This is a genomic window from Cryobacterium sp. MP_M3 (genome assembly GCF_015752155.1).
Taxonomy (GTDB): Bacteria; Actinomycetota; Actinomycetes; order Actinomycetales; family Microbacteriaceae; genus Cryobacterium.
The window spans coordinates 56975-104769 of record NZ_JADOVI010000012.1 but is presented as its reverse complement, the minus strand read 5'-3'; the positions used below and the strand labels follow the sequence as shown (position 1 = coordinate 104769).

Here is a 47795-nt window from a genome sequence, read left to right as displayed (position 1 = left end):
GGGCTGGACATGGTGGTGGTTTCCTGATTCTCGCCCTACATCATGCGGCGGACTTGCTGTTAGCTACTGGCCTCACCCAACCCTGACACGTAGGGAACCGTCAGCGAACACGGGGGCACAACAGAGGTGCATCGCGACCGAGTATCTGTTGAGCGCAGGATATCTGCAGTCAAGAGAGACGCTCGAACGGGGTTTTCCAATCAATTCCAGGACTGGGGGTTCGTTCAATGCCCTGTGTATGTCGTCACGAACGGTGTTCCCTTCGGGGGCCGTGAGCGTCTCGGAGAGTGCGGTGCCGCCGATGGGCAGAACCCGGGCCCAGCAGCCGCTTAGCGCGGCGCTGCCAGCGGGTACGAAGATGCTAGCCGAAGACGACGAAAAGAACGGCCCGTACGATTAATCCGACGACGACCACGATGGTGGTGACCCGACCGAACGCGGAGTTCGCGTCGCGCTGGGACAGCATTCGCTCAACGGATTTGGGTTCGTATGAGCCGGGAGTCTGAGGTGCTGAACCGACGAGTCGAACGCCGAACAGCGACTGTCCGGACATCATGTTCGATGTTGCGCGCGCGTTTTCCTCGGCTGCGCGCAGATCCTGGTAGCAAGAGGTTACCCTGCCCGAGTGCGGTGCGGCGGTTTCACGTGGTCGCTGCAACGATGGGCTCTTGCGGGTATGAGAGTAGTCGTTGCATGGCTTGGGCGGGGGTGATTCCGCCGAGTGTTTTGCGGGCTGAGCCGTACTCCTATGGAGCCGACAGGGGAACCCCTGCCGAACGTCCCCGGGAGTGCGTGCGTCTTCAGGGCTCGAGCAGGCCGCGGCTCGGGATGACGGTGGCGAAGCTGCCGTCGAGGGCGGCCATGAAGGAGGCGTGCACGGTTGCGCCGGGAATGATGATGTCACCGAAGGTCAGGTCGGGTGCCGCGCACGCGTCGGAGACGACCGTCACATCGAACCCGAATTCATGGGCGGCCCGGGCTGTGGAGTCGATGCACATGCTGCTCATCATGCCGACGATGACCAGCTCCGTGACTCCAGCATCCGTGAGGAGTGCACGTAGCCCGGTCCCGATGAAACTGTTGGGTTCATGCTTTTCAAGAACCGCCTCTCCATCGATCGGTGCCATGAGCGGGTGAAAGCCGACACCGGATGTCCCGGGTCGAAAAAAGGTGGCCGTGGGGTCGGTGGCGACGTGGAAGACATGCACGACAGGGTTCCCGGCGGCACGGAATGCGTCAAGAACGCTACGAGCCGAGTCTGCTGCCGCTTGCGGTTCGACGAGGGGGAACGCACCGCCTGGGAAGTAGTCGAGCTGGATGTCAACGAGAATCAGGGCGCGGTTCATTAGACCAGTATGGCGTTGTCGGCCGGTGGCCCCCGATGCGAGGATGTTCTGGTGAAGAAGAGCAGCAGTGCGCGCCGGCCGGACGTCGCGGCGGTAGAGCTGGTGGGCGGCACCGAACCACTCGAGTTCGAGCTCCACGCCTATGACGAGCGGTGGGTCGGCCTCTACCTGGATCACCGGCGCCAGATCCTGAACGCTCTCGTGGCAGCGAACGTCGGCGTCGAGCACATCGGTTCCACGTCCGTCCCCGGGCTGGCAGCGAAACCGATTATCGACATCGTGGTCACCGTCGATGACATCACCGCTGAAGAGGACTACCTCGACGCGCTACTGGTCGCCGGATATGAGTTGCGGACCCGCGAGCCAGGGCACCGTCTTGTGCGAACGTCGACCCGCGATGTGCATGTGCATATCTATGAGCAGGGTGATCCTGCGGTGGTCGAGTACCTGCTGCTCCGAGATTGGCTGCGCTCCAACGCGGACGATCGCGCTCTCTACGAGAGCACCAAGAGGTCGTTGCTCCGTAGCCGATGGGACGACATGAACGCCTACGCGGACTAAGACCGATGTCATTCACGCGATAAAAGCGCGAGCGAGAGCAGCTCGCGTGTAGTGACGGCGCTGGAGACTCCCGACGGACGATCCCTGGGACGGGCAAACAACCACCGCAACGAGACAGCCTGAAAGGGCCGCACTCATGATGATCTTCGGAGCCCGCGTCGGGGCCCCGTGCCATGCTCGGTGATGGCGCCAACCATAGGATCAGAATCATGAACGAACTGCAGTTCGGCAAAGTTAAGAACGCCAAGGGCTTCATCGCCGCTCTGGACCAAAGCGGTGGCAGCACCCCGCAAGCGCTGAGGCTCTACGGCATCGCGGACGGTGCCTACTCCGGAGACGAGGAGATGTTCGACCTCGTCCACGCGATGCGCACGCGCATCATCACAAGCCCCAGTTTCACTGGCGAGCGGATCCTGGGCGCGATCCTGTTTGAGATGACGATGGATCGCCAGATCGAGAGTCGTGGCAGCGCCGACTACTTGTGGAACGTGAAGAACGTCGTGCCGTTTGTGAAGGTCGACCAGGGCCTGGCCGACGAGGTCGACGGTGCCCAGGTGATGAAGCCGATGCCTGGTCTCGACGCGCTGCTGGCCCGGGCTGTCGAGAAGGGCGTTTTCGGGACCAAGATGCGCTCGGTGGTCAGGCTCGGTAACGGCACGGGAGTGCAGGCAGTGGTCGACCAGCAGTTCGAGGTCGGTCGTCAGATACTGGCCGCTGGTCTGGTGCCGATCCTCGAGCCCGAGATCGACATTCACTCCCCGAGCAAAGCCGAGGCCGAACAGCTGCTTAGGTCGGCCATCCTCGAACAACTCGGGGCTCTGGGGGCAGACCAGCACGTCATGCTGAAGCTGACCCTTCCCGAGGCCGATGACTTCTATGCCGACCTGGTAGCCCACCCTAACGTCCTGCGGGTCCTCGCCCTCTCCGGGGGGTACAGCCGCGAGGAGGCTAATGCTCGCCTGGCCCGGCAGCACCATGTTGTCGCCAGCTTCTCCCGGGCCCTCACCGAGGGGCTCACCGTGCAGCAGAGCGACGAAGAGTTCAACGCCGCCCTGGATACATCGATCGGCAGCATCTTCCAGGCATCCGTCACCTGACCCATCTCGATCGTGGCCCGCCGGTTCGCCGAACTCGGTGCGAACGTCTTCATTCAGCATTTTTCGCCCCACGACCTCGAACAGCCCTGGGGCAGCGACGACCTCGACGAGGTCCGAGCCGGCATCACCTCGGCACAGATCGAAGACGCCACCTTCGGCGACCTGAGCCTCGACCTGGCCGCGCCTCAATCGGCCGGCGTGCTCGTGGAGGCAGCCCGCGGACTGGCCGGGAGAGTCGACATCCTTGTCTGCAATCACGCCCGCAGCGGGGGTGATGGCTCCATCTTCGATATGACCCCGGAGCTGCTCGATGGTCACTGGCAGGTGAATACCCGCTCCGCGCTCCTTCTGACCAGAGTTCCGGGTCAGGATTTCGTCGACCTAGGCCCGCTCTGCCAGCCGTTTGATCGTGACGATCGCCTCCGACCACATGCTGCGCATGTCGTCGGCCCACTCGTCGGGCACCTCGAGCTCGACGACGAGAGTCGTCACCCCGTCGGTCTCGCTGAACGAGTAGCTCTCGTGCAGCCCGACTGCGGGCCCTTCGCGGTTCTCGACGTCGTTCTCGATGTCGCCGAGATAGCGGATCGACACGAACTCGTTGGGTCGATTCGCGACGATGGTGCCGACGAGACCGCTCGCCGTCCCGTCGTCGTTCGGGCCAAGGAACCGGATCTCGTCGCCCTCGTTCCAGCCGCCCTCGTAGGTCGATCCCTCGTGGAAGGCGCCCGTCCATTCGCGGTAGGTGTCGAGGTCGAGCATGACATTCCACACGTGCTGCGCGGGAGCGTCGACGTCGACGCTGAATCGAAGATTCTCCATGCTCGATTGTAGAACCGCGGCACCCCGGCGGCGCAAGAGCGTCTACAGGGCCGGTTCGTCGACGAAGGGAACCCGGGTACTACTGTCCTCCTCATCGCGTGGCTGGGTGAAGCGCACACCGAGCGCTCGGCTATCCGACATCACTTTGGTGCCCGATTGCGTCGAGAATCCTCCGCAAGCGGTGCCCGAAGTCCACGGGCACGTTCTCGGGCAGTCCGGTTACGGGCCACCACGCGACATCCTCACTTTCAGGGCTGGTGGACGGGGCCAGGTCCGGGCTCGCGATCGCGCCGAATCCGACGTCCCAATGAACGCTGCACCGAGTGAATCCGCTGCCCAGGGCGTGCCGGTCGACATCGAGGATGCCGCCGACCGGACGGAGGTCGTTGATACCGCCTTCCTCGCGGGCCTCGCGCAAGGCCGCCGACGCAACAGAAACGTCTGCTGCCTCCACGTGACCGCCCAGCTGAACCCAGAACTGACCCTTTCTGTGAAAGCACAGCAGAACCTGGTCCAGATCCGGGGTCAAGACGAAACAGCTCGCGGTCACGTGTTCCGCACCCCCGTCGCGATCCAGCGCAGATCCGGGAGAAGCACGGACGAAGGAGACGTACTCATCGCGCAGTGCGCCCTGGTTGGGCCCAACGGGTTTCCAAACGTTGAGCATGTCAATCAGATCGGCAGGGACGACCGGGAACATAGGTGCGACATTGGCCATGACCCCACCCTACTGAGACACGCGTACGCGGGCTCAGAAGGCGCACGCACGTGCCGAGTAGGCGTCGGCCGCGTCGATGCAAACTGCCAGGTTGTCGGGCCTAGGAGAGGGCCCGGTGCCACGCCTTCTGGTTTCGGCTGACGTACTCGGTCGCCGCACGCCAGAACTCACCATGCCCGTCTTCGTGCATGTCGGCCCATGGCTGGAGGCCGGTCTCGCCGGAGGTTCGCAGCAGTTCGGCCATTGCCGCGGTCCGTTTCGCCATGGTTTTCGGAAGCGCCTCGCGGAGAGCAGCGTCGGATTAGGTCCCCGGTCGGCAAAGCGCGGGCCGCCCACCGGTCAGGAAAGCCGAGCCGCGGCATCCCGTCGGGTGCTCGAGAGGTACGTTACGAGCCCGGCGATCATCAGTGTGAGAGTGAGAGCAACCAGGCCGCTGCCGACCCCGGTCCCGCCCTCGGGGACCGGCTTGCCGAGCCAGTCGGCCACGGATGCGCCGAGCGGCCGAGTGAGCACGTAGGCGAGCCAGAAGGCGAAGACCGCGTTCCAGCGGAACCGGGCGAACCCGACGGCCGGGATGGCGATCGCGACGGCGAAAAGAAGCGCGGAGGCGAAGTACCCCAGGTGCAGGGTGACGGCGCTCAGATCGCCGACCGCAGTGCCGAACGCGAAGGTGGCGACGACGGCCAGCCAGTAAAACATTTCCCGGCGCGAACTGTCGACCGAGTGGATCGACAGGGTGCCTTCCACGCGCCTCCAGATCAGGACGGCGGCGGCCAGGGTCCCCGCGAACAGGGCGGCCGACAGCCAGTAGGGCACGTCGAATCCGACGTGGAGCACGTCGGCCACCATCGTGCCGAAAACCCCGACCATCACCACCGCGAGCCAATAGGTCCACGCGACATACCGGCGCATCCTGAACTGGATCACCATCGCGGTGGTGAATCCGGCGAACCCCACGAGGACAGCCGCAATGGGGGGCATGGCATGCACCATGAAGTCGCTGGTCGACTCGCCCATCGCGGTCGACAGTCCCTTGATGAGCCAGAAGAACACCGTGATTTCGGGGACGCGTTGCACGCCTCGCACGCTGACCAGGGGGAGCGCCACGTCGATTTTCCCTGGTCCGGCTACTCGTCGGGCCCGGTCATCGCGGGCATCCGTCGGCTCGCGGCCTCGGCGGACACCGTGCGCTTCTCGACGGTGAGGTAGATGACGAGCGCGAGGATCGCGGTGAGGAAGACGGCGCTCGTGCCGACGGTTCCGATCCCGAGGCCGCCAGCGTGACGAGGCTGGGAGAGGTAATCGCCCACGGACGCGCCGAGCGGGCGGGTCAGGATGTACGCGATCCAGAATGCGAACACTGCGCCGCGCCGGGCGGCGAAGTGGGAGCCGGCCACGAGCGTGATGGCTCCGGCGAAGATGAGTGCCGACGCCCGGTAGCCCAGGTTCAGGCCTTCCGCGATGAGGTCACCGGCAGCGGTACCCAGGGCGAAGGTGAACAGGATCGTCAGCCAGTAGAAGGCTTCCCGCCTGGTGGTGGTGATGGTGTGGATGGAGAGTGTCTTCTCGCTGGCATACCAGGCGATGAAGGTCGCCAGCAGGGCGGCGGCGAAGACGATGGTGGTGGTTTCGAGGCTGACACCGAAGTTGTCGGTCAGGTTGTCGGTGATCAGGGTGCCGACGACGCTGATCAGCACCACGGCGAGCCAGTAGATGCTCGGCGCGTGCCGGGCGGATCGGAACTGGACGACCAGGGCGATGGCGAGGAGGGCGCCCATCACGTAGGTCGTGTTGGTCAGGCCCAGGTTCAGGTTGGTGGCGAGGAAGTCGGCGAAGGTCTCACCGACCGTGGTCGCCAGGATCTTGATGATCCAGAAGACGAGGGTCGGTTTGGGAACCTTGCTCATGCTTGATGCGCCGCGCGTGGCGACGGTTTCGGCCGTGCTGGTTGTCATGGACGTCCTCAGGTCGTTTGGCGAAAGCGCCACCGGATCAGGGCGTGGAGAACAACCGTATGGGGGCGAAGCTGGAAGCAGCCCCGGCAAGCGCCGTGGAAGACGAGAGCATTCACAGAGTCGGGCTTCGGCTCGCTGGGCCGGACGCTGCACTGGCACCGTGGAGGCACTGCCCGGATCTGCCGGCTGGCGTCAGCCGCGGGGCTTGGGCATGCCGAACTCGTTGACCGGCCCGTCCGGCGGTTCCGGCTTGTGTTCCGCCGGGCAGTGGAGGATCGCGTTCGGGCTGGAGTGGTCGATGGTGTGCTCGGCCATCGGCCGGCCACAGACCGGACACACCGCCTCGCCGACACGTTTCACAACCGCGTCGTAAGGGCCCAGGGGAGCCGGGCCCATCGCCCGCACGAGTTTGTGATCCAACCAATCGATGAAGTGCACGTATCGCTCGCCCAGGCCATGCCCGGGAGTACCGGTGTCATTCATGCCGCCAGCGTAACGCCGCTCTCTCCACACGGATAGGCGCCGGACCGGGCCCCAGGTCAGGGTTCCCGGGGGCGTTATTTCACGGCAAGGATCTCGATCAACCGGATGTCCGGGTCCTTGGCGAGAAGGGTCGGACCGTGCTCAGCCAGGGCTTGGGGAATCGCGCCGGCGAGGTGCGCCTGACGGCCCTCCTCGGTCTCGAACGTGTCGAAGATCCCGAAGGTGGCGTTGTCCACCCGGAACGCGTACCAGGTGCGGGTCTCCGGCTCCCCGAGCACGATCTCCCGGCCTCCGTTGAGGAAGTCCCACACGTCCTGTTCCTTGCCGGGCTTCGCTTCGACGAGAGCCAATACTCCGAATTTGAGTGCCATCGCGGTCTCCTCGCTTATCGCCTTCGAATGGGCTGGGCGCCGGTCAGGCCCGGGTTCGGTTCTGGCCAGTGTCGGTTATGCCCCGAGTCTAGGAAGGTGTCCCGGCCGCGGCAAGGGGTCACCGTGTCGCGTGCTCGGCCGGCTCGTCGAGGTCGTCGTGGTGGATGCGCTCGTCGAGGGTGCCGAGCGGCTGCCCGGTTCCGCCCCACTGCCCGGCGATGATTTCGGCGGCGATCGACACGGCAGTCTCCTCGGGGGTCCGCGAGCCGAGGTCGAGGCCGATCGGGCTGTGCAGCCGGGCCAGGTCGGCGTCGCCGAGCCCGGCATCCCGGAGCCGGGCCAGCCGGTCCAGGTGGGTGCGGCGGGAGCCCATCGCCCCGATGTACGCCACCTGCGGCGCGCGGAGGGCCAGTTCGAGCAGGGGAACGTCGAACTTCGGGTCATGGGTGAGCACGCAGATGACCGAGAGTGAGTCGACGAGGCCGGCCGCGAACTGCTCGGCCAGGTAGCGGTGCGGCCACGCGACGATCACCTCGTCGGCGTCCGGAAAACGGGCGGGCGTCGCGAACACCTCCCGCGCATCGCAGACAGTGACGCGGTAGCCGAGGAACGCAGCCAGGCGGGTCAGGGCGGCCGCGAAGTCGATGGCGCCGAACACGAACATCCGTGGCCGGGGCGCCTGACTGTTGACGAACACCCGCATCCCCTCACCCCGTCGCTCGCCGTCGGGGCCGTAGGTCAGGGTCGTGTTGCGGCCGGCGGCCAACAGGCCCAGGGCGTCGTCGCTTACGGCTCGGTTCGCCCGGTCAGACCCGAGGTCACCCTCGTACCCGTTCGGCCTGACCACGAGGTGCCGGCCGATCCTGTCGGCATCCGGATGCTCGATCACCGTCGCCACCGCCACCGGACGGGAGGCTTCGATGTCGGCGCGGACGTCGTCCAACTGGGCGAACGTCTGCTGCGAGACAGGCTCGACGAACACGTCGAGGATGCCGCCGCAGGTCAGCCCGACCGCGAACGCGTCATCGTCGCTGATCCCGTACCGGACCAGGACAGGCCGGCCGTCCGCGGCGACCTGGGTCGCGACGTCGTACACCGCACCCTCCACGCACCCGCCTGAGACCGAACCGGTGACCGCCCCGTCGGGGGTAACCAGCATCGATGCACCCGCGGGGCGCGGGGCGGACTCAAAGGTGCGCACCACCGTCGCGAGGCCGGCGGTGGCTCCGCTCCGCCAGCCGGGCACCAGGGCGCCGATGATGTCACGCATGGTCGACGGGGGAGCGCGTCATCGGGAGCCCCTGCGGCCGACCGCGCGGCCGATCCGGTAGGCGAGGAACGCGACACCGGCGAGGACGCCGATCAGTTTCCCCGGGTTGCTGAGCTGGTCGGCCAGCATCCCCTTGGCGAGGTCCAGGGCATTCAGGCTCGTGTCGGCCGTGCGCGGCGCCTGGTGCTGCAGCGGACGGGACATAGGAGGCGGCGATGCCTGCGACCCGGTTTGGGCCGGCGCCGGGGCCGCGGCAGGTTCGCCGGCGGCCGGAGGCGCGGTGGGTTCCGTTCCGGAACCGGTGACCATGGCCTGCAGGTTGTCTGCGAAGAGCGCCATCATCTGGTCGGTCACGCTGCCGATGATGCTCTTCCCCATGGCAGCGACTTTACCGGAGAGGTCCACCTCAGCGCTGACCGTGCCGGTGGTCGTGCCATCCGTCTCGACGAGGGACAGGGTGGCGGTGCCCTGGGCGGTGCCCTGCCCGCGAGCCTCCTGGGCTCGGCCCTGGAAAACGGCACGGTGTGCGGTCGCATCGCGCTCGATCACGTTCATCAATCCCTTGTACTGCATGGACACGGGGCCGAGTTTCACCTTCATTCCCACCTGGTAGGCATCGTCGGAGAGTTTGTTGAGCACCTCGGCCCCCGGAACACAGCCGGCGACGCGCTCGAAGTCCATCAGGGACTCCCACACCGTGTCGATCGGGGCCACAACGGTGAATGTGCTGTCGAGTTGCATTATTTCGTCCCTCTGTTCGCGGATGGTGGAATGCGGTCGGCGCGGATCGCCGCCGCCACTTCCGCCAGGGCCGTGTAGCTGTGACCGCTGACGAAGGCGTCGATGTAGGGCAGGGCGGCGGCCATGCCGCCCGTGAGCGGCCGGTAGTCCGGTGCCACCTTCCGAGGGTTCACCCAGACGATCCGGAAGGCCAGCCGCCTGAGCCTGGCCATCTGGGCGTCGACGTCTGCCGGGTCATCCTGAGCCCAGCCGTCCGAGATCAGCACGATCACCGATCCACGGGCGAGTCCGCGTCGGCCGTGGTCGTCGATGAACCGTCGGATGCTCTCGGCCAGGCGGGTGCCTCCGGCCCAGTCCTCTGTGCCCGCGGCGGCCTGCGCGAGGGCCTGGTCCGGATCCCGCAGTGCCAGCTGCCTGGTGAGCCGGGTCAGTCTGGTTGAGAATACGAACGCCTCGGCCTGTGCGCCGGAGACCGCGCCCTGGAGAAGGGACAGGAAGACCCTGGTGTAGGGCTCCATCGAGCCGGAGACGTCGCAGAGCAACACCAGGCGACGGAGTCGGGGGCGGCGCCGGGCGTAGACGAGACGGGCCGGGTCCCCGCCCGTGTGGCCTGCGGCCCGCACGGTGCGTCGGAGGTCAAGCCGGGCGGTCCTCGTCGCGGAGGCCCGGGTGCGGCGGCTCAGGCGCGTCGGCGTTGACAGGGAGATCCGCCGCACTAGGTGGCGAATCCGGGTGATCTCGTCGGCGGTCAACTCGGCGAAAGACATGTCGTGCAGCCGTTCCTCGGCCGAGGCCATCATCAGAACCGACTCCCGCTCCGGGCCGTCCAAGCCGGAGGAGTCGCCGCCGGGCACGAGGGCGGGCGGCTGCGGCGCGCGTTCGGCGCTGTCGGCTCCGACTGGGCGGTCATCCGGCGGGGCCGGCCGGGAACGGGGTTCGGCGCCGATCGACGGCGGGGCAGTGGTGTCGCCCCGGCTGTCGGCGGGGTCGAGAAGCCCGCCGAAGACCGCCGTGAACACGCTGTCGAAGACGGGCAGCTGGTCCTGGGAGGTGACCAGCACCACCCTGCTCGTCCAGTACAAAGGGGCGAGGGAATGTGGCGGCACGAGCCGGAGCGCCTCCGCCAGCCGGGCGGCCCGGTCCAGGGAAACCGGGAGCCCTGCCCGTCGCAGAGCGGTGCTGAACCCGGCCGCAAGGGCTGCGGCCTCCACCCGGGGTTCGCCCCGAACTGCCTGGGTCTCAGCCATGGTCCGCACCGATCAGCCACGCGGTCCCGCGCGAGCGGGCCAGGTCGAGGTCGTCGCGATTCTTGAGGATCGATCCCCAGGTATGGTCGATGCTCGCCGGTTCGAGCCGGTTGACGCCCAGCACGGCCAGCGCCGACACCCAGTCGATCGCCTCCGCGATGCCGGGCGGCTTCGCCAGGTCGAGGGAGCGGAGCGCCGTGATGGCGGTCGCAGCCTGCAGGGCGAGCGGCTCGGCGCTGGAAGGCACGCGACGCCGCACGATTTCGGCGATGCGTTCGGGCGCCGGGTAGTCGATCCAGTGGTAGAGGCAGCGCCGGGTGAGGGCGTCGTGCAGGTCGCGGGTGCGATTCGAGGTGAGGATGACGATCGGCGGGTGGCTGGCCCGCACGGTGCCGAGCTCCGGGATGGTCACGGCGGCTTCGGCGAGCAACTCGAACGTGAACGCCTCGAACTCGGCGTCGGCACGGTCGATCTCGTCGAGGAGCAGCACGGCCGGGCGCGGCCCCGGATGCTCGATGGCCGCCAGCAGAGGGCGCCGCAGCAGGTACTCCGGACCGAACAACTCCGTCTCGGCGAGCGTCACGTTGCGCGCTTCGGCCAGCCGGATCCCGAGCAATTGGCGAGGATAGTTCCACTCGTAGAGGGCTTCGCCGGCGTCGATTCCCTCGTAGCACTGTAGACGGAACAGCGGCGTGTCGAGCACACGGGCGAGCGCCTTGGCGGCCTCGGTCTTGCCGACGCCGGGCTCACCCTCGAGCAGGATCGGCTGCGGCATCCGCACGGCCAGGAACAAGGCGGTGGCCAGCCCGGTATCGGCGAGATAGTCGATCTCGTCGAGCCTCTCCAGCAGGGAATCCACGTCGGGTATGAGCGCCTTCACCTCGTCTTCGGCGCCAGCGCGGGCCGACGGGGTCATCGTGTCCGCCCGAGGGCGTCGAGCAGCCGGTCGTAGTCGGCCTCGGTGTCCACGTCGAGCGGGATCGTTCCGGGCACCGCGACCTCGACGACCTCTCCGGCGCGCTGCTCGAGCAGTCGCCAGACCCCCTTGTCGCCGTGCAGGGCGGCGAACGCCGGAAACGTCGCGTCGGCGAAGGCGAACGGGTGGCCGATCCCGTCGGAGTATCGGCACACGGCGATGGGGGAGTCCCCACGCCCGGCCAGCAGCCGGCTTACGGTGTCGGTACGGATCTCAGGCTGGTCGCCGAGCAGCAGCACGAGAACCTCAGTGCCTTCGGTGAGGGCGGGGAGTGCGGCGGCGATGGAGGACGAGCATCCGTCTTCACACCGGGTGTTCTCCACCACGGTGGCACCGCTGGTGTCGACGGTGTGCCTGACCTCATCGGCCGCGCCGCCGAGCGCGAGCAACAGCTGGTCGAAGCCACAGCTCCTGGCCGTGGCGAGCACGGTGTCGAGGATGACGCCGTCGCGGTAGGGGAGCAGCTGTTTGGGTCGGCCGAGTCGACGGGATGCCCCGGCGGCCAGCACGAGGCCGGCGACCCTGGCCTCAGGCTGGGCTGGCATACCGCTCCGGACCGGCGAGGAAGGCGGCGCGGCAGCCCGTCGAACAAAAGTAGGTCGTGACTCCGTCTCGTTCCACGTGGGGGGTGGCATCGACGGCGGCGACGCTCATGCCGCAGACCGGGTCGATGGCGGTCGTCGGCGCGGCCACGGCGACGGCCGCCGCGGCCTCGGGCGATCGCTGCCCGGCACGCTCGACGACCAGCTGGGCCAGGATCGACAGCGCGACCTCGGCCGGGGTCCTGGCGCCGAGGTCCAGCCCGGCCGGGCTGAACACGCGGGACCGGAGTCGGTCCTCGACATTGAGGGAGGCAACCACGGCGGGGCCTCGTTTCGCGCTGGCGACGAGGGCCACGTAGGGGACACCCGCACGGAGCGCGGCTTCGAGGGACGCTTCCTCGTCGTGGCCGTGCGAGGCCACGATCAGGGCGGCGTCGTCGGGGTGGGTCTCCGTCGCCGCGCCGTCCACCAGCTCCATCTCGAACCCGAGCCCGGCGCCCAGCACCGCCAGGGCCTGCGCGACGGGGGTCGCCCCGACCACGACGACGCGCGGCGCAGGGACGGACGGTTCGAGGAAGATCTCGACGGCGCCTCCGCTCAGGCAGGGGTTCGACACCTCGACGGCGCCGTCCTCCCTGCTGTGCGACGGTTCCCCGGCGACGACCCGGAGCAGGAGCGGTTCGCGGGCGGACAGCGCCTGCAAGCCGTATTCCCGGACGGAGGCCTCCACGCAGGCGCCGCCGACGAAGCCGTCCAGGTGCCCGTCGGCGTGGAGGAGCGCCGTGTCTCCCGCGTGGACGCTCGTGGGCCGCTGGGCGCGCACCACTGTGGCGCGCACGAACGCCTCGCGCCGCCCGGCGAGTTCCTGGGCACGCTGTTCCAGTGCCCCGCCCGAGATCGGCATCCTAGATCGGCGGTGTCGCGCGGCCCTGCATGGCGGCCCAGACCCTGGCCGGGGTGCACGGCATGTCCATGTGCGTGACGCCGAGTGGCGAGATGGCGTCCACCACGGCATTCAGGATGGCGGGTGGTGAGCCGACCGTCGCCGACTCGCCTACTCCTTTCGCCCCGATCGGGTGGTGCGGCGACGGAGTCACGGTGAACCCGGTCTCCCAGTTCGGAACCTCCATCGAGGTGGGGATGAGGTAGTCCATGAACGACCCGCCGAGGTTGTTTCCGGCCTCGTCGAAGCCGATGAACTGCATCAGCGCCATCCCGACGCCGTCGGTCAGGCCGCCGTGCACCTGGCCTTCGATGATCATCGGGTTGATCCGGGTGCCGCAGTCGTCGACGGCGATGAACCGGCGCACCTTGACGTGGCCGGTTCCCGGGTCGACGTCGACGACGCAGATGTAGGCGCCGAACGGGAAGGTGAGGTTGGGCGGGTCGTAGGTGACCTCGGCGTCGAGGTTGCCGTCGATGCCTTCCGGCAGGGCCACGGTGCCGTGCGCGCCCATGGCTATCTCGGCCATGGTCTTGCCGATGCTCGGGTCGCCCTTGACGAACCAGCGTCCCTTCTCCCATTCAAGGTCCTCCGGCCGGGTTTCGAGCATCGCGGCGGCGATGAACTTCGCCTTCTCCCGCACCTTCCGGGCGACGAGGGCGACCGCAGCGCCGCTGACCGGGGTCGACCGGCTCCCGTAGGTGCCGAGGCCGAAGGGGGTCTGGTCAGTGTCGCCGTGCACCACGTCGATGTCCTCCGGGGGGATACCGATCTCCTCGGCCACGATCTGCGCGAACGTGGTTTCGTGGCCCTGGCCCTGACTCTGCACGGAGATCCGCACGACGGCCTTCCCGGTCGGGTGGATGCGCAACTCGGCACCGTCCGCCATGCCCAGGCCCACGATGTCCATGTGCTTGCGCGGGCCGGCTCCGACAGTCTCGGTGAAGAACGAGATGCCGATCCCCATCAGCTCGCCACGAGCACGCTTCTCCTTCTGCTCCCGTCGCAGGTCGTCGTAGCCGGCGATCTCCATCGACAGTCGCAGCGCCCGCTCGTAGTTGCCGGAGTCGTACTCCCAACCCGTCTTGTTCTTGTACGGGAACTGCTCGGGCTTGATCAGGTTCTTCAGGCGCAGCTCCGCCGGGTCCATCTCCAGTTTCTGGGCGAGCATGTCGACCATCCGCTCCACGAGGAGGACGGCTTCGGTGACCCGGAACGAGCAGGCATAGGCGACTCCGCCCGGCGCCTTGTTCGTGTACACGCCGGTGACCTTGCAGTGCGCGGCCTGGAGGTCGTAGCTGCCGGTGAAAATGTGGAAGAAGCCGGCCGGGTACTTCGAGGGCTGCGCCGTAGCGTTGAACGCCCCGTGGTCGGCGAGCACGTTGGTGCGGAGGGCGAGGATCTTGCCGTCCTTCGTGGCCGCGCTCTCTCCCTGCATGATGTAGTCGCGAGCGAACGACGTCGACATGAGGTTTTCCGAGCGGTCCTCGACCCACTTGACCGGGCGGCCGGTGACGATCGACCCGACGACGGCCAGGATGTAGCCGGGGTAGATGCCGACCTTGTTGCCGAACCCGCCGCCGATGTCGGGGGACACGATCCGGATCTTGTGCTCGGGGATGCCGGACACGATCGCGAACAGGGTGCGGTGCGCGTGCGGCGCCTGGCTGGTCTCGTACAGGGTGAGGGCGCCCTCGATCGGTTCGAAGTCGGCGACCGCCCCGCAGGTTTCCATCGGGGCCGGGTGCGACCGCGGATAGACGATCTCCTGTTTGACGATGACGTCGGCGGAGGCGAAGACCGCGTCGGTCTCGGCGGCCTTCCCGGCTTCCCAGTCGAAGATGTGGTTGTCGGTGCGTCCCTCGATCTCGTCGCGGATGACCGGGGCGCCTGGGTCGAGGGCGTGGCGGGCGTCGATGACGGGTGTGAGCACGTCGTAGTCGACATCGATGAGTTCGAGGGCATCGCGGGCCGCGTACCGGTCCTCGGCGATCACGAACGCGACCTCCTGGCCTTGGAACCGCACCTTGTCGGTGACGAGCACAGCCTGCACGTCGGCCGACAGGGTCGGCGCCCAGGCCAGTTTGAGCCCGAGGAGATCCTTCCCCGTGATCACCGCGACGACACCGGGGTGGGCGAGGGCCCGGGTGGTGTCGATGGAGACGAGTCGGGCGTGCGCCACCGGCGACCTCAGGATGGCCCCGTGCAGCATCCCGGGAAGCACGATGTCATCGACGTAGTGTCCCTTGCCGCGCACGAAACGGGGGTCTTCCTTGCGTTGGATGCGGCCGTAGCCGATCGGGCGATCCGCGTCGCCGGCGGCAGGGTTCGGGGCGTGGGCCTCTGTGATGGTCATGCCGGGACCTCTTCTTCAGCGTTTTCGTCGACTACGGGGTGTTCGGCGGCCCATTTCACCGACCGCACGATCGTGGCGTACCCGGTACAGCGGCAGATCTGGCCGGAGATGGCCTCGCGGATCTCCGTGTCATCCGGGTGCGGATTCCGGTCGAGCAGCGCCCGGGCGGTGAGCATCATTCCCGGCGTGCAGAAGCCGCACTGCAGCCCGTGTTCCTCCATGAAGCCCTGCTGGACCGGGTCGAGGTTCGCCCCGGTCGCCAGTCCCTCCACCGTGGTGATGGCATGGCCGTCCGCCATCGCCGCGAGCACGGTGCAGGATTTCACCGGGACGCCGTCCATCAGGACCACGCAGGTGCCGCAGTTCGACGTGTCGCACCCCCAGTGGGTGCCCGTGAGTCTCAGTTCATCGCGGATGAAGTGGACGAGGAGCACTCGAGGTTCGATCTCACGGGCGATCTCATCGCCGTTCATGCTCATGCTGATCTGCATCGACTTCAGCCTTCCTGCGTTGTCGTGGTCTGGGTTTCGAGAGCTCGCGCACACGCGCGACGCAGGACCCTGCGGGTGAGCTCGTCGGCAAGGTGCCGTTTGTAGTCGACCGGCCCGCGCTGGTCGGCGACGGGCATCGAGGCCAGCGCGGCGATCCTTCCGGCCTCCTCGAACAGCTCCTCAGAGGGCCGCAGGCCGCGGAGTACTGCCTCGGCCTCCGCAATGGTGCCGTCAAGGCCCACCGCGGTGAGGCCGATGGCCACATCGTCCACGGACCCGTCCTCGGTGAGGTTGACGGCTGCCCCTGCCGCCACGACGGCCCAGTCGCCGACCCGGCGTTCGACCTTCTCGTATGCGCTGCCCGCACGCGGACGGATCGGGAACCGGATCTCGACCAGCAACTCGTTCTGCGCGACCGCCGTCTCGTAGGGTCCCTTGTGGAACTCGTCCATCGTGAGGATGCGCTCGCCCCCTGGGCCGCGCACGACGGCCTGGGCGCGCAGAACGTCGCACACCGTGGCCAGGTCCTCGGCCGGGTCGGCCTGGCAGAGCGATCCGCCGATGGTGCCGCGGTTGCGCACGATGGGATCCGCGATCACCCGCTCGGCATCGATCACGATCGGGAAGAGCCTGGCCACGTCGGCCGATTCCAGGAGCGTCGAGTGACGGGTCAGGGCGCCGATTCGGAGTTGGGTCGCCTCGGGGAGGATGAAATCCAGTTCGTAGAGGCCGTTGATGTCGATCAGCCATTCCGGCCTGGCAAGCCGCAGTTTCATCATCGGCAGGAGGCTGTGCCCCCCCGGCGACGACGCGGGACTCCGGACCGTGGCGGTCGAGCAGGGCCAGGGCGTCTTCGATCGTGCTCGCGCGTACATAGTCGAATTGAGCCGGTATTTGCACAATGCCTCCAGGTCGCGGCGCGCCCGGTCTGATCGAAGGGGCGGATTTGAGTCACATAGTGCTCCCGGGAGCACCGGATGTCAATGAGGAGCCAGCTGGTCGCAGGTCACGGCCGCCGCCGTGGATTCGTCCCTCTGCCAGGCTTTTAACTGCGCCGTGCGCGGACTGTCGAACGTGCAGGGCGGGTCTTCGGGTTGGGGGACGTGACGATTGTCCGCAAAGCTCTGGACACCGGCATCCGAAGGGCTTAATCTGCCATGGTCGGCGTTCGTGTGTGCGCCGCTCCCTTGGGAGATCATGACCGAGCAGCACCGGTGCGTCGGAGACATGGTTCCACTTCCGACGCCCACACACGATTCCCCGTTTGCTTGGCGATGACCTCTCCTTGACAGCCACTTCGAGCACAAGGAGCTCAACATGAAATCAAGGATTCTCACTTTCGCCGCTTGCACGGCACTCGTCGCGTCGGTCCTCGGCGCGGCGCCGGCCTTCGCCCATGAGCGAGGGGACGACCACGGATCCGGGACAATCGGCACTCCGGTGACGCTGGCGGACGGACTTGTCACGCCTTTGAGCCTCGCGGTGGACCGGTGGAATAACGCCTACGTCAGCGAGAACTTCACCGGCTCGCTCACGAAGGTGAACGCGGACGGCACCAGGGAAACCCTGGTGAGCGCTCCCGGCGAGGAGATCTCGGCGGTCTCCGCGCGCCGGGGCACCGTGTACTTCGCGCAGGTTGCCCAGGACCACAGCGCCGCGGTCCTCAAGTCGCGGGCGAAGGACGGAACCGTCAGCCAGGTGGCCGACCTGTGGGCATTCGAGAACGCCGAGAACCCCGACCAGATCAACACGTACGGCTTCGACGGACTCGACTCGACCTGTGCTGCCCAGTTCGACCCGGCCGGACCGCCCGCCGAATACTCCGGCGTGGTCGACACCCACCCCTACGCCAGCCTGGCGCTCTCTGATGCCGTGTACGTGGCCGATGCAGGCGGCAACGCCATCCTGCGCGTCGACTACGACGGATCCGTGTCCGCCGTGGCAGTGATGCCGGCCGGTGACCCGATCCTGATCACCGCTGAGATCGCCGCCGCCGTCGGCATCCCCGCCTGCGCTGCGGACCACGAGTCCCGGTTCGAGCCGGTGCCGACGGACGTCGAACTCGGCCCCGACGGCTGGCTCTACGTCACGACGTCGCCGGGCGGGCCTGAGGACGCGAGCCTGGGCGCACGCGGCTCCGTGTACCGGGTCGACCCGGACTCCGGGGACGTCGAACTGGTCGCGACCGGGTTCGTCGGTGCGACCGGGCTGGCTGTGGCCCGCGGGTCCGGCACGATCTACGTCGCCGAGCACTTCGGCGGGTCGGATGGCAAGGGGCAGGTGTCCGTGTTGGAGAGCGGATCGGACACGCCGAGCGTGCTGACGGCGATCTCGTCGCCGGCCGCGATCGAACTGCGGAGCGGCGACCTGTACCTGACCACCGATTCGGTGGTGCCGGATTCGACCGGGGCACCGCAGCCGATCGGCAAGGTGACCCGGATCGCGCTGAACGGTGACCGCCACAGCGACGACTCGAGCCATGACTGGAACCGGGATTCGCGCCACCACTCGACCGATTCCTCCGACGAGGAGTGAGAGCCGACGAGGGGTGAGATCCGGGTTCGTCACGACTCAGGGGTCCGGGCTGAACCGATAGCCCATTCCGGCCTCGGTCAACAGGTACCGGGGCCGGGAGGGGTCCGGCTCGAGCTTCTTGCGCAGTTGGGCGAGGTAGAGCCGGAGGTAGCCTGAATCGGTGCTGTGGTGCGGACCCCAGATGTCGGTGAGCAGGGACTGCCGCGGCACCAGCTTTCCGGGGTTCCGCAGCAGGAACTCGAGGATGCGCCACTCCGTGGGAGTCAGACGAACCGGCTCCGGCCGCCCGAGCCTCAGACGGCTGACGCTCCTGGCCGACAGGTCGACGGTGACGTCGCCGAAGACGATGACGGGTTCGTCGTCGGCCGAGGACACGCGCCTGGTGAGGGCACGGATCCGGGCCAGCAGTTCGTCGATCGAGAACGGCTTGGTGACGTAATCGTCGGCCCCCGCGTCCAGGGCGTCGACCTTGTCGGCCGCGCCGCTGCGACCGGAAACGACGAGGATCGGCACCTGCGTCCAGCCGCGGAGCCCCGCGATGACCCCCAGCCCGTCGAGGTGGGGCATCCCGAGGTCGAGCATCACCAGGTCGGGGTGGTGCTCGATGGCCGCGTTGAGTGCCGCGGTGCCGTCCTGGGCGGTGACGATGTCGTAGCCGCGGGCCGTCAGGGTGATCCGGAGGGCGCGGAGGATCTGCGGGTCGTCGTCCGCGATCAGGATTCTCATTCGGTTCCCTTCGGGGTCGGCGCGCGGTCGAAGGCGGGGAGGGACAGCACCATGGTGAGGCCGCCGCCGGGAGTGTCCTCGGCGGAGAGCGTGCCGCCCATCCCCTCGGTGAATCCCTTCGCCAGGGCCAGGCCGAGGCCCAGTCCGGTGAGGTTGTCGGTGTCGCCGAGCCGTTGGAACGGCACGAAGACCTCGTCGCGCCGGTCGACGGGGATGCCGGGTCCCCGGTCCACGACCCGGAGTTCGACGCTGCCCGCGAACTGGCTGGCGGAGACCAGCACTCGTCCCCCGGGCGGGGAGAACCGGATGGCGTTGGCCAGCAGGTTGACGATCACCCGTTGGAGCAGGCCGGCATCCGCCAGCACCGGTGGGAGGTCGGCGGGAAGGTCCAGCTCGACCCCGGCCGGACCCAGGCCGAGCTCGTCGAGGGCAGGCAGGATGACCTCGCTGGCGTCCACCGGGCCGAGGGAGACGGCGAGAACCCCGGCCTGGAGACGGCTCACGTCGAGAAGGTTTGTGACGAGGGCGGACAGCGCGGCGAGGCTCTCCTCGGCGGTCTCGAAGAGCTCATCACGGTCGGCAGGGGACAGGGTGACGTCGGTGGAGCGGAGCCCGCTCACTGCGGCGGTCGTCGCGGCCAACGGCCGACGGAGGTCGTGGCCGACGGCAGCCAGCAGGGCGCTGCGCATCCGGTCCGCTTCGGCCAGGGGACCCATCGCGCTGGCCGTGCGGGCCAGGTCGCGATGCTCCAGCGCGGCATCCAGCTGGCTCACGACCACCGCCAGCAGCCGCCGCTCGGAGGAGTCGAGTTCGCCGCCGCGCAGCTCGAGCACCGCCCGGCTGCCCACCGGAACAGTCGAGACCTGATCCTCGTCCCCGGCAGTGCCCGCGGTTGCGAGCACGTCGGGACCGTCGAGGAGCCTTACGCCGGTGAGGTGGAACGCCTCCCTGGTGCGCGTGAGCAACGCCTTGAGCGCGTCTTCGCCGCGGAGGACACTCCCGGCGACGGTTGCCAGGAGCTCCGATTCCGCGGCGGCGCGCAAGGCGCTGCGGTTGCGCCTGGCCGCCTGGTCGACGACGTAGCTGACCAGACCCGCATTGACGAGATAGAGCAGGAGGGCGACGGCGTGCAGTGGCTCGGCGATCGTGATCGTGTAGAGCGGCGCGACGAAGAAGAAGTCAAGGGTGATCCCTGACAGGAGGGCCGCGAACAACGCCGGCCAGAGACCGCCGACCAGCGCGACCAGGACGACCAGGAGCTGGTAGCTCAGCACCTCGCTCGTGATGGATTCCTGCGTGCGCAGGGCCACGAGCATCCAGGTGATCAGAGGGCCGCCGACAAGCGCAAGGGCGAGCCCGGCCAGGCGACGTTTCGGAGTGAGGGCTCCGCCTAGCCGGGGCAGGGTGATCGTGCCGCCGGCGGCCGAGTGGGTCACGACATGCACGTCGATGTCCCCGGATTCGCGCACCACGGTCGCCCCGATACCCGGGCCGCTGAACGCCGCACGGAGGCGGCTGCGGCGACTGGCCCCGACCACGAGCTGGGTGGCGTTCGCCGCGCGCGCGAAGGCGACGAGCGCGGTCGGGATGTCGTCGCCGACGAGCTGGTGATAGGAACCACCGAGCTTTTCGACCAGTGCTCGCTGGGCGGCTAGGGCGCCCGGGTGCGGCGACCGGAGCCCGTCCTGGCTGATCACGTGCACCGCGATCAGTTCGCCGCCCGCGGCGCGCCCGGCGATTCTGGCACCACGCCGAAGGAGGGTCTCGCCCTCCGGGCCGCCGGTGAGCGCCACGACGACGCGTTCCCTGGCCTCCCACTTGCTGTCGATCCCATGTTCGGCGCGATACGCCTTGAGCGCGGTGTCGACCTCATCGGCGAGCCAGAGCAGGGCGAGCTCGCGCAATGCCGTCAGGTTGCCGAGCCGGAAGTAGTTGGACAGGGCGGCGTCGATCCGGGCCGCCGGGTAGACGTTCCCCTCGGCCAACCGGTCGCGGAGCGCCTGGGGCGCCAGGTCGATCACCTCGACCTGGTCCGCGGCACGCAGCACGGCGTCGGGCAGGGTCTCTCGTTGGGGCACGCCGGTGATCTGGTGCACGACGTCGTTCAGTGACTCGATGTGCTGGATGTTCACCGTGGAGATCACATCGATTCCGGCCTCGAGCATGGCCTGCACGTCCTGCCAGCGTTTCTCGTGGGCCAGGCCGGGCGCGTTGGTGTGGGCCAGTTCGTCCACCAGCGCGATCTGGGGGTTCCGGCGGATGACCGCGTCCAGGTCCAGGTCGGTCAACTCGACGTCCCGGTGCCGTACCGTGACCCGGGGCACGATCTCGAGCCCCTCGAGCATCCCGGCGGTGGCCGCTCGGTCGTGGGTCTCCACGACCGCGACCACCACGTCTTTGCCCTCGCCCTGCAGACGGCGCCCCTCCTCGAGCATGGCGTAGGTCTTGCCGACCCCGGGGGCCGCGCCCAGTAGCACGCGAAGCCGACCGCGTTTCATCGTCAGCCTTTCAGCCCCGCCAGGGCGAGATTCAGTTCGAGCACATTCACCGTCGGTTCGCCCAGGTAGCCGAGGTCCCGTGCCGCAATCCTAGACTCGACCAGCCGCCGTACCTCCGCCACGGCAACGTGGCGGGCCGCGGCGACCCGGTTCACCTGCAGCCGTGCGTATGCCGGGCTGATGTCCGGGTCGAGCCCGGAGGCGGACCGGGTCAGGGCATCTGCCGGTATCCGGTCCGCGGAGACCGCGTCGAAGTCGGCGATCGCACGTTTCTGCCGGGCGATCGCGGACACCAGGTCGGGATTCTCCGGACCCATGTTGCTGCCGCCCGACACCGCGGCGTCATAGCCGGTGCCGGCCGCGGAGGGTCGTGGCTGGAACCATTCCGGGAGCGGCGCGCCGGTCGAGTCGGTGAAGGATTGCCCGATCAGCGAGGAACCGACGACGTGCGCTCCCTGCCGGAGCAGAGATCCGTTCGCCTGGCCCGGAACGGCGATCTGGCCGATGGCGGTCACGGCCAGGGGGTAGGCCAGGCCGAGCGAGACGGTGAGAACGAGCATGGCGCGGAGGGCGACTCCGATGTGACGGGTGTTTGTGCGAGGTGAGGCCATGGTGCTGCAATCCGTTTCTTTGGGGCTCAGAACCCGGGAGCCAGGGCCACGACGAGGTCGACGAGTTTGATTCCGATGAAGGGGGCGATCACGCCGCCGAGGCCGTAGACCAGCAGGTTCCGGGTGAGGATCTGGGACGCGGCCAGGGGCCGGTAGGCGACGCCGCGGAGCGCGAGCGGAATCAACACGATGATGATGATCGCGTTGAAGATGATCGCGGACATGATCGCCGAGGCCGGCGAGTGAAGTTGCATCACGTTGAGCACCGCGAGGCCGGGGAACACCCCCGCGAACATGGCGGGAATGATCGCGAAGTACTTCGCGAGGTCGTTGGCGATGGAGAAGGTGGTGAGGGCGCCGCGGGTGATCAGGAGTTGTTTGCCGATCCGTACGATATCGATGAGTTTGGTCGGATCCGAGTCGAGGTCGACCATGTTGCCTGCCTCCTTTGCGGCGCTGGTCCCGGTGTTCATGGCCACGCCGACGTCGGCCTGGGCCAGGGCGGGTGCGTCATTGGTGCCGTCACCGGTCATGGCGACGAGATTGCCGCCCTCCTGTTCCCGGCGGATCAGGGCGAGCTTCTGCTCCGGCGTGGCTTCCGCCAGGAAGTCGTCGACCCCGGCCTCGGCAGCGATGGTCTTCGCGGTGAGCGGATTGTCTCCGGTCACCATGATGGTCCGGATGCCCATGGCCCGGAGCTCGGCGAAACGCTCGGCGATGCCTTCCTTCACGATGTCCTTGAGGTAGACCACGCCGAGGATGCGCCGGGCTCCGTCGTCGTCGGCCGCCGCGACGACCAGCGGTGTTCCGCCGACCCGGGAAATCCGGGCCACGGCATCATCCAACTCACGGGACACGGCCGGGTCGAGCTCGGAGGTCTCCTGCACCCAGGCGAGCACGGCCGAACCGGCGCCCTTCCTGATCGACGATCCGTCGGCCAGGTCGATTCCGCTCATCCGGGTCTGCGCGGTGAACGGCACGATCTCGCCCTCGAGCGTGCCCTGGTGCCGGAACCCGGTCGTGGCCGCGAGATCCACGATCGACTTCCCCTCCGGGGTCGGGTCGCTGAGCGAGGACAGGGCTCCGGCCCGCACCAGCGCAGACTCGTCCACGCCGGCCAGCGGCGAGAACTCGCGCGCCTGTCGGTTGCCGTAGGTGATGGTGCCGGTCTTGTCGAGCAACAGGATGGTCACGTCGCCCGCAGCCTCCACCGCCCGCCCCGACATGGCGAGCACATTGCGCTGCACAAGCCGGTCCATTCCCGCGATCCCGATGGCGGACAGAAGCGCGCCGATGGTGGTGGGGATGAGGCAGACGAGCAGGGCGACCAGCACAGGCACGCTGACGGCCGCGGCCGAGTACCCGGCGATCGGATTGAGGGTGAGCGTGACGACCAGGAACACGATGGACAGGCCGGCCAGGAGGATGCCGAGGGCCGTCTCGTTCGGAGTCTTCTGGCGAGACGCGCCCTCGACGAGCGCGATCATCCGGTCGACGAAGGTCTCGCCCGGGTTGCTGGTGATCCGCACCACGATCCGGTCGGAGAGGACCCGGGTGCCACCGGTGACCGCACTGCGGTCGCCGCCGGACTCCCGCACCACCGGGGCGGACTCGCCCGTGATGGCGGACTCGTCGATGGTGGCGATTCCCCAGACGATGTCGCCGTCGCCGGGGATGAGTTCGCCGGCCACGACGACCACGGTGTCACCGACCCTGAGGTCGGCGGAGGACAGCGTCTCGAAGTCCAGTCCTTCCGCGCCGCCGTGAATGGCGGGGTCGTAGCCGGTGATCTGGTGGGCGCTCGTGCTGGTCCGGGTCTGGCGGAGGCTGTCGGCCTGGGCTTTGCCTCGGCCCTCCGCCACGGATTCTGCCAGGTTGGCGAAGACGACGGTGAGCCAGAGCCAGGCCGCGATGCCCGCGGTGAAGCCCGACGGCACGGCCTGGCCACCGGATCGGGCGGCGCCGCCGAGGAACGGCTCGGCGACGGCGAGCACCGTCGTCAGTGCTGCACCGACCTCGACGATGAACATGACGGGATTGCGCCACATCTCGCGCGGATCAAGCTTGCCGAGGGCGCCTGGGAGGGCCGCGACCAGCTGCCGGGGACCGATGGCGCCCGGCCTGGCCGTTCGCTTCCTCTCCGGGCCCGACCTCCGGTTCACGTCGGGGGAATCCGTGAGTGTCGTCATGGTGTTCACTGCAGCCCTTCCGCCAGGGGACCCAGCGCGAGTACGGGAAAATAGGTCAGGGCGGTGATGATGATCGTGACTCCGATCAGCAGACCGACGAACTGGGGCCTGTTGGTGGGCAGGGTGCCGCTGGTCTCCGGGACCGGTGCCTGGCCGGCCAGCGCCCCGGCCAGGGCGAGGACGAAGACGATCGGGACGAAACGGCCGAGCAGCATCGCCACGCCGAGCGCGACGTTGAACCACGGGGTGTCTGCGGTGAGGCCCGCGAACGCGGAGCCGTTGTTGTTGGACGCGGACGTGAAAGCGTAGAGAACCTCGGACAGGCCGTGCAGGCCCGGGTTCGCGATCGAGGTTGCCTCGACGTCCGCCCTCACGGCGGGGATGGCGAAGCTCAGCGCCGTCCCGGCCAGCACGAGAACCGGGGTGACCAGGATGTAGAGGCTCGCGAGTTTGATCTCGCGCGGGCCGATCTTCTTGCCGAGGTACTCCGGCGTGCGGCCGACGAGGAGCCCCGCGATGAACACCGTGATCACCGCGAGGATGAGCATGCCGTAGAGTCCGCTTCCCACGCCGCCAGGGGCCACCTCGCCCAGCATCATGTTCAGCATCGGCATCATCCCGCCCAGGGCGGTGAACGAGTCGTGCATCGAGTTCACGGCCCCGGTCGAGGTGAGCGTGCTCGCGGTGGCGTAGAGCGCGGAGCCGGCGATCCCGAAGCGGGTCTCCTTGCCCTCCATCGCGCCGCCGGCCGCTTGCGGGGCCGTGCCGGATCCCGACAACTCGAACACCGTCAGCAGGGTCAGTGAGACGGCGAAGATCGTGGCCATGGTGGCAAGGATCGCGTATCCCTGCCTCCGGTCGCCGACGATGGCGCCGAAGGTCCGCGGCAGGCTGAACGGGATGACCAGCATCAGGAACACCTGGAACAGACTCGTCCAGGCCGACGGGTTCTCGAACGGGTGGGACGAATTCGCGTTGAAGAAGCCGCCCCCGTTCGTGCCGAGTTCCTTGATCGCCTCCTGCGAAGCGACCGGCCCGCCCGGAATCGTCTGGGTTGCTCCGCTGAGCGTGGTCAGGTCGGTGAAGCCGTTGAAGTTCTGGATGACCCCGCCGAACATGAGCACGATGGCCGCCACGATCGACAGCGGCAGCAGCAGCCGCAGGATGCAGCGGGTCAGGTCGACCCAGAAATTCCCGATTGTGCCGGTCCGGTGCGCAGCGAAGCCGCGGACCAGGGCGATCGCGACCGCGATGCCCACCGCGGCGGAGACGAAGTTCTGCACGGCCAGTCCCAGGATCTGGATGCTGTAGCCGAGCGTGACCTCAGGGGAGTAGGACTGCCAGTTCGTGTTGGTCACGAACGACGCTGCGGTGTTGAACGACAGTCCCGCCGGGACGGCAGGCAGGCCGAGGGAGTAGGGCAGGATCGCCTGGGCGCGCTGCAGGGCGTAGAGCGCCAGCACCCCGACCAGGGAGAGCGCGAGGACGCTGCGCAGGTAGGACTGCCAGGTTTGAGTGGATCGAGGATCCACCCCGATCAGCCGGTAGAAGCCGCGTTCGACGCGGAGGTCTTTCTGCGACAGGTAGAGCCTCGCCAGATAGTCGCCGAGGGGACGGTGCGCCACCGCGAGGAGGAGGGCCAGGGTCAGCGCCTGCAGGACGGCCAGCCACCCCGGCATCAGAATCGCTCCGGCTTCACGAGGGCGAAGACCAGGTAGCCGACGGCGGCGACGGCAAGAATCGCTGCGATGACGTCGAAGACGATCACAGCCGCTCCACCCCCCGGGCGACGACCCAGAGCAGGGCGAACACGGCGATCACGCCGAGCAGGTAGACGAGGTCCAACACAAGAAATCTCCATCCGGAGCGAACCGTGCCCCTGGACGGGGCCGGATACGAGTGGTACAGCACGAGTAGACACCGGCAATGACCCACGCACCGTAGTCCTAACGATTCCCATGCGCCCCTGGCCGTGAACCTAACGGTTCCCGCTCAGGGACGAACCCCGCGGGGCGGCCCTCCGGCATCGACAAACGGCCCCGCGCCCGGCAGGATCGACGACGCAGGGCTTGCAACTGCGTTGCGTGGGGGAAACCGAGCGGGAGAGCGATGTTCGAGGACAGGAGCGATGCCGGCCGGAGACTGGCCGATCGGCTGGCCGCGCTGGACCTCCGCGACCCGGTGGTCTACGCCCTGCCCAGGGGAGGTGTTCCGGTCGCCACCAGGATCGCCGAACGGCTGCACGCCCCCCTCGACCTCCTGTTCGTGGGTCGTTCCGGAGCCGGCCAGGCGGCCGGCCGCGAGTCGGCCGAACTGGAGCGCCGCCGCATCCGCTACCGCGGCGCCCGGCCGCCGGTGCCCGCGACGGGCCGGGTCGCGCTGGTCGTCGACGACGGCATCGCGACCGGCGCCACGGTCCGGAAGGCGCTGGCGGAGCTTCGGAGCCAAGGGGCCGCCCTGGCGGTCGTCGCGGTCCCCGTCGCACCGGCCCGGGTCATCGCCGAGCTGGGGGAGGCCGCGGACCGGGTCGTCGTCCTGGAAGCACCCGAGGACTTCTGGGCGATCGGCCCGTTCTACAAGGATTTCCACCAGCTCTCCGATGAGGAGACCGTCGAGCTCCTGCGCGAGTTCTGGGCCGGGGCCTGACGCCGTCAGCGGACATACTGAGGCACGGACGAACATCGCCGTCGGCGGCACCGGGCAGAATGGAACGTGTACCTACTGGCCGGCCGGACCGGCAATGGGGAGTTCCTCGTCGTTCCCCTCGACTCCACGGGGCTCGAGATCGCGCCCGCGCGCCGGCTCTCTTTCGCCGAGTTCCTGCGCGAGGTCATGGCCGCCGAAGAAGGTTCGCCTCGCTGGGTCTGGGAGGACACGTCGCGCCTCTACCCGTTGCTCCTCGCCGCGGGGGTGCGGGTGCAACGCGGCCACGACCTGCGCCTCTGCCACGCCATCCTGCGGCAGTCGTCTCTGACGGCGACGAGCGACCTCGCCACGGCGGCCCCGAGCCGCTGGGACAACGGGCCCGTCGTTCTGCCGGACGAACCGTCACCAGGCTCGACCCTGTTCGACCTCGGCTTCGCCGACGATGGGGCTGCCGAGGCCTCATCGGAGACCGACGCGCAGGCCGAGTTCCGGCTGCAGCTCGCCGCGGTGGCCGGTTGCGCGGAGCCCGGTCGCCTGCGCCTCCTCCTTGCCGCCGAATCGGCCGGTGCCCTGATCGCGGCCGAGATGCAGTTCGCGGGGCTGCCCTGGCGCACCGACGTGCACGACCGGCTCCTCACCCGAGAGCTCGGCCCGCGCGTGGCTCCCGGCCTGCGGCCGGACAAGCTCGAGAGCCTCGCCCGCCGTATCCGAACCGAACTCGGCGACCCCCAGGTCAACCCGGATTCCCAGCAGGACCTGCTGCGCGCCCTCCAGCGGGTAGGCCTGTCGATGAGTTCCACCCGCGCCTGGGAGCTGCAGAAGCTCGAGCACCCGGCCATCGCGCCGCTGCTCGAATACAAGAAGCTCGCCCGGCTTCTCAGCGCCAACGGCTGGTTCTGGATGGACACCTGGATCGTCAACGGCCGGTTCCACCCGGAGTACGTTCCCGGCGGGGTGGTGACGGGTCGCTGGGCGACCCGCGGCGGCGGAGCGTTGCAGCTGCCCAAACAGGTGCGCGGAGCCGTCATCGCCGACGACGGCTGGAAACTCGTCGTGGCGGATGCCGCGCAACTGGAACCGCGCATCCTGGCCGCGCTGTCGGCCGACACCGCCATGGCGACGGCGGGCCGGGGCACCGACCTCTACGCCGGGATCGTCGCCAGCGGAGTCGTCGAGACCCGCGACCACGCCAAGGTGGCCATGCTCGGCGCGATGTACGGCGCGACCACGGGGGAGAGCGGGCGCCTGCTGCCCCGCCTGGCCAGGGCCTACCCTCGCGCTCTCGCCCTGACCGAGACCGCGGCGCGGGCCGGCGAACGCGGTGAGGCGGTGACGACGAGGCTGGGCCGTTCCTCACCCCGTCCGGGCGAGAACTGGCAGGCAACGCAGGCGCAGGCCTACCACCCCGGGGCGACGGATGCCGACGAACGCCGGGCACGCAGCCAGGCGAGGGACTGGGGCCGGTTCACCCGCAACTTCATCGTGCAAGGCAGCGCTGCGGAGTGGGCGCTCTGCTGGATGGCCGAGATCCGCCGGGAACTCCGCCTGCTGCCCGCACCGGAGGGTACCGTTCCGGGAGCCTCCCCGGTCTTCTCCGACGCCCCTCACCTGGTCTTCTTCCTGCATGACGAGGTCATCGTGCACACCCCCGCGGGTCTGGTGGAGGAGGTCGCGCAGATCGTGACCCGGGCGGCGGCCACGGCCGGGCGGCACTTGTTCGGTGATTTCCCGGTCGATTTCCTGCTCACCGTCGCCACCGTCGACAGCTACGACCAGGCGAAATAGGCCGGCGACCGGACAAAGCCGGCAGCCGGCAGCCGGCATGGAGCACCTCAGGCGACGGGCACGGGGCGCCGGCCGCGGCGCGGCCTCACGTCGCTCAGACCGCGCTGGAATGTGGCGGCGCGCGGATCCAGCAGCGACCGTCCGGCGGAGTCCAGCCAGGCGACCGCGGCGGAGGCGAGGGCGGTGCGCGCACCGGCCTCCAGCAGCTCCTGTCCGACCGGGGACGTCCGGTTCCCGGAGGGCTCGGCAATGGCGAGCCAATGCTCGCGGTAGCGCCCGATCAGGGCCAGGGAGTCGATGTGGGGGAGCGAGGAGGCGAGCAGCACCCGGTCGACGAGATCGTTCCATTCCTCGCCGCGCGTGCTCTCGACCGACATCAGCCACTCCATCGCCTCCGCCCGGCCCTCGGCCGTGATGCGATACAGCGGCAGGCCGTCGGTCGTGGCCCCTCCCGACTCGACGGCCCCCTGCTTGACCAGCCGTTCGAGGGTGCCGTAGATCTGGCCGACGTTCACCGCGCGGCGACCAGCGGTTCGCGACTCCAGTTCGCCGTGCAATTGGAACCCGTAGGCCGGTCCGATGGTGAGGATCGCCAGCAGGGTGGTGCGAACGGACACAGGGCCTCCGATAGATTCCTCGATAACCATACCGAGTATGCCCAAGGCGATCAGGCAACGCCGCGCAGATCCTTGTGATTTCACGGTCTGCTGAGGCATAATTGCGCTAGCGGCCGCAGGCCGTACAAGTTCACAGCTTCGCTGTAGTGCGCATCGTTTCAATCAGCAGTGTTTCGTTCAGAGGTCGTTGGGGAAGACGCATCTCACCGAACGGAGAAGAAACGATGGCGGCAACAACGGCAACACAGGCTCGCCAGGCACCGTCTGCGCGAGGAGTACTTTTTGTGCACTCATCGCCACGGGCGCTGAGCCCCCACGTCGAGTGGGCGGTCGGGCGCGCGCTCGGCGAGGCGGTGAACTTCGACTGGTCCGACCAGCCGGTGCTCAAGGGTGCCCAGCGGGCCGAGTTCTACTGGGAAGGCGCCCAGGGAACCGGCGCGACCCTAGCCTCGGCCTTGCGCGGCTGGGAACACCTCCGGTTCGAGGTGACCGAGGATGCCGGACTCGGCACCGATGGCGGGCGCTGGCTGCACACACCCGACCTGGGCATCTTCTTCACCCAGACGGATACCGCCGGCAATGTGGTGATCCCGGAAGACCGGGTGCGCAGCGCCATGGAACGCGCCGGGGCGAACGCCCTCGAACTGCACCGGGAACTCCGTCTGGCGCTCGGGCAGGCCTGGGACGACGAACTGGAACCGTTCCGCCACGCCAGTGACTTCAACTCCGTCGTCTGGCTGCACAAGGTCGGCTGAACGGCATCGACTCCCCGAGGATGGCGCATGGCGCGTTGACCGGTTGACTCTTCCCGGTGGCGCGTGAGCGAAATACGAGGGATCTCAAAGAAATGACCCCGGCCGGAACCCGGCCGGGGTCATTCTGTGTCCTGGTGCCGGCGGCTACACCGAGCGGAACCCGACGACGGCGTTGTGGCCGCCGAATCCGAACGAGTTGCTGATGGCCAGGAGATCCCCGGCCGGCAGCGCCCGCGGCGTGGTGACCACGTCGAGGGGGATGTTCGGGTCCTGGTTGGCCAGGTTGATGGTCGGCGGTGCGATGCGGTCGGAGAGGGCGAGCACGGTGAACAGCGCTTCGATGGCGCCGGCGCCGCCGAGCAGGTGACCGGTGGACGCCTTGGTCGCCGAGACGGGGATGCCCTCGAGCAGGTCGCCGAAGACGCGGCGCAGTGCGTTGTATTCGGCGATGTCGCCGACCGGGGTGCTCGTGGCGTGCGCGTTGATGTGCGAGACATCCGCCAGGGAGGCCCCGGCATTGTGGATCGCCGCGATCATGGCGCGGGCGGCCGCCGAGCCCTCGGGGTCGGGCGCGGTGATGTGGTACGCGTCGCTGGTGATGGCGCCGCCGACGAGCTCGGCATAGATGCGTGCCCCACGCGCCTTGGCGTGCTCCTCTGTCTCGACGACGAGCGCGGCGGCGCCCTCGCCGAGCACGAAACCGTCCCGGGTGATGTCGTAGGGGCGGGACGCGGTCGCCGGGTCGTCGTTGCGCTTGGACAGCGCCTGCATGGCGGCGAAGGACGCAATCGGCAACGGGTGGATCGCGGCCTCGGACCCGCCGGCGATGACGATGTCGGCGAGCCCGGCCTGAAGCCGGTTGTAGGCATTGACGAGCGATTCAGTGCTCGAGGCGCACGCGGACACGACAGTGGCGATGCCGGCGCGGGCGTGCAGGTCCATGCCGATCGCCGCTCCGGGGCCGTTCGGCATGAGCATGGGGACGGTCATCGGGAGGACGCGGCGGGGGCCGCGCTCGCGCAGGGTGTCCCAGGCGTCGAGGAGGGTCCAGACTCCGCCGATTCCGGTGGCCCAGTCGACGGCAAGTCGTTCGGGGTCTGCCTCGGGGGAGCCGGCATCCGCCCAGGCCTCGCGCCCGGCGATCAGGGCGAACTGGCTGGAGGGGTCGAGGCGTTTGGTCTCGTGGCGGGCGAGCACCTCGCTGGACGGCACTTTCGCCTGGGCCGCGAACGTGACCGGAAGCTGGGTGCGCTCCACCCATTCATGGTCCAGCGTGCTGGCGCCGGATTCGCCGTTGAGCAGGGCCGCCCAGCTTTCGGCGGCCGTGCCGCCGAGCGGGGAGGTCGCACCGATGCCGGTGATAACGATCTTTTTGGTCATGACGAGACTCTCTATGAGCGTGGAAACGGTGGGCCTGACCCACAGATCAGGCCGGACGGCAACTGCCGGCCGGCCTGTTCCTTGGTGGGTTAGTCCTGTGCCTTGACGATGAAGTCGACGGCGTCGCCGACGGTCTTGAGGTTTTTGACCTCTTCGTCCGGGATCTTCACGTCGAACTTTTCTTCCGCGTTGACGACGATGGTCATCATCGAGATCGAGTCGATGTCCAGGTCGTCGGTGAACGACTTCCCCAGCTCGACCGTGTCGGCAGCGATGCCCGTCTCGTCATTAATGAGCTCGGCCAGGCCGGCAAGAACTTCTTCGGTGGACAATGCCATTTTTTTCTCCTTGGGGGTGTCTCTCGTGTGACCGAGATTCAGTTTAGAGGTCTTGCGGGGGATCTACGGGAGGACGACGACCTGCGCGCCGAAGACCAGGCCGGCTCCGAAGCCGATCTGGAGGGCGAGGCCGCCGCTCAGTTCCGGGTGCTCCTGGAGCAGCCGGTGGGTGGCCAGCGGGATCGACGCCGAGGAGGTGTTGCCGGTGGTGGCCACGTCCCGGGCGATCACGACGGACGCCGGGAGCTTCAGCTGCTTGGCGAATTCGTCGATGATGCGCATGTTGGCCTGGTGCGGGATGAACGCTGCGAGCTGGTCGCTCTCGATTCCGGCGGCCTCGAGGGCCTTCTTGGCGACCTTGGCCATGTCCCACACGGCCCAGCGGAAGACGGTCTGGCCCTCCTGGCGGAGGGTCGGCCACTCGGTCTCGCCCCTGCGGTACTCCTGCAGGGTGCTGTTCATAGTGATGGCGTCGGCTTTCGACCCGTCCGAACCCCAGACCGTGCTGGAGATCCCCGGGTAGTCACTCGGGCCGATGACGACGGCGCCGGCGCCGTCGCCGAGCAGGAACGAGATGCTGCGGTCGGTCGGGTCGACCAGATCCGACAGCTTCTCCGCGCCGACGACGAGGGCGTAGTGCGCCACGCCGGTGCGGATCAGGGCGTCGGCCTGGGCGATCGCGTAGGTGTAACCGGCGCACGCGGCGTTCACATCGTAGGCGGCGGCCGGGTTCGCGCCGACCCGGTCGGCCAGGACGGCGGCCATCGACGGCGTCTGGCGGCCGTTGCTGATGGTCGCCACGATGACGGCGTCGATCAGCTTCGGGTCGATGCCCGACTTCTCGATGGCCTCGCGGGCGGCATCCGTGGCCAGGTCGACGGCCTGGATGTCCTGGCTGGCCCGGGTGCGGCTGATGATCCCGGTGCGCTGCTGGATCCACTCGTCAGAGGAATCGATCGGCCCAATGAGGTCAGCGTTGGGTACCGACACGTCGCCGCGGGCGGCGCCGACGGAGAGAATGCGGGTGTACTGGGGACCGTGCGACTGCTGGAGTGTTGGCTTGGTCATAATCTCTTTCGGTCAGGCTTGGTTCTGCTGGTCGATCAGGTCGAACGCTGCGGACACATCGTCCGGCGTCTTGATCGCGACGCTGGGCACGCCCTTGAGCGCACGCTTGGCAAGGCCGACGAGGGCTCCCGCCGGTGCGACCTCGATGATTCCGGTCACTCCCGCAGCGGCAAAGGACGCCATGCACAGGTCCCACCGTACCGGCGAAGAGACCTGGGCCACCAGCAGCTCGACGAACCGGGCACCGCTGGAGACGAGGCTTCCGTCCCGGTTCGACCAGATCGGCAGAGTGGGGTCGTGGGGGGTCAGCCCGGCTGCAACCTGGGCGAGTTGCTCGACCGCGGGCTGCATGTACCGGGTGTGGAAGGCCCCCGCAACCTGGAGCGGGATGACCCGGGCCCTGGCCGGAGGGGAATCGGCGAGGGCCGCGAGGGCGTCGGGAGAACCGGCCACGACGATCTGGCCGCCTCCGTTGAAATTCGCCGGTTCGAGACCGAGTTGGTCGAGACGGGCCAGCAGCTCCGTCTCGTCGGCCCCGATCACGGCGCTCATGCCCGACGGCTCGATGGCCGCCGCCCGGGCCATGGCGCTGCCACGGTCGCGCACGAAGCCGACCGCCTCGGCGGGGCTCAGGATGCCGGCGCCGGCGGCGGCCGTGATCTCACCGACGGAGTGACCGGCGATACCGGCGATCTTGCCTCGGCGTCCGCCGGCGAGCAGGGCGTCGAGGGTGAGCAGTCCCGCCGCGACGATCAGTGGTTGCGCGATCTTCGTGTCGCGGATCGTGTCGGCGTCGCTGATCGTGCCGTGCCGGACGAGGTCGATGCCGCAGGCGTCCGAGATCTCTTCCAGACCGGCGGCGAAGCCTGCGTCGCGGAGCCACGGCTCGAGGAATCCGGGGGTTTGCGAGCCCTGGCCGGGGCAGACGACAACAATCATGTGACCAGTCTCCCAAGCTCATTTCCTGGACGGGTGTCGAGTGCCCACCAAGTATTCGCGAAACGTTTGTCGATAGTCACCGGATCGGACGCGTCTTCACCGGCGTCGGGTGGAACCGTCGTGGTCGCTGATCGACCCGATGATCAGGGCCGCCTGGAGGATGAGGGCCTCCCGGGCCCCGGTGGCGTCGTAGCCGATCACCTCGGACACCCGTTTGAGCCGGTAGCGCACGGTGTTGGGATGCACGAAGAGTTCGCGGGCCGTGGCCTCGAGTGACCGGCCGTTGTCGAGGTAGCACCAGAGGGTGGTCAGCAGTTCGGTGGAGTGCGCCTGGAGCGGGCGGTAGATGCGGTGGATAAGCGTCGCCCGGGCGAGCGGGTCGCCGGCCAGGGCTCGTTCGGGCAGGAGGTCGTCGGCCTGCACGGGGCGCGGGGCGTTCCGCCAGGAGCGGGCGACGGCGAACCCGGCCAGCGCTGCCTTGGCGCTCTTCGACGCGTCGACGAGGTTGGGAACCTCGTGGCCGAGCACCAGGTGCCCGGCGCCGAAGCTCGGTTCCAGCTGAACGGCGATCTCCATGAAGCTCAGGGCGGATGCCGTGCCGATGGCTTCCTCGGCTTCGGTCGGTTTCGGGTGGGCCCGGCCGATGACCAGGACCAGCCGGTTGCCCTGCACCCCGATCAGCACGTCCGCGGCCATGTGCCGGGCCGAACGCCGCAGCTGGTCCACGTCGAGCATTTTCGGCGTCGTGCCGACGAGTACGCACACCTCGCCGTGACCGTGCCAGCCGAGCGCGGCGATGCGGCTGGGCAGTTCGTCGTCGTACTCGCCGCTGAGGATCGAGTCGACGACGAGGGCCTCGAGGCGCACGTCCCAGAGGCCGCGCGCCTCCGCGGCCCTGGCGTAGACATCCGCGGCGCCGAAGGCGATCTCCCGGGAGTAGAGCAGGATGGCCTCCCGGAGGAGTTCGCTGCCCTCCTTCACCCGTTCCTCGACCACCTCGACGGTGACACGGATCAGCTGCAGCGTCTGCTGCAGGCTGATCGAACGGAGGAGTTCCCGTGGGGCCGCGCCGAAGACATCCGCCGCGATCCACGGCGTGGACCGCGGGTCGTCGAACCAGGAGATGAACGACGTGATGCCGGCCTGGGCGACCAGTCCGACCGCGGACCGCCGCCCCGGCGGCATGTCGCCGTACCAGGGCAGCGTGTCCTCGAGCCGTTTCAGGGTCGCCGTGGACAGCTCGCCGGAAATCGTGCGCAACCAGCTGAGCGTCTGTTCCTTCGTCTTCGGAGCGGGTGCCACGGGGGCTTAGCTCTCGCCCCCGGCCGAGCCAGTGGTGCCCGCGGTCACGTCGTACAGACGGTACTTCGCGATCGCCTGGCCGACCAGGCTGCGGTCCACCTCTCCGCGGCGGGAGAGCAGCTCGAGGGTGCGAACGACCATGGACGGTCCGTCGATCTTGAAGAAGCGCCTCGCGGCCGGCCGGGTGTCGGAGAATCCGAACCCGTCCGCACCGAGCGTTGCGAAGTCGCCGGGCACGAACTGGCGGATCTGGTCGGGTACGGCGTGCATGAAGTCGGTCACGGCGACGAACGGTCCGGCGGCGCCGGCGAGCTTCTCCGTGACGTACGGGGTCCGCGGCGTCTCATCGGGGTAGAGGAAGTTGTGTTCCTCCGCGGCGATGCCGTCTCGGCGGAGTTCCGCCCAGGACGTCACCGACCAGACGTCGGCCGACACGCCCCAGTCGGCGGCGAGCAGCGCCTGCGCCTCGAGTGCCCACGGCACTGCCACACCGGAGGCGAGGAGTTGGGCCTTGGGCCCGGTGATCGGCGAGTGGTTGATGCGGTGGATGCCGCGGACGATGCCGTCCACGTCCACCTCTTCCGGCTCGGCCGGCTGCACGGCCGGCTCGTTGTACACCGTGACGTAGTACATGACGTTCGGGTCAGGGTGCTGCCCGCCGTACATGCGCTCGAGGCCGGACCGCACGATGTGGCCGATCTCGTAGCCGTAGGCCGGGTCGTAGGAGACGACCGCGGGGTTCGTCGAGGCCAGCAGGGGAGAGTGGCCGTCGGCGTGCTGGAGACCTTCGCCGGTGAGGGTGGTGCGGCCGGCGGTCGCACCGATCATGAACCCTCGGGCCATCTGGTCACCCGCCGCCCACATGGCATCGCCCGTGCGCTGGAAGCCGAACATCGAGTAGAACACGTAGATCGGGATCAGAGGCTCACCCTGGGTGGCGTAGGAGGTACCCACGTTGGTGAAGGCTGCCATGGCGCCCGCCTCGTTGATGCCCACGTGCAGGATCTGGCCCTGCGGGCTCTCCTTGTAGGCGAGCAACTGGGCGTGGTCGACCGAGGTGTACTGCTGGCCGTTCGGGTTGTAGATCTTCGCGTTCGGGAAGAAGGCGTCGATGCCGAAGGTGCGGGCCTCGTCGGGGATGATCGGGACGATCCGGTTGCCGAAGTCCTTCGCACGGAGGAGCTCCTTGAGCAGCCGGACGAAGGCCATCGTGGTCGCGATCTCCTGCGTGCCGGATCCCTTCTTCGTCGGCGCGTAGGTGGCGTCGCCGGGAAGGTTGATCTGGGTGTACTTGCTGCGTCGTTCCGGCAGGTAGCCGCCGAGCGCGCGGCGGCGTTCGTGCAGGTACTGGATCGCCTCGTCGTTGTCGTCCGGCCGGTAGTACGGCGGAAGGTACGGGTTCTCCTCGAGCTGGGCATCCGTGATCGGGATGTGGGTGCTGTCGCGGAAGGTCTTCAGGTTGTCGAGGGTGAACTTCTTCATCTGGTGGGTCGCGTTGCGGCCTTCGAAGCTCGGGCCGAGCGCGTAGCCCTTGACGGTCTTCGCCAGGATGACGGTCGGCTGGCCCTTGTGCTCGGATGCCGCCTTGAACGCCGCGTACACCTTGCGGTAGTCGTGGCCGCCGCGCTTGAGGTTCCAGAGTTCGTCGTCGGTGTATCCCTCGACGAGCTTGAGCGCGCGCGGGTCGCGACCGAAGAAGTGCTCACGGACATACGCACCGCTCTCGGCCTTGTACGTCTGGTAGTCGCCGTCGGGGGTGACGTTCATCAGGTTCAGCAGGGCGCCGTCGACGTCGCGCGTGAGCAGATCGTCCCACTCGCGGCCCCAGACCACCTTGATGACATTCCAGCCGGCGCCGCGGAAGAAGCTCTCCAGTTCCTGGATGATCTTGCCGTTGCCACGCACGGGTCCGTCGAGGCGCTGCAGGTTGCAGTTGATGATGAAATTGAGGTTGTCGAGACCCTCGTTCGCGGCAACCTGGAGCTGGCCGCGGCTTTCGACCTCGTCCATCTCGCCGTCGCCGAGGAACGCCCAGACCTGCTGGTCGCTGGCGTCCTTGATGCCGCGGTTGGTCAGGTACCGGTTGGTCTGCGCCTGGTAGATCGCGTTGATCGGTCCGAGGCCCATCGACACGGTCGGGAACTGCCAGAATTCGGGCATCAGGCGAGGGTGCGGGTAAGAGGAGATGCCGTTCGGGCCGTGGGACTTCTCCTGACGGAAGCCGTCGAGCTGGTCGTGGGAGAGGCGGCCCTCGAGGAATGCCCTGGCGTAGGTGCCGGGGGAGGCGTGGCCCTGGATAAAGATCTGGTCGCCGCCGCCCGGGTGGTCCTGGCCGCGGAAGAAGTGGTTGAAACCGACCTCGTACAGGGCGGCGGAGGACGCGTAGGTGGAAATGTGGCCGCCGACAGAGATGCCGGGGCGCTGGGCGCGGTGGACGAGGACCGCGGCGTTCCAGCGGATCCAGGCACGATAGCGGCGCTCGATGTCCTCGTCGCCGGGGAAGTCCGGTTCGTTCCCGGCGGCGATCGTGTTGATGTAGTCGGTTGTCGGAACCATGGGGACGCCCAGGTGCAGTTCCTTGGACCGCTTGAGCAGGCTCAGCATGATTTCCCGGCCGCGCTGGTGTCCCTGCGCGGCGACGAGCGAATCCAGCGATTCAGACCACTCCGCGGTCTCCTGCGGGTCCGCATCCGTGCTGTTCACCGAGTACGGGTCCTGGTCGTTGACAGTCACAATCGACCTCTCTGTCCTGGGCAGACCGTTGTTCTGTTCTGCCGAATTAGGCGTGCCGGATTGCGGTCGGGTCGGACCAATGGCACTTCGCAAGCCTACAGATTCCGGCTGAGGTCCGCGCACGTCGCTCTGCGGGCTCTTCGCGGGGTGGACGGAGGCATTCTTGGTTCCCACAACCAGCGGGGCTAGGCTGTGTCGCTGCGCTCCACTTCACCGGTGGGCGAGGGAAAGGAAGCGCTCCATGGCTTTGGAAAACGACACGCAGGCGCCGGACTTCGAACTGGTCAACCAGTTCGGGCAGCGCATCCAGCTCAGCCAGTTCCGGGGAGAGAAGTCGGTGGCGCTGGTCTTCTTCCCGCTGGCCTTCTCCGGAATCTGCAGCGGGGAGCTGTGCGAACTGCGGGACAACATCGGGCTCTTCGCTGACAGCTCGGTGGAAGTGATCGGCATCTCCGTCGACTCCAAGCACACCCTGCGAGCCTGGGGCGAGCAGGAGAAGTACACGTTCAACCTCCTCGCCGATTTCTGGCCGCACGGTGCTGTCGCCAAGGAATACGGCGTGTTCCTCGAGGACAAGGGATTCGCCAACCGGGCCACGTTCCTCATCGATCGACAGGGCATCATCCGGGCGAGCTTCATCACCGCCCCGGGCGAGGCCCGTTCCCTGGGGGCGTATTGGGCGGCGATCGAGGAACTGCAGCCCGCGTGAAGCCCCCCGGTACGGCCCGTCCTGGAGCCGGCACGCGGCATCGGTGCGGGGAATCTGTATAGTGGTCAACGACCCGTCAGGGTCGCAGTGCAGGGGCCTTTAGCTCAGTTGGTAGAGCGCCACGTTTACACCGTGGATGTCATCGGTTCGAGCCCGGTAGGGCCCACCCCTGGACGCCGAACCTCTGCCCCGTTCGCACCAATGAATCGCGCACACGGTCACACCCCCGGCGGCGTCGTGGTCACTCCCGCTGCGTGCCGCGATACGATGTCAGCAGTGCGGCGGTTCTCGTCGCGCCCAGCCAGTACGGAAGCGAATCGCTCCTTCGACGAGCTGAGAGGTCGTGACGGCCCATGTTTCCCTGGCTCCCAGCCTGGAACCGACACGCCTGTAACCTCCATACGCGTCGGCACGTCGACGCCAGGGCAGGGTATTGATGCCGTCCACTGAGCGTCGAGCCTTTGCCGCGGCCGCCCTGGAACTTTCCGAGGCAGCGGAGGGGAACTCCGATCTCTGCCGCCCGTTCCTCCGTGCCCTCCCGATCACGGGCGCTGCCATCTCGACCCTCGGCGCTCCTTTCGGGACCGAAACCGTGTGTGCGAGCGACGACCGGGCCGCTCAGATCGACGAGTTCCAGTTCGACCTCGGCGAGGGCCCGTGCTGGGAGGCCCTGACGACGCGGCGACCGGTACTCAGCGCCGACATCCGGCACACGTCGGGCTCCTGGCCGATCTTCGCCCGGGCCATCGAGACAACGGATGTCGGCAGCCTCTTCGCCTTCCCGATGTTCATCGGATCGCTCAACATCGGCGCGGTCGACCTCTACTCCACCCGGCCCGGTGGCCTGTCCACGGCGCAGATCGACGACGCGACCGTGCTGGTGGCCCTGGCCGCACGCCAGGTCCTCCGGCGAGCGTTGCTGGCTCGTCCGGAAGTGCCCGACGTGATCGATGAAGCGGGGTATTCGCGGCGCGTGGTGCACCAGGCAACCGGGATGCTGTTGGCGCAACTCGATCTCCCGGCGGCGGATGCACTGCTCGTTCTTCGCGGCTATGCTTTTTCTCACGGACGGACGGTGCGTGACGTTGCAACTGATGTAGTGGCGCGGAAGATCACTTTTCCGGCAGAATACGACGGCTCCTAGTGCGGCGTCCTTTAAGAATGGGTTCATAGTGACCAAGACACGTGAAGGTCAGCTGGTTGAGACCTTCGTCACTTTGGCGGACACGCTCGTCGTCGGCTACGACATCGTCGACCTGCTGCACATGCTCGTCGACAAGTGCGCCCTCTTGTTCGAGGCGTCCGCCGTTGGCATCATCCTCTCCGCCGGCGAAGACGACGAACTCGAGGTTGTCGCCTCGACCAATGAACGCAGCCGACTGGTCGAAATCCTCCAGCTTCGGGCCGGGAACGGACCGTGCGTGGAGTGCTATACGACGGGCAAGCCCGTTGCGATCCCCGACCTCGACGTCGTCGCACCCAAATGGCCCAGATTCCGCGCCGGGGCGCTCGAATTGGGTTTCAAATCGATGCATTCCGTTCCTCTCCGGCTGCGTCAGACCACCATCGGCTCCCTGAACCTCTTCTGGGACCGCCTCGGCGGCCTGGGACCCGACGACCTCCTGACCGTCCAGGCCCTGGCCGACACGGCCACGATCGGCATCCTGCAGGAGCGGGCCCTGCGCGAGAGCGGCGTTGCGCGGGCGCAGTTGCAACATGCGCTGAACAGCCGGGTGCTGATCGAACAGGCCAAGGGGGTTGTGGCGTACACCCGCAACTCGGACATGGAGGAAGCCTTCGACGTGCTGAGGTCCTACGCCCGGAGCAACGGGCTGCCGCTCGTTGAAGTGGCTGAAAGCGTCGTCAATCGCACGCTGTCCTTCTGAGCCGCGCGGGTGCCCGATTCCCGGGTGGCCGGGGCGAGGTGACCGGTCCCCTGTATTGCTCCGGAAACGCCCCGGGAACACTCGCTTGCCGGCCCGGATCGAATTATACTGACAATGCGCCCCAGACCCCGGTAGCACCCCTATTCGGTGAGCTTCGGAGGGTCGGCCATGAAACGTATTTTTCACCCGGGGGGGTCAGTCGTCACGGGCAGCGATCTTGCTGACGCTGTGATGGAATACGCCGAGTCGCTCAGCGGCCGGAGCCAGGTCGACGTGGTCGACATCCCCGTGCTTACCGATTCGGGCTTGCCGGGCCGGGCCCAGTTCCTGATCGGGGCGTCCAGCCAGCTGGTGAGTGTGACGAGCGAGCCGATCCTCCGCGAACTGATCGAGTCAGGGACGTCCCATGACCTGCGCCGCCGAGCGCTCGCCGGCGCGGATGTGGCGCTGGTCGGCTGGACGGGCGACGGTCTCGACTCTCCTCAGTTCGACGAGTTCGACTACTGATCGTCTTCCTCGCCCCCGAACGAGCCCGTTTCGTCGCCGGGACCTTGGCCCCTATCCGTCCCTGACCTGGGCGGCGACGATGGTGGCGTCGCCGGGCAGCGGAGGAGTGCAGGATGAACAAGCGGATTGTGGTTGGGCTGAGCGGACGGCCGACGGACGAGGGTGCCATGCGATGGGCCCTCGAGTACGCTGCGCCACGCCGGTTTGACGTGGATCTCGTGCATGTGGTCGACGAAACCTGGGGAGACATCCCGGCCGGCTTCCGTGGTATTGCCCGGGCACAGGCGGAGACGGAACTCGCCAGGGAACTGGCCGAAGCGGTCCGCCTGGAACCACACCTCGACATCCACTCCACAGTGCTCGTCGGGTCCCCGAACTCGGTGCTGGCGAAGAGGGCCGCGGGCGCGGAACTCCTCGTTGTCGGCTCTCACGCCCTCGGCCGGTTCCGCGACTATGTGTTCAGCACTCGCGCCGCCCAGATCGCCGCGCGCGCGCCCGGATCGGTGGTGGTGGTCCCGGACCGCAGGGAGTCTCCGGGTCGCGGCGTCGTAGTGGGGGTGGACGGGTCCGACGCGTCATTGGCGGCCGTGCGGTTCGCCGCCGAGGAGGCCGACCGACACGATGAGCCGTTGACCGCCGTGTATTGCTGGAGCGCGCCGACACCGTGGACGGCGGAGACCGCGGTGATCGATTGGCCGATGGAGCCGGACGACTCCGACCGCCTCGTGCTGGCCGAGGCCGTCGCCGGGCTGGCCACTCAGTATCCGGACCTCGACCTCGACCTCCGCCTCGACCTCGGACTGCCCTCAGAAACGTTGGCCCGGGTCGCGTCCGGTGCCAGGCTGCTGGTCGTCGGCAGCCACGGAAGGCACGGCCTGCAGCGTTTCTGGCTCGGCTCGGTCAGTCAGGTGATCGTCCTCACGATGCCCTGCCCGGTGGCGGTGATCAGGCCCGCGCTCAGCGGGTCGGAATCGAGCGGGTCAGAATCGAGCGAGGCCGCACCGGCTGAGGACGAATCGACCTGAACGCACCGGTCGCGTCAGGCTCGGGCGACGAGCACCGGCACCGTGATGTTCATCAGCACGTCGTGGGTGACCGAACCGACGACCGACTGGGTCACCGCGTGGGGGTGGGCGACTCCGAGGACCAGGAGCGAGGCGCCGTTCCCGGCGTCGAGGAGAGCCTCCGCGGGTTCCCGGTGCACCAGCCGGCGTCGCACCGTGATGAGCGGGGCGGCCTGTGCGGCGCGGTCGGCGGCGTCAGCGAGGAGCCGTTGGGCCGAACCCGTGCTTTCCGGCAGGTCACTGGACGGGAGCACATGACTCACCGGTGGGGCATGAACCAACAGCAACTCCTGGCCCAGACGGGCGGCCTCGCGCGCCCCTCGGACGACGGCAGCTGCGGATCCGTCGAAGCGGTCGACGCCGACGACGACACCCCGCCTCGTGTCGAAGGTCGTGTCGGGCACGACCGCAACCGAGCAGGGGGCGGCCGCAGCCACTTGGACACTCCGTGACCCGAGCACGCGCCCGTGCAGAAAACCGGTCTTGTGGGTACCGACAACCAGGAGATCGTCGGCGGACGGCAGGCCGGCCAGGGTCCACGCCGGGCTGCCGTGCACGATCCTGGCACCCACGTCCGCTCCCGGATACCGGCGCCCTGCCTCGGCCAGTTCGACGTCCAACAGGTCCCGGGCCCGTCGCTCGGCCTCGGCGGCATAGCCCGCGCCGAGCAGGCCCCATTCATCGTCAACGACGTGGATGAGGACGACCGGGCTGCTCTCTCCGACCGCTCGGGACAGTGCCCAGCGGATTGCTGCGCGACTCGGGCCGGATCCGTCAGCGCCCACATAGCAGGTGGTCACGGCTCCACCGGGTCCGGCAGCCGTTCAGGTCGCGGGATCACCGCCACGGGGCACTTGAGGTTGAGCAGCACGTCGTGGCTGACCGAGCCGAGGAACAGACTGCCGACCGCGCCACGGCCGTGCGTGCCGACGACGACCAGTTCGGCCTCCCCGGACGCGTCGACGAGGACCATGGCCGCGGGACCCTGTTCGAGAATCTCTCTGACCTCGAGCCTGGGGTGGGCGGCGCGCACGCGCCCGGCGGCCTCGGCGAGGATGGCGGCGTGAGCCTCCCGGAGCTCGTCGAACGGGATGACCGCCCCATATTCGACCGCGATGGTGGCCGGTATCGACCAGGCGTGGACGACGTCGAGGACCTTTCCCCGGCGCACCGCCTCGCCGGCCGCGAAGGCGAGCGCTCCCTCGGCGGTGGCATCATCTTCCAGTCCGGCGATGATGTTCCCCGCCTTCGGCGTCCAGGCGGCGGGCACGACGACCACGGGGCAGCGCGAGTGTGCGGCGAGGCGCAAGGGCAGGGTCCCATAGACGGCGCCGGCCAGGACTCCCGTCTTGTTCGTGCCGATGACCAGCAGGTCAGCGGATTCCGAGGCCCTGACCAGTTCGTCGGCCGGCACGCCGCGTCGCACGTAACTCGTCTTCTTGATGTGCGGGGCCTCATGCTCGACCCGCCGGGTCGCGTCGGCGAGGGCCCGTTCGTAGACCGGTCGGAAGTCGTCGTCGGGTCCGCCCGCCGGGGCCCAACCCAGTTCGACGACAGTCGTCAGTTCGAGGTTCAGGGCCTGGCTCTTTGCCCGTTCGAGAGCCCAGTCGAGGGCGGCCGTGCTGGCCGGGCCCCCGTCGATGGCAACGACCACTCTTTCGACCATGACCGGACTCCGTTTCATCCTGGAAAACCGCACCATATCTTCGATCTCACCAAGGTTCGCAGGGTGAACCGGGTGGGGAAAGGGCCGAACGTCCCGCGCGAGTAGAATCCGTGCAAGAGACCGAGAGGCGGACCACGGCCATGCCCCCTGAACGCATCCTCAGCACCGTCACCGACCGGCTTCCCCACCCGGCCGCGGCCACCGAGCCGGAGGTGCGCCTGCGCAGCCTTCTCCAGGCCAGCCAGTCCGTGGTCGAGCAGCTGGACCTCTCCGCCGTATTGCGCCGCATCGTCGACGTCGCGGTCGAACTCGTGGGGGCGCGCTACGGTGCCCTCGGCGTGATCGCGTCCAACGGCGGGCTCGAGCAGTTCATCCACGTCGGCATGCCGGATGGCCTGGCCGAACGGATCGGTCACCTGCCGGTCGGCCGGGGTCTGCTCGGGGCTCTGATCGATGACCCGCAGCCGATCCGTCTCGCCAGGATCGGCGACGACGACCGGTCGGTCGGCTTCCCGGAGGGACATCCGCCGATGGACAGTTTCCTGGGTGTTCCGGTGCGGGTTCGCGGAACGGTCTTCGGCAACCTGTATCTCACCGAACCGGCGGCGGGCGCCTTCAGCGGTGAGGACGAGGAGCTGCTCAGCGCACTTGCCGCCACCGCCGGGATCGCGATCGAGAACGCCCGCCTGTTCGAGGAGACCCAGCGGCACCAGCGGTGGTCGGCCGGCACCGCCGAGATCAGCGCGGCGCTCTTGGCGGAACGGGCCGACGACCCGCGAGCGCTGCTCGCCGATCGGCTGGCGGCGATCGCGGATGCCGACCTCGTCTGCGTCGTCGTGCCCGGAGGCCCCGAGACACTCCTGGTCGACACCGCACGAGGCGTTCTCGCCGAACAGGTCCGCGGTCTCGTCTTCCCGGCATCCGCTGCGGTGTGCGGTCGGTCGCTGGAAAGCGGACAGCCCTTCCTGAGCTCCGGCGCGGCCGGGCGTCCGGATGAGGCGATCCTGATCGGACCGGCAATGGTGATTCCCTTGCGGACGAACGGCCGGCCCGACGGAGTGCTGACGGCGTCACGCCGGGCGGGGCGACCCGGCTTCTCGCCCAGCGAGCTGGAGATGGCCACCGACTTCGTCGCGCAGGCCGGTGTCGCACTCGAACTGGCCAGAGGCCGGGCGGTGCGGCAGCGGCTGGCCGTGCTCGAGGACCGGGGTCGGATAGCCCGGGACCTGCACGACCAGGTGATCCAAAGGCTGTTCGCCGCCGGGCTGGGGCTGCAGGCCATTGCGGGCACGGCCGTCGAGCCTGACCTCAGGAATCGGATCCTCGAGCAGGTCACGGCGCTCGATGCCGCCATCTCCGAGATCCGGACGGCCATCTTCGCCCTCTCGGCCCAGATTCACCCCGACCGGCCGTCGGTCCGGCACCGGATCCTCGACCTGCTCGCCGAACTCAGCCCGCTCTTCGAGAATCCACCGCGGATCACCTTCTCCGGCCCGATCGACCTGCTCACCCCCGACGCGCTGGCCGACGACCTCGTTGCGGTCCTCCGTGAGGGGCTGACCAATGTGCTCCGGCACGCCGAGGCCAGCGAGTCGACGGTGTCCATCGGGGTTGCCGGCGACACCATCACGGTCGACATCAGTGATGACGGGGTCGGACCCCTCGGCGCAGACAGGTCGAGCGGCCTGGCCAATCTGGCGGCGCGTGCCCGCAAATGGCAGGGCGCGCTGGCCCTGTCCGCCATCGACACGGGAGGGAGCCTGCTGCGATGGAGCGGGCAACTGACCGCCGAACGAGATGGGAAGGAACAATGATCCGTGTCTTCCTGGTCGACGACCACGAGGTTGTGCGCCGAGGCATCGCCGATCTGATCAACGCGGAATCCGATCTCGAGGTCGTGGGGGAGGCGGCGACGGCAAGACAGGCGGTGGCGCGGGTCGCCGCGACGCTGCCCGACGTTGCCGTTCTCGACGTGCGCCTGCCCGACGGCAGCGGGATCGACGTCTGCCGTGCGATCAGGTCGAAGAACCCGACGGTGCAATGCCTGATCTTCACAGCATTCGACGACGACGAGGCGACCTACGCCGCAGTGCTGGCCGGGGCGTCCGGCTACGTGCTCAAGGACATCCGTGGCCAGCGACTGATCGAGAGCATCCGGCGGGTCGCCCTGGGTGAGACCCTGGTCACCCGGGCGGTGGCCGCGCACGTGGTGACGGCGCTCGGGACCGATCGGGCCGAACCGGCGGCGACCCTGACCGCCAGGGAGCGACAGGTCCTCGAGCTCATCTCGCGGGGTCTGACCAACCGCCAGATCGGCGAACACCTCGACCTCGCGGAGAAGACGGTCAAGAACTACGTCTCCGGGCTGCTCGGGAAACTCGGGATGCAGCGGCGCACCCAGGCCGCCGTCTTCGGAGCCGAACTCCACCACCAGGATCCGGGCACCGGTGCCCGGAATCGGTCCGTCGGTCCCGGTACGCTGGCCTCATGAAACCACAGCGCATGGTGCCGGTTGTTCCCGGCCCGGGGCAGGAATCGGTCTGGGACTACCCGCGGCCGCCCCGCATCGAGCGGAGCTCCGAGCGCGTCGTGGTCCTGCTGGGCGGCACCGTCGTCGCGGACACGTCCGACGCTGTGCGGGTTCTCGAAACCAGTCACCCACCGGTCTATTACCTGCCGCGCACGGCGTTCCGCCCGGGCAGCCTCGTGCCCGCCGCCGGGCGGTCGATCTGCGAGTACAAGGGCCAGGCTGCCTACCTGACCCTGATCGCGCCCGGCCGGCGCGAGGAGGCCGCGGCCTGGACCTACCCGTCGCCGTGGAGCGGCTATGAGGAACTCGCCGCCCGGGTGGCCGTCTACCCGGGCCGGATGGACTCGTGCACGGTGGACGGTGAAGTCGTGCGGGCGCAACCCGGTGACTTCTACGGTGGCTGGATCACCTCCCGGGTGGTCGGTCCGTTCAAAGGAGCGCCCGGCACGCTCGGCTGGTGAGTTCCTCGGCTGGTGAGCTCCCTGAGTAAATCTGAGCATTCTTCGATACAATGCGGCCATGCCCGAGTTCGCCTCGACGGGGCAGGATCCCGTTGCACCTCCCGGCCGTGACTCAGCAAGCCCGGAGTCGGCCGGTCCTGAGCTGCTCGGCCCTGCCCGGGGCGCCGACGGTGGTGTCACCGGTGCACCGGGGGAGACCTCGGCTGCCGGACCGCCCGCGACGGGCTCGCATCCGGTGCTCCCGGCCGGCGTGGACGAGGACCTGCCGGACGACGCCGACGATGTGACGGTCGGGGTGCCGCCGCCGCGAGCCAGTGCACGGGTTGAACCGGAGGAGAACGTGATCCAGGGCGCGGTGCGCCGGGGGCTTCGCCGCTGGTGGCCGCCGCGTTGAGGCGCGGACCTCCCGCCCGGCCGCGCATCGAGCGGCTCGGCCGGAAGGTGGCTGACCTCGGCCGACGGTAGGCTGGCGACGTGTCATTCTCGCTCGCCGCAGTCACCCGCACCGTCCACGAATTGTGGCCGCTGGCCGGGGCAGAAGGCTGGGACGCGCCCGGCCTGGCCAGCGGTGACCCCGCGCGCGGCATCGACGCCATTCACCTCGCGGTCGACGCCGTGGCGATCACCGTCGACGAGGCCATCGAAACCGGCGCCGACCTGCTGCTGGTGCACCACCCGTTGCTCCTCCGCGGCGTCACGTCCGTTGCCGCCGACCGGTATAAGGGCGCACTCCTCAGCCGTCTGATCCGGGCGGATTGTGCTCTGCTCGCCGCGCACACCAACGCGGACGTCGTCGCCGACGGCGTTTCGGACATCCTGGCCCGTCGCCTCGGCCTCGTCGACAGCCGGCCGATCACCGAAGGGTCCACGCCCGGAACGGGCATCGGACGGGTGGGACGGCTGGATCACCCGACCACCCTGGGCGGGCTGG

At 68.4% G+C, this 47795-nt stretch carries 49 protein-coding genes and 1 tRNA gene (1 of these 50 cut by a window edge); 17 read left to right on the top strand and 33 right to left on the bottom strand.

Annotated elements, in window-relative coordinates:
• Window positions 1-800 precede the first annotated feature (800 nt).
• Window positions 801-1346 carry a cysteine hydrolase family protein gene (locus tag IWX89_RS14030; protein ID WP_196904167.1) on the bottom strand — a complete coding sequence of 182 codons (546 nt, stop codon included), beginning with the start codon at window positions 1344-1346 and terminating at the stop codon, window positions 801-803.
• Window positions 1347-1397: 51 nt separating this feature from the next.
• Between IWX89_RS14030 and IWX89_RS14025 the strand changes: the two genes are divergently transcribed.
• Window positions 1398-1907 carry a GrpB family protein gene (locus IWX89_RS14025; RefSeq protein ID WP_307836568.1) on the top strand — a complete coding sequence of 170 codons (510 nt, stop codon included), beginning with the start codon at window positions 1398-1400 and terminating at the stop codon, window positions 1905-1907.
• 209 nt (window positions 1908-2116) lie between these two features.
• Window positions 2117-3004 (top strand): fructose bisphosphate aldolase, encoded by an 888-nt coding sequence (locus IWX89_RS14020; RefSeq protein ID WP_196904166.1) that lies wholly within the window; start codon window positions 2117-2119, stop codon window positions 3002-3004.
• A 381-nt stretch (window positions 3005-3385) separates the two neighbouring features.
• Here IWX89_RS14020 and IWX89_RS14015 read toward each other — a convergent pair whose 3' ends face one another.
• From IWX89_RS14015 to IWX89_RS13940, 16 genes are all read right to left on the bottom strand, one after another.
• Window positions 3386-3826 (bottom strand): SRPBCC domain-containing protein, encoded by a 441-nt coding sequence (locus tag IWX89_RS14015; protein WP_196904165.1) that lies wholly within the window; start codon window positions 3824-3826, stop codon window positions 3386-3388.
• Window positions 3827-3956: 130 nt separating this feature from the next.
• A complete protein-coding gene (locus IWX89_RS14010; RefSeq protein WP_196904164.1) occupies window positions 3957-4544 on the bottom strand; it encodes an NUDIX hydrolase in 588 nt (195 codons plus the stop codon).
• 100 nt (window positions 4545-4644) lie between these two features.
• A complete protein-coding gene (locus IWX89_RS14005) occupies window positions 4645-4809 on the bottom strand; it encodes a hypothetical protein (RefSeq protein WP_196904163.1) in 165 nt (54 codons plus the stop codon).
• A 74-nt stretch (window positions 4810-4883) separates the two neighbouring features.
• Window positions 4884-5651, bottom strand: coding sequence for a hypothetical protein (locus IWX89_RS14000; protein ID WP_307836567.1), 768 nt, complete (start codon window positions 5649-5651; stop codon window positions 4884-4886).
• Between the two features lie 20 nt (window positions 5652-5671).
• On the bottom strand, window positions 5672-6499 hold the full coding sequence (locus IWX89_RS13995; protein ID WP_196904162.1) for a hypothetical protein: 828 nt from the start codon (window positions 6497-6499) through the stop codon (window positions 5672-5674).
• Between the two features lie 192 nt (window positions 6500-6691).
• Window positions 6692-6982, bottom strand: a complete 291-nt coding sequence (locus tag IWX89_RS13990) for a hypothetical protein (protein ID WP_196904161.1) — start codon at window positions 6980-6982, stop codon at window positions 6692-6694.
• Between the two features lie 74 nt (window positions 6983-7056).
• The gene (locus IWX89_RS13985) at window positions 7057-7353 is read right to left on the bottom strand and encodes a putative quinol monooxygenase (RefSeq protein WP_196904160.1); all 297 of its coding nucleotides are present in this window, start codon (window positions 7351-7353) and stop codon (window positions 7057-7059) included.
• Window positions 7354-7471: 118 nt separating this feature from the next.
• Window positions 7472-8623, bottom strand: a complete 1152-nt coding sequence (locus tag IWX89_RS13980; protein ID WP_196904159.1) for an XdhC/CoxI family protein — start codon at window positions 8621-8623, stop codon at window positions 7472-7474.
• 18 nt (window positions 8624-8641) lie between these two features.
• Window positions 8642-9364, bottom strand: a complete 723-nt coding sequence (locus IWX89_RS13975; RefSeq protein ID WP_196904158.1) for an SRPBCC family protein — start codon at window positions 9362-9364, stop codon at window positions 8642-8644.
• Window positions 9364-10611 (bottom strand): VWA domain-containing protein, encoded by a 1248-nt coding sequence (locus IWX89_RS13970; RefSeq protein WP_196904157.1) that lies wholly within the window; start codon window positions 10609-10611, stop codon window positions 9364-9366. The genes IWX89_RS13975 and IWX89_RS13970 overlap by 1 nt, the downstream gene beginning before the upstream one ends.
• On the bottom strand, window positions 10604-11527 hold the full coding sequence (locus tag IWX89_RS13965) for a MoxR family ATPase (protein WP_196904156.1): 924 nt from the start codon (window positions 11525-11527) through the stop codon (window positions 10604-10606). The genes IWX89_RS13970 and IWX89_RS13965 overlap by 8 nt, the downstream gene beginning before the upstream one ends.
• On the bottom strand, window positions 11524-12132 hold the full coding sequence (locus tag IWX89_RS13960) for an NTP transferase domain-containing protein (RefSeq protein ID WP_196904155.1): 609 nt from the start codon (window positions 12130-12132) through the stop codon (window positions 11524-11526). Before IWX89_RS13960 ends, IWX89_RS13965 begins: the two co-directional genes overlap by 4 nt.
• Window positions 12116-13033 (bottom strand): XdhC family protein, encoded by a 918-nt coding sequence (locus IWX89_RS13955; RefSeq protein ID WP_196904154.1) that lies wholly within the window; start codon window positions 13031-13033, stop codon window positions 12116-12118. Before IWX89_RS13955 ends, IWX89_RS13960 begins: the two co-directional genes overlap by 17 nt.
• Before the next feature lies 1 nt (window position 13034).
• A complete protein-coding gene (locus IWX89_RS13950; protein ID WP_196904153.1) occupies window positions 13035-15428 on the bottom strand; it encodes an aerobic carbon-monoxide dehydrogenase large subunit in 2394 nt (797 codons plus the stop codon).
• On the bottom strand, window positions 15425-15919 hold the full coding sequence (locus tag IWX89_RS13945) for a (2Fe-2S)-binding protein (RefSeq protein ID WP_196904152.1): 495 nt from the start codon (window positions 15917-15919) through the stop codon (window positions 15425-15427). Before IWX89_RS13945 ends, IWX89_RS13950 begins: the two co-directional genes overlap by 4 nt.
• Before the next feature lie 5 nt (window positions 15920-15924).
• A complete protein-coding gene (locus IWX89_RS13940; protein WP_231383303.1) occupies window positions 15925-16698 on the bottom strand; it encodes a xanthine dehydrogenase family protein subunit M in 774 nt (257 codons plus the stop codon).
• Between the two features lie 538 nt (window positions 16699-17236).
• Between IWX89_RS13940 and IWX89_RS13935 the strand changes: the two genes are divergently transcribed.
• Window positions 17237-18454, top strand: coding sequence for a ScyD/ScyE family protein (locus IWX89_RS13935; RefSeq protein WP_196904151.1), 1218 nt, complete (start codon window positions 17237-17239; stop codon window positions 18452-18454).
• A gap of 36 nt (window positions 18455-18490) precedes the next feature.
• Here IWX89_RS13935 and IWX89_RS13930 read toward each other — a convergent pair whose 3' ends face one another.
• The 7 genes from IWX89_RS13930 to IWX89_RS13900 are packed head-to-tail and all read right to left on the bottom strand — an operon-like array spanning window position 18491 to window position 26389.
• Window positions 18491-19180: a response regulator gene (locus IWX89_RS13930; protein ID WP_196904150.1), complete on the bottom strand. Its 690-nt coding sequence runs from the start codon at window positions 19178-19180 to the stop codon at window positions 18491-18493.
• Window positions 19177-21678, bottom strand: coding sequence for an ATP-binding protein (locus IWX89_RS13925; protein ID WP_196904149.1), 2502 nt, complete (start codon window positions 21676-21678; stop codon window positions 19177-19179). Before IWX89_RS13925 ends, IWX89_RS13930 begins: the two co-directional genes overlap by 4 nt.
• A gap of 2 nt (window positions 21679-21680) precedes the next feature.
• On the bottom strand, window positions 21681-22289 hold the full coding sequence (kdpC, locus tag IWX89_RS13920) for a potassium-transporting ATPase subunit KdpC (protein ID WP_196904148.1): 609 nt from the start codon (window positions 22287-22289) through the stop codon (window positions 21681-21683).
• 26 nt (window positions 22290-22315) lie between these two features.
• Window positions 22316-24478 (bottom strand): potassium-transporting ATPase subunit KdpB, encoded by a 2163-nt coding sequence (gene kdpB / locus IWX89_RS13915; RefSeq protein WP_196904147.1) that lies wholly within the window; start codon window positions 24476-24478, stop codon window positions 22316-22318.
• A 5-nt stretch (window positions 24479-24483) separates the two neighbouring features.
• A complete protein-coding gene (gene kdpA, locus IWX89_RS13910) occupies window positions 24484-26157 on the bottom strand; it encodes a potassium-transporting ATPase subunit KdpA (RefSeq protein WP_196904146.1) in 1674 nt (557 codons plus the stop codon).
• A complete protein-coding gene (gene kdpF / locus IWX89_RS13905; protein ID WP_196904145.1) occupies window positions 26157-26246 on the bottom strand; it encodes a K(+)-transporting ATPase subunit F in 90 nt (29 codons plus the stop codon). The genes kdpA and kdpF overlap by 1 nt, the downstream gene beginning before the upstream one ends.
• Window positions 26243-26389, bottom strand: coding sequence for a hypothetical protein (locus IWX89_RS13900; protein ID WP_196904144.1), 147 nt, complete (start codon window positions 26387-26389; stop codon window positions 26243-26245). The genes kdpF and IWX89_RS13900 overlap by 4 nt, the downstream gene beginning before the upstream one ends.
• 198 nt (window positions 26390-26587) lie before the next feature.
• On the opposite strand from IWX89_RS13900, the gene IWX89_RS13895 reads away from it, so the two are divergent.
• Complete coding sequence (locus IWX89_RS13895; RefSeq protein WP_196904143.1) at window positions 26588-27124, top strand: phosphoribosyltransferase; 537 nt, start codon at window positions 26588-26590, stop codon at window positions 27122-27124.
• A gap of 66 nt (window positions 27125-27190) precedes the next feature.
• Window positions 27191-28909: a bifunctional 3'-5' exonuclease/DNA polymerase gene (locus IWX89_RS13890; RefSeq protein WP_196904142.1), complete on the top strand. Its 1719-nt coding sequence runs from the start codon at window positions 27191-27193 to the stop codon at window positions 28907-28909.
• A gap of 47 nt (window positions 28910-28956) precedes the next feature.
• On the opposite strand, the gene IWX89_RS13885 is transcribed toward IWX89_RS13890, so the two are convergent.
• On the bottom strand, window positions 28957-29526 hold the full coding sequence (locus tag IWX89_RS13885; protein WP_196904141.1) for a PadR family transcriptional regulator: 570 nt from the start codon (window positions 29524-29526) through the stop codon (window positions 28957-28959).
• 224 nt (window positions 29527-29750) lie between these two features.
• On the opposite strand from IWX89_RS13885, the gene IWX89_RS13880 reads away from it, so the two are divergent.
• A complete protein-coding gene (locus IWX89_RS13880; RefSeq protein WP_196904140.1) occupies window positions 29751-30281 on the top strand; it encodes a DUF3145 domain-containing protein in 531 nt (176 codons plus the stop codon).
• A 144-nt stretch (window positions 30282-30425) separates the two neighbouring features.
• Here the strand turns inward: IWX89_RS13880 and IWX89_RS13875 are convergent, their stop codons facing one another.
• From IWX89_RS13875 to aceE, 6 genes are all read right to left on the bottom strand, one after another.
• Complete coding sequence (locus IWX89_RS13875) at window positions 30426-31661, bottom strand: beta-ketoacyl synthase (RefSeq protein ID WP_196904139.1); 1236 nt, start codon at window positions 31659-31661, stop codon at window positions 30426-30428.
• Window positions 31662-31750: 89 nt separating this feature from the next.
• The gene (locus IWX89_RS13870) at window positions 31751-31999 is read right to left on the bottom strand and encodes an acyl carrier protein (RefSeq protein WP_134506361.1); all 249 of its coding nucleotides are present in this window, start codon (window positions 31997-31999) and stop codon (window positions 31751-31753) included.
• Between the two features lie 63 nt (window positions 32000-32062).
• The gene (locus IWX89_RS13865) at window positions 32063-33067 is read right to left on the bottom strand and encodes a beta-ketoacyl-ACP synthase III (protein WP_196904138.1); all 1005 of its coding nucleotides are present in this window, start codon (window positions 33065-33067) and stop codon (window positions 32063-32065) included.
• Between the two features lie 12 nt (window positions 33068-33079).
• Complete coding sequence (locus tag IWX89_RS13860) at window positions 33080-34006, bottom strand: ACP S-malonyltransferase (RefSeq protein ID WP_196904137.1); 927 nt, start codon at window positions 34004-34006, stop codon at window positions 33080-33082.
• 96 nt (window positions 34007-34102) lie between these two features.
• Window positions 34103-35308, bottom strand: a complete 1206-nt coding sequence (locus tag IWX89_RS13855; protein WP_307836566.1) for a helix-turn-helix domain-containing protein — start codon at window positions 35306-35308, stop codon at window positions 34103-34105.
• 6 nt (window positions 35309-35314) lie between these two features.
• Entirely contained in the window at window positions 35315-38041 is a 2727-nt protein-coding gene (gene aceE / locus IWX89_RS13850) for a pyruvate dehydrogenase (acetyl-transferring), homodimeric type (protein ID WP_196904136.1), read from the bottom strand.
• 241 nt (window positions 38042-38282) lie between these two features.
• Between aceE and IWX89_RS13845 the strand changes: the two genes are divergently transcribed.
• The 6 genes from IWX89_RS13845 (at window position 38283) to IWX89_RS13820 (ending at window position 42168) form a co-directional block, all read left to right on the top strand.
• Entirely contained in the window at window positions 38283-38750 is a 468-nt protein-coding gene (locus IWX89_RS13845; protein ID WP_196904135.1) for a peroxiredoxin, read from the top strand.
• A 93-nt stretch (window positions 38751-38843) separates the two neighbouring features.
• Window positions 38844-38916: transfer RNA gene (locus IWX89_RS13840), tRNA-Val, on the top strand.
• 270 nt (window positions 38917-39186) lie between these two features.
• Window positions 39187-39894, top strand: coding sequence for a GAF and ANTAR domain-containing protein (locus IWX89_RS13835; RefSeq protein ID WP_196904134.1), 708 nt, complete (start codon window positions 39187-39189; stop codon window positions 39892-39894).
• Window positions 39895-39922: 28 nt separating this feature from the next.
• Complete coding sequence (locus IWX89_RS13830; protein ID WP_307836565.1) at window positions 39923-40636, top strand: GAF and ANTAR domain-containing protein; 714 nt, start codon at window positions 39923-39925, stop codon at window positions 40634-40636.
• A gap of 168 nt (window positions 40637-40804) precedes the next feature.
• Window positions 40805-41143, top strand: coding sequence for a hypothetical protein (locus IWX89_RS13825; RefSeq protein ID WP_196904133.1), 339 nt, complete (start codon window positions 40805-40807; stop codon window positions 41141-41143).
• Between the two features lie 113 nt (window positions 41144-41256).
• Complete coding sequence (locus IWX89_RS13820; protein WP_196904132.1) at window positions 41257-42168, top strand: universal stress protein; 912 nt, start codon at window positions 41257-41259, stop codon at window positions 42166-42168.
• A gap of 14 nt (window positions 42169-42182) precedes the next feature.
• On the opposite strand, the gene IWX89_RS13815 is transcribed toward IWX89_RS13820, so the two are convergent.
• Both IWX89_RS13815 and IWX89_RS13810 read right to left on the bottom strand, forming a co-directional pair.
• Window positions 42183-43007 (bottom strand): universal stress protein, encoded by an 825-nt coding sequence (locus IWX89_RS13815; protein WP_196904131.1) that lies wholly within the window; start codon window positions 43005-43007, stop codon window positions 42183-42185.
• Window positions 43004-43873, bottom strand: a complete 870-nt coding sequence (locus IWX89_RS13810; RefSeq protein WP_196904130.1) for a universal stress protein — start codon at window positions 43871-43873, stop codon at window positions 43004-43006. The genes IWX89_RS13815 and IWX89_RS13810 overlap by 4 nt, the downstream gene beginning before the upstream one ends.
• Before the next feature lie 140 nt (window positions 43874-44013).
• Between IWX89_RS13810 and IWX89_RS13805 the strand changes: the two genes are divergently transcribed.
• The 5 genes from IWX89_RS13805 to IWX89_RS13785 form a co-directional block, all read left to right on the top strand.
• The gene (locus tag IWX89_RS13805; RefSeq protein ID WP_196904129.1) at window positions 44014-45687 is read left to right on the top strand and encodes a GAF domain-containing protein; all 1674 of its coding nucleotides are present in this window, start codon (window positions 44014-44016) and stop codon (window positions 45685-45687) included.
• Complete coding sequence (locus tag IWX89_RS13800; protein WP_196904128.1) at window positions 45684-46364, top strand: response regulator transcription factor; 681 nt, start codon at window positions 45684-45686, stop codon at window positions 46362-46364. The genes IWX89_RS13805 and IWX89_RS13800 overlap by 4 nt, the downstream gene beginning before the upstream one ends.
• On the top strand, window positions 46361-46864 hold the full coding sequence (locus IWX89_RS13795; protein WP_196904127.1) for a DUF427 domain-containing protein: 504 nt from the start codon (window positions 46361-46363) through the stop codon (window positions 46862-46864). The genes IWX89_RS13800 and IWX89_RS13795 overlap by 4 nt, the downstream gene beginning before the upstream one ends.
• A gap of 58 nt (window positions 46865-46922) precedes the next feature.
• Window positions 46923-47258 (top strand): hypothetical protein, encoded by a 336-nt coding sequence (locus IWX89_RS13790; protein ID WP_196904126.1) that lies wholly within the window; start codon window positions 46923-46925, stop codon window positions 47256-47258.
• Between the two features lie 80 nt (window positions 47259-47338).
• A protein-coding gene (locus IWX89_RS13785) for a Nif3-like dinuclear metal center hexameric protein (protein ID WP_196904125.1) crosses the window boundary here: on the top strand, window positions 47339-47795 show its 5' portion. Its footprint extends 365 nt past the window's final position; the window shows 457 of its 822 coding nt (coding positions 1-457); its start codon is at window positions 47339-47341; the stop codon falls past the right edge of the window.

Coding starts and splice junctions, on each gene's coding strand:
- IWX89_RS13940 (WP_231383303.1), bottom strand. CDS start 16,698: ATGATGAAACTGCGGCTTGCCAGGCCGGAATGGCTGATCGACATCAAC.
- IWX89_RS13945 (WP_196904152.1), bottom strand. CDS start 15,919: ATGCAGATCAGCATGAGCATGAACGGCGATGAGATCGCCCGTGAGATC.
- kdpC (WP_196904148.1), bottom strand. CDS start 22,289: ATGGCCTCACCTCGCACAAACACCCGTCACATCGGAGTCGCCCTCCGC.
- IWX89_RS13800 (WP_196904128.1), top strand. CDS start 45,684: ATGATCCGTGTCTTCCTGGTCGACGACCACGAGGTTGTGCGCCGAGGC.
- IWX89_RS13990 (WP_196904161.1), bottom strand. CDS start 6,982: ATGAATGACACCGGTACTCCCGGGCATGGCCTGGGCGAGCGATACGTG.
- IWX89_RS13810 (WP_196904130.1), bottom strand. CDS start 43,873: ATGGTCGAAAGAGTGGTCGTTGCCATCGACGGGGGCCCGGCCAGCACG.
- IWX89_RS13875 (WP_196904139.1), bottom strand. CDS start 31,661: ATGACCAAAAAGATCGTTATCACCGGCATCGGTGCGACCTCCCCGCTC.
- IWX89_RS13835 (WP_196904134.1), top strand. CDS start 39,187: ATGCCGTCCACTGAGCGTCGAGCCTTTGCCGCGGCCGCCCTGGAACTT.
- IWX89_RS13985 (WP_196904160.1), bottom strand. CDS start 7,353: ATGGCACTCAAATTCGGAGTATTGGCTCTCGTCGAAGCGAAGCCCGGC.
- IWX89_RS13895 (WP_196904143.1), top strand. CDS start 26,588: ATGTTCGAGGACAGGAGCGATGCCGGCCGGAGACTGGCCGATCGGCTG.
- IWX89_RS13795 (WP_196904127.1), top strand. CDS start 46,361: ATGAAACCACAGCGCATGGTGCCGGTTGTTCCCGGCCCGGGGCAGGAA.
- IWX89_RS14030 (WP_196904167.1), bottom strand. CDS start 1,346: ATGAACCGCGCCCTGATTCTCGTTGACATCCAGCTCGACTACTTCCCA.
- IWX89_RS13930 (WP_196904150.1), bottom strand. CDS start 19,180: ATGAGAATCCTGATCGCGGACGACGACCCGCAGATCCTCCGCGCCCTC.
- kdpB (WP_196904147.1), bottom strand. CDS start 24,478: ATGACGACACTCACGGATTCCCCCGACGTGAACCGGAGGTCGGGCCCG.
- IWX89_RS13980 (WP_196904159.1), bottom strand. CDS start 8,623: ATGCGTGACATCATCGGCGCCCTGGTGCCCGGCTGGCGGAGCGGAGCC.
- IWX89_RS13965 (WP_196904156.1), bottom strand. CDS start 11,527: ATGACCCCGTCGGCCCGCGCTGGCGCCGAAGACGAGGTGAAGGCGCTC.
- IWX89_RS13860 (WP_196904137.1), bottom strand. CDS start 34,006: ATGATTGTTGTCGTCTGCCCCGGCCAGGGCTCGCAAACCCCCGGATTC.
- IWX89_RS13970 (WP_196904157.1), bottom strand. CDS start 10,611: ATGGCTGAGACCCAGGCAGTTCGGGGCGAACCCCGGGTGGAGGCCGCA.
- IWX89_RS14015 (WP_196904165.1), bottom strand. CDS start 3,826: ATGGAGAATCTTCGATTCAGCGTCGACGTCGACGCTCCCGCGCAGCAC.
- IWX89_RS13790 (WP_196904126.1), top strand. CDS start 46,923: ATGCCCGAGTTCGCCTCGACGGGGCAGGATCCCGTTGCACCTCCCGGC.
- IWX89_RS13955 (WP_196904154.1), bottom strand. CDS start 13,033: ATGCCGATCTCGGGCGGGGCACTGGAACAGCGTGCCCAGGAACTCGCC.
- IWX89_RS14010 (WP_196904164.1), bottom strand. CDS start 4,544: ATGGCCAATGTCGCACCTATGTTCCCGGTCGTCCCTGCCGATCTGATT.
- IWX89_RS13845 (WP_196904135.1), top strand. CDS start 38,283: ATGGCTTTGGAAAACGACACGCAGGCGCCGGACTTCGAACTGGTCAAC.
- IWX89_RS13865 (WP_196904138.1), bottom strand. CDS start 33,067: ATGACCAAGCCAACACTCCAGCAGTCGCACGGTCCCCAGTACACCCGC.
- IWX89_RS13820 (WP_196904132.1), top strand. CDS start 41,257: ATGAACAAGCGGATTGTGGTTGGGCTGAGCGGACGGCCGACGGACGAG.
- IWX89_RS13880 (WP_196904140.1), top strand. CDS start 29,751: ATGGCGGCAACAACGGCAACACAGGCTCGCCAGGCACCGTCTGCGCGA.
- IWX89_RS13960 (WP_196904155.1), bottom strand. CDS start 12,132: ATGCCAGCCCAGCCTGAGGCCAGGGTCGCCGGCCTCGTGCTGGCCGCC.
- IWX89_RS13975 (WP_196904158.1), bottom strand. CDS start 9,364: ATGCAACTCGACAGCACATTCACCGTTGTGGCCCCGATCGACACGGTG.
- IWX89_RS13995 (WP_196904162.1), bottom strand. CDS start 6,499: ATGACAACCAGCACGGCCGAAACCGTCGCCACGCGCGGCGCATCAAGC.
- IWX89_RS14005 (WP_196904163.1), bottom strand. CDS start 4,809: ATGGCGAAACGGACCGCGGCAATGGCCGAACTGCTGCGAACCTCCGGC.
- IWX89_RS14020 (WP_196904166.1), top strand. CDS start 2,117: ATGAACGAACTGCAGTTCGGCAAAGTTAAGAACGCCAAGGGCTTCATC.
- IWX89_RS13935 (WP_196904151.1), top strand. CDS start 17,237: ATGAAATCAAGGATTCTCACTTTCGCCGCTTGCACGGCACTCGTCGCG.
- IWX89_RS13925 (WP_196904149.1), bottom strand. CDS start 21,678: ATGAAACGCGGTCGGCTTCGCGTGCTACTGGGCGCGGCCCCCGGGGTC.
- kdpA (WP_196904146.1), bottom strand. CDS start 26,157: ATGCCGGGGTGGCTGGCCGTCCTGCAGGCGCTGACCCTGGCCCTCCTC.
- IWX89_RS13950 (WP_196904153.1), bottom strand. CDS start 15,428: ATGACCATCACAGAGGCCCACGCCCCGAACCCTGCCGCCGGCGACGCG.
- IWX89_RS13870 (WP_134506361.1), bottom strand. CDS start 31,999: ATGGCATTGTCCACCGAAGAAGTTCTTGCCGGCCTGGCCGAGCTCATT.
- IWX89_RS13825 (WP_196904133.1), top strand. CDS start 40,805: ATGAAACGTATTTTTCACCCGGGGGGGTCAGTCGTCACGGGCAGCGAT.
- IWX89_RS13805 (WP_196904129.1), top strand. CDS start 44,014: ATGCCCCCTGAACGCATCCTCAGCACCGTCACCGACCGGCTTCCCCAC.